Here is a 57,671-nt window from a genome sequence, read left to right as displayed (position 1 = left end):
AAATTAATAAATGAGCTTTTCAAATATATTTTGGAGAAAGATAGTATTCTTGGAGGGGTTGGAGGTTCTATACTTATAGGTAGTGAGGATAGAGTTACAACTAATGCTATAGAGGTTTCACATCTTATAAAATCTAAAAATTGGAAGCTTAATAAATAGAGGTGAACCTATGATTAAAAGGAATAAATCTAAAAAAGCTATTACTTTAGTAGAATTAGTTATAGTTTTGTCTTTAATGTCCATAGTAACGATGCTTGTATTTAATTTTGTTAGTATCTCTCAAAGACAAAGTAAAAGTTTAGAGATAAAACAGGAGCTTCAGCATGATGGAAATATGATTTCTGAGAGTATGATGAAAAATATATTACATTGTAAATCTATAGAGAAGGTTGAAGGTGTTAATCCTTCTTCTACTAACGATAATAGCATAAAAAGTATTACTATTAATTTAAATGGAGAAGGTTATTTTTTATCACAACCATCTATAACAGATGTGGAACAAGTGGAATATAGATTAGTTGGTAATGAATTAAGGTTAATTGCTTGGCAAAGAGTGAATTCAGGAGATACTAATTTAACTGAAAGAGAAATTCAAACTATAGTTAAAAATGTTAAAGAGATAAAGATAGTAAATAAAGATATATTATCTCAATTAGTATCAAAACCATTAAATAGCACAGAAGTTAAAGAAGAGATAAAAAAACAAAAGGGAATTAATTTAGAAATACTATTAGAAAAAGAAGGAATAGTTCATAAGCATACCTTTGAATTAAATTTAAGAAATGCAAACTAGAATGTTTAAGGAGATTTATCAAAAATTTTAATACTTTTGATATAATCTCCTATTTTAAAATTATAATAAAGAAACCTCTTAGGGTGATCGGAGGGGAAAATGGATAGAAGTAAATTATTTAAAAAGCTTGGAATAGCTTTGGGGGTTTTAGGAATAGCATGTATAGCTTTTATAGGGGTATCAGTAGTAAAAGCAGAAGATAGTGAACCTAAAATGACAATAGAAGCAGAAAAAAACAATATAAGTACTTTTGAGAATAATAATTTTGAAGTAAAGGTAAAGTTAAATCCAAGTACAATAAAATATGATAATAGTAATAATATTCTTGAAAGAATTTTAGATGGAACAAATTTATCTATAGATAGTAAAGTTTTTAGTTTTGTTAGTGTAACAGGTAAAATTATTAATACTGATGGAACATTTAAGGAGTTAGAAAATTTAAAAGTTACAGAAGATAATATAAAACTACCACAAATAAAATACAACTATGATGCAGTAAGTCAATTGTTAATTTCTAATCCTATAGAATTAACTATTATTATGAAAGCAAATACTGTAGGAAAATATAAAGGAAAAGAATCTTTAGATAAATTAATATTTTTAGAGCATAAAAACATTAAAGGTGATGTAATAAGTGGAGAAAAACTTATTGTAAAAGACGGTGAGATTTCAGTTAATGTAGATAAAGTAAACTATGAAAATCCTAAAATAATGGGGGGTGAATTTTTAATTAATAAGCAAGAGAATGAAAAGGGAATTAAAATGGTTGCCTTTGGTGAGTTACTTGAGTTAAATTATCACTTAGTACCATCAGAAATTATGACAAGTGAAAAAGTTCAAGATGTTCAAGGAGATAGTTCAAGAAAGTTAATATATGTTTTAGATGAATCTGCTTTAAGTAAGAGGAGTGAAGGTAAGGAAAGCTCTAAAGAAGCATTAATAAAATCTTTAAATGATTTAAAGGCTAGTAATCCAAAGCAAGAGGTTGCACTTGTTACCTACGGAAGCAAGGCAAGGGTTATTAGGGCTTCAGAGAAGAGTTTTTATACCATAGATGAATTAATAAGCAATATTAATGAAATAAGCTCAGAGGAGAAGAATGGGAATCTTGGAGATGCTTTAAGACAAGCTCAGTATTTAATAAATGAAAATAAAGATGATAAAATTAGTGTTATTTTAGTTTCAGAAGGAAATCCAGCATATTTTACAAGGAAAGATGATTCAAATAATTTAGTTGAGTTTTCTACTAAAAGTGGAGAATTAGGGACAAATTTTAATGAGGGGAAAGAATATGTTGAAGAAATAGCAGAACTTATTAATAAGGAAAATGAAAAGAATAAAAGAGATATTAGATGGTTTAATATTAATTATGGATTAGAAGAAGAACAAATGTTATCTAATGAAGTAATAAAATCTTTAGGTGGAGAAACAGAAAATGAAGTTATGCCAACAGAACTTGATTTTGAAAAGGTAGTTAAAAATGCTACTTCAGATTTAGTAGTAAATATGGAAATAAAAGCAGAAGGCTATGGAAAAGTTAAGGTGGCACCAGAAAGCAATAAGCAAATAATAGCTGTTCATTATAATTATAAAAAAGATGAGAGCGGAAATATTATAGTTAATGATAAGAAACAAAAAACTTTAGTACCAGTTACAAAAGAAGTAATAGGTGAAGGTGCCGATTCTAAAAAAACTATACCTTTTAAAGTAGGGCTTAAATTTATGTCAGATACTGAACTAGATTTAGCAGATTCAAAGGTTTTAAAGGTTTCAGTTAATAGTAATATGGAAGGTAGTAAAGAAGTTATTTTTAATGTTTTGGAAAATATAGAAGGTAGTGAAATTGTTTCTTGGAAAGCAGAACCAGAAGTTAATTATCTTAAAATAACAGGACTTCATAATGGTAAGTTAGATAATTTTGAAGTTGCTAAAGATGGAAATTATGATGTAGAGTCTCTAGGATATATGCAAGTAATTGCAAGTCAAATATTTGATGGTATTAATAGTTCAGAATTTTCTATGGCAAAAGAAAATACTTTTAGAAGTGGAGCTTTAATTAAAGTTAATGCAGAATCTAATATAAAGCTTAACATTAAGGATATTAAAGGAAAATCTAATATAAGAGAAAATGATGTTAAATGGGAAGTTTATGAATATAATATTGAACAAAATAAGTTTATAAAGAAGGCTACTAAGGATTATGATGGTGTGAAAATATTACAAGCTAATAAGATTTATTTAGTTGTTGCAGATTGTTTTATACCAGATGATGCAGAAATAGATGCTTCATTTAATATTGGCTATAAGTTAAAAATAGAAAAAAGGGAAAAAAATAAAACATTTGATGTAGAGCCAGCATTAAATGGAGGGGTTGAAATGCCATCTAGTGAACCGTCAGTTGAAGAGGCACTGCTTCAAGGAAGTAATGAAGTAATTCAAGAAGAAAACTTATATGAAAAATATTTTCTTGAAGAAAGAACTAAAGATAATGAAGATAAATCTATAGCTCCAATTGAAATAGAAACAAAAATAATAGTAAAGGATAAACCAAATCATTATTAATTAAGAAAGTTTTATTTCTTAGTTGCAGTTATCTAGAAGCGTGAGGCTGTTTATCTCCTACTTATAGTATAGCCTCTAGCTATGAGATAAATATATTTTTCATTTGCCGAGATAGCTAGATAAAAGGCAGAAAGGATGTATCTATAATTTGATACATCCTCTTTTAACTTTTAGATAAAAAATAGTTGTTTTAATAGTAATAAAAATATTTTTATGGGGTAATTTAAATATATAATTAAAAGGAATTTATTAAATTTGATTAATTTACTAAAAAAATATATAATTTATTAATACTAATTAAATAACTTAAAAAATTGTAAAGTAAAATAAGGAGATGAAGATGGATAATATAAAATTTGAAAAAGTTTCTGTTTCAACATTTTCATGGATTTTTTTAGTAAGCATAGTTATAGTTATTTTGATTTCAATATTTAGATTTGATAAAAGTATAAATAATAATGTTGCAAATGTGGGAATTCCTATAGTGAATGTTCCTGTTAATAGCAATAGTCCTGTAGCTAAGGATTTTTCTACTGTACCTGTAGATCAATCAAGAATAGAACAACTTGCTGTTCAATTTAATAATCAAAATACAAATACTACAACATCTACATTAGTTTCACAAAGTTCAACTAATCAAGATATATTACTTGAAGGCTTAAATGGAAATTTAAATAATCAAGCAGCACAAGACGCAGATATGAAGGCTGCAGAATCAAATAACAATAATTCTAGCAATAATATTACTAATGATAATAGTACTGATATTACTAATAACAGTAGCAGTAACAATAGCAACAGTGCTAATAGCAATAATAACAATACTAGTAATGAAAATAATGCAAATACAAGCAATAGTAATACAACTCAAAATAATACGACTAACGATGGAAATAATAATTTAGAAACTCAAAGTAATTCTAATAATATATCTAACAATGGAAGTAGTAATATAACAAATGATACTAAATCAATAGAAACTGATAATAGTAATAATAATACAAATAATATTAAAGATAATAAAACTCAAAACAATGAAAATACATCTAATAAAAGTACACATAGTACAACACAAGATGGTAGCACCTTAAATAATAATTCTACTCAAAATAATGTTGGAAACAATAGCAATAGTAATAGTGCTGATAACACTACTAATAATAATTCCAATGTTGTTAATAAAGGCGTTAAAGGTGCTCAGCAACTAATTAATAGTTTGTTAAAATCAAATGCTGAAGCTTAATCTAAATATTAAATAAGTTTTAGTGGAAGTTATTTAGAAATAGGTGTTTATTTGCATTCAATTTTTTAAAGATTGAAGTTTTATAGGCATTAATCAAAGTATAAATATAAAAAGAGCTATCTAATTTATGGATAGCTCTTTTTATATTTATACAATTAATTTAGTATATAAATTACTAAAAAGAATAAACTAAAAAATAAAGAATTATAAATTTAAATAGTATTAATTTAATTAAAAGATAGAGAGAAATCATTCTTAAATTAATAAAAATGAAATAAAACTTGCATTTAGTGTGTTTTAGAATTTTAGTAGTGGTTTTTTATTGACAATAGCTTGTACATGTCATATAATTAATAAAAATCATCGAACTAAAAATAGAAAAACACAAAAATGCTCGTATATGCTTTGAATATGGCAAAGTGTCTCTACCGGGAACCGATAATTTCCGTCTATGAGTGATTTAATATAAACATTATTTTAATGGAGACATATTAACTCACTTAGAAAGTTAGTATGTCTTTTTTTAGAATAATTTATAATTAATTACAGCATTTTGAGTTTAAAAATTTCATGATTAAATATAAATGAAAGAAATAATTCAAAATTAAATTAATTTTTATTATATTGGAGGTAGTTTAAATGGCTAAAATATTAAAACAAGGATACACATTCGACGACTTATTATTAGTACCAAATAAATCAGAAGTATTACCAAATGAGGTTGATTTAAAAACAAAGTTAACTAAAAAGATAACTTTAAACATACCTTTAATGAGTGCAAGTATGGATACTGTTACTGAATCTAAAATGGCAATAGCTATAGCTAGAGAAGGTGGTATTGGTATAATCCATAAAAACATGACTATAGAAGATCAAGCTAAAGAAGTTGATAGAGTAAAAAGACAAGAAAATGGTGTTATTACTGATCCATTCTATTTATCAGAAGAACACACAGTAAGAGATGCTTTAGATCTTATGTCACAATACAGAATCTCAGGTGTTCCAATAACTAAAGGAACAAAACTTGTTGGAATAATAACTAATAGAGACATTGTTTTTGAAAGCAATTATGATAGAAAAGTAAGCGAAGTAATGACAAAAAGTCCATTAATAACTGCTCCAGAGGGAACTAAAGTAGAAGAAGCTTTAGAAATTCTTAAAAAACACAAAATCGAAAAATTACCTTTAGTAGATGGTGAAGGGAATCTTAAGGGATTAATAACAATTAAAGATATAGAAAAAGCTAAAGCTTATCCAAATGCAGCAAAAGACGAAAAAGGCAGACTTTTATGTGGAGCTTCAGTAGGAATAACTAAAGATATGATGGAAAGAGTTGATGCTTTAGTTAAGGTTAACGTTGACGTTGTAACTCTTGATACAGCACATGGTCATTCAAGAGGAGTTATAGAAGGGGTTAAGACAATAAAAGCTAAATATCCAGACCTTCAAATAATAGCAGGAAATATAGCAACACCAGAAGCAACTAGAGACTTAATAGAAGCTGGTGCAGACTGTGTTAAAGTTGGTATAGGACCTGGATCAATTTGTACAACAAGAGTAGTTGCAGGTGTAGGTGTACCTCAATTAACAGCAGTTATGGATTGTGCAGAAGAAGGTAAAAAATACGGAGTACCTGTAATAGCTGACGGTGGATTAAAATATTCAGGAGATATAGTTAAAGCTTTAGCAGGTGGAGCATCAGTAGCAATGATGGGTTCATTATTTGCAGGTTGTGATGAAGCTCCAGGTGAAATGGAAATATATCAAGGAAGAAGCTACAAAGTTTACAGAGGAATGGGTTCATTAGGGGCAATGGCAAAAGGTTCAAGTGATAGATACTTCCAAAATGGAACAAAGAAATTTGTACCAGAAGGAGTAGAAGGTAGAATAGCTTATAAAGGACCAGTTTCAGAGACAATCTATCAATTACTTGGTGGAATAAGATCAGGAATGGGATATTTAGGAGCAAAAGACCTAGAAACATTATATGAAACAGCTAACTTTATAGTACAAACTTCAGCAGGATTTAGAGAAAGTCATCCTCATGACATAAACATCACTAAAGAAGCACCTAACTATAGTGTAAGTCAATAGTGAATAAATGGAATGAATAGATTATAATATAATTGGATAGATTTTCTACAAAGTTAATCTATCCAACTTTAAAAATAGTGACTTTAATATTTATTCCTTAATTAACATAATAAATATTAAGAGTACTACTATTAAAGAATTTATAGACAAGAAACTTAATAATAGAAAAAAGTAAGTAATAAAATTAGTAAAAACTTAATGGAATGAGAAAAATAAAATTAATAAAAATTATTGCAGGAGGTATTTATGAAAGATTTAGTTTTAATAGTTGATTTCGGCGGTCAATATGCTCAACTTATAGCAAGAAGAGTAAGAGAAAATGGTGTTTATTGTGAAATAGTACCTTATACATATAGCGCAGAAAAAATAGCTGCAAAAAATCCTAAGGGAATAATATTTACAGGTGGACCAAATTCAGTTTATGGAGAAAATAGCCCTCAAATTGATGAAAAGATATTTGAATTAGGAGTACCTGTACTTGGAATATGCTACGGACATCAATTAATGAGTCACAAATTAGGTGGAAAAGTTGAAACAGCACCTGTTAGTGAATATGGTAAAACAGATATTAACTTAAAAGAATCACCTCTATTTGAAGGATTTGCAGGTGATACTACTTGTTGGATGAGTCATACAGACTATGTTGCAAATGTACCAGAAGGTTTTGAAATAATAGCTAGCACATCAGTATGTCCAGTTGGAGCAATGGCTAATAAAGAGAAAAAACTATATGGAGTTCAATTCCATCCAGAAGTTGAACATACACCATTTGGAAAAGATCTTTTAGCGAACTTCCTTCACAATGTTTGTGAATTAGAAAAAACTTGGTCAATGTCTTCATTTGCTGAGCAAAAAATAAAAGAAATAAGAGAAATAGTTGGAGATAAGAAGTTAATATGTGCTTTATCAGGTGGAGTTGATTCATCAGTGGCAGCAGTATTAGTTCATAAAGCAGTTGGAAAGCAATTAACTTGTATTTTTGTTGACCACGGTTTACTTAGAAAAGATGAGGGTGATCAAGTTGAAAGAATCTTTAAAGATGAATTTGACATGAACCTTATTAGAGTTAACGCTAAGGATAGATTCCTTGGTAAATTAAAAGGTGTTTCAGAGCCAGAAGCAAAGAGAAAAATTATTGGTGAAGAATTTATAAGAGTATTTGAAGAAGAAGCAAATAAACTTGGAGATATAAAATTCCTAGTTCAAGGAACTATTTACCCAGATGTTGTTGAGAGTGGAACAGATACTTCAGCAGTTATAAAAAGTCACCACAATGTTGGAGGACTTCCAGAAGATATGGAATTCTCATTAATAGAACCATTAAGAGAGTTATTTAAAGATGAAGTAAGAGCAGTTGGAGAAGAGCTTGGAATTGCTCATGACTTAGTATGGAGACAGCCATTCCCAGGACCAGGTCTTGCTATAAGAGTTCTTGGAGAAGTTACTGAGGAAAAATTAGAAACTGTAAGAGAAGCTGATGCAATATTCAGAGAAGAAATAAAGAATGCAGGATTAGAAGGTAAGATATGGCAATACTTTGCAGTATTACCTAACATACAATCAGTTGGAGTAATGGGTGACTTTAGAACTTATTGTCATACAATAGGTTTAAGAGCAGTAACATCATCAGATGGAATGACTTCAAACTGGGCACAAATACCATATGAAGTTTTAGATAAAGTAAGTAGAAGAATAGTTAATGAAGTTAAAGATGTAAATAGAATTGTTTATGACGTAACTTCAAAACCACCAGCTACTATAGAATGGGAATAATTTTTATAATAGGGATTGCATTAAAGTATATGCAATCCCTATATTCCTTTGTGATATAATTATTAGGAATAATTCAGTAAAATACTAAGGAGGAAATCTCATGTTACATTTAAAGCTAAAAGATGGTACTAGATTAAGAGTAAAAGCAGATACATATGATGAATTTGTTGAAAATTGCAAAGAGGGAAATGTCTTTAGAATAAGAGAAAGATATCTTAATGAAAATTTAAAGGAAATAATAATTCCAGAAGACTCTATTGCAATAATAAGAGTTAGAACTATCTATTAATTAATTGAGGAATAAAATAAGGAGAGATATTATGGAAAGTGCATTAGAAGAAGCATATTGCAAGTCTTTAAGACAAGATGGATTAGCATTACAATACTTAAAAAATCAAACAGAAAAAATGTGTTTAGAGGCAGTAAAGCAAAATGGAATGTCTTTAAGATTTGTTAAAAACCAAAATGACAAAATAATACTTACTGCTGTAAAACAAAATGGATTAGCATTAGAATTTGCTCACAGCCAAAGTCCAGAAATATGTAATGAAGCTATTAAACAAAATGGATTAGCATTGGAATTTGTAGAAGAGCAAACCAGTAAATTAGTTATTGATGCTTTAAAGCAAAATTATAGAGCAATAAAATATACAAAATTATAATTTTATCTGTAGCTAAATATTGAGATATGAGGATATATCAATGTTTAGCTATTTTTTTATTTTAAAATTATAATTGATAATAATTATTTATTAAAAATAATTATTGACAAGTTATTAAATAATAATTATTATTAATTATAACAGATGAAATACAAAATCATTTGAAAATAAATTTCATTTAAAAATAAAAGGTTGGAGGTAATATTATGTCATTAATAAACAAAAAAGTTTCAGAATTTAAAGTAAATGCTTATCAAAATGGAGAATTTAAAGAGGTTACAAAGGAATCATTAAAAGGTCATTGGTCAGTATTTGTATTTTACCCAGCAGACTTCACTTTTGTATGTCCAACAGAATTAGGGGAATTAGCTGATAACTATGAAAAATTTAAAGAAGTAGGTTGTGAAGTATACTCAATTTCAACAGATACTCATTTTGTACACAAAGCATGGGCTGATTCATCAGATACAATAGGAAAAATAAAATATCCAATGTTAGCTGATCCAACAGGAAAATTAGCTAGAGATTTTGAAGTTATGATTGAAGAAGAAGGAGTAGCTTTAAGAGGTTCATTCGTAATTAATCCAGAGGGTGAAATTAAAGCTTATGAAATTCATGATAATGGAATAGGAAGAAATGCAGAAGAATTATTAAGAAAAGTTCAAGCAACTCAGTTTGTTGCAGAACATGGGGATCAAGTTTGTCCAGCGAAATGGAAACCAGGTGAAGAAACACTTACTCCAAGTTTAGATTTAGTTGGAAAACTTTAATATTATAAATGATTACTTTAGGGGATTTAAATAAAGTGTTTAGTAAAATAAAATTTCATTAACTTATAAAAATAAAAAAATAATAAAATTGAGTTAAAATAACTTAATTCATTATAGAACTTCTCAAGAGTATTATCAAATTAAAAAAGAATTAAAGTCATAAATAAAATAATTTAGAAAACCAACTTGAATTTGAAAAGGGATGTCTTTGCATCCCTTTTATTTCAAAATATTTTTAAATTATCACAATTAAGTAATGATGGTTTAATAATGCTTTGATTATTTTCTTAGTAAAGAAGATGGTTAACTATGAAAAGTAATGTAGGAGGAGAAGGTATGAAAGAAATATATGATTTATTAGTAATAGGTGGAGGTCCAGCAGGATTATCAACAGGAATATATGCGGGAAGAGCAAAATTAAATACTTTAATTATAGAAAAAGAAGAATTAGGTGGACAAGTTAATAAAACATTTGATATATCTAATTATCCAGGAGCTAGAGATTCTAATGGACCAAAGCTTATGGAAGAAATGAGAAAACAAGCTGATGATTTTGGAGTAAGTTTTATTTCTGCAAGGGTAGATAGTGTAGACTTAGATGGAGAAGTAAAGGTTATTAAAACCTCAAAAGGAGAATTAAAAGGAAGAGCAGTTGTAATAGCTACTGGAGCATCACCAAGAAAGTTAGGATTCAAAGGGGAAAAGGAATTTACAGGAAGAGGAGTAGCTTATTGTTCAACTTGTGATGGACAATTCTTTGAAGGATTAGAAGTTTTTGTTATAGGAGCTGGCTTTGCAGCAGCAGAAGAGGCTATATTCCTTACTAAATTTGCAACAAAGGTAACTGTTATAGCTAGAGAGCCAGAATTTACTTGTGCAAAATCAATTGCAGATAAAGTATTAGCACATCCAAAAATAGAGGTTAAATTTAATACCGAAATTTTAGAAGTTAATGGTCAAGATATGATAAATCATGCTAAATTTATAAATAATAAAACTAAAGATATCTTTGAATACAATGCAAAAAAAGAAGATAGAGCTTTTGGTGTTTTTGTATTTGTTGGTTATGAACCACAAAGTAGTTTAGTTAGAGATAAGTTAAAACTAGATAATTATGGATATATAGTTACAAATGAAAATATGGAAACAGAGATAAATGGAGTTTATGCTGTTGGAGATATTAGACCAAAACAATTAAGACAAATAGTTACAGCTGTAGCTGATGGAGCAATTGCTGCAACTAGTGCTGAAAAATATATAATTACTTTAAAAGAAAAGCTAGGAATAAAAGATAATTATGAAGTTAAAAAAGTTAAGAAAGAAGAGAATAAAATTGAAAATAGCGAATTAGGTAATGTATCTAGAAAAAGTTCTTTATTAAATGATAAATTAAGAGGTCAATTAAAAGGAATTTTAGAAAAGATAGAAAATGAAGTAACTCTTGTTTCTATAGTAGATGAAAGTAATGAAAAATCATTAGAATTAAGAGATTTAATATTGGATATATCAGATTTAGGAAATAAGATTAATAATGTAATATACTTAAAAGGTGAAAATACAAAATTAGAAAATGAGATTAATGCTGATAAATATCCTGTAGTAGCGTTGTTAGATAAAAATAAAGAATATACAGGAATTAAGTTCCATGGAGTACCAGGAGGTCATGAATTAAATTCATTTATATTAGCAATATATAATGTTGGAGGACCTGGTCAACAAGTTTCAGAGGATATAATAAAAAGTATAAAATCTATAGATAAGAAGACAAATATAAAGATATGTGTATCATTATCATGTCATTTATGTCCTGATGTAGTGGTATCAGCACAAAGATTAGCAATAGAGAATAAAAATATAGAAGCAGAAATGATAGATGTAGCTAATTTTAAGGAAGTAAAGGATAAATTTAAAATAATGAGTGTTCCAGCTATAATAATAAATGATGAAAAAGTTTATTTTGGAGCTAAAAAAATAGAGGAAATTATAGAATACATTAAATAAGTTTAGTTTATAAATGAACAAAGAGTTAAGTGACTGAATATTGTTATATAGCAATACTTGGTCATTTTTTTGTAAAAACATAGGGAGAAAGTTGACAATTTTACTAATAATAATTATGATTAATTAAAAGCAAAGAAAAAGTACATAAACTGAGGCTTACCTTATATTGAGTTAAAGTTTTGCTTAAATTTTAGAAGAAAATAGCTAGGTAGATGTTAACTATTACATAAAATACTGTAGTTAAGATGTAAATTATATTAAATAAGTACCATAAATTATAAATAACTATAATGAATAAGTTTAATATAATTTTTTTTTTATAATTAATAAAATAAAATAAACATATTAATAAGAAAACTATAATTATTAAAATATAACTTTATTTTTTTAAATGTTAGAATAATAGAGTAAGAACATATGGGTACATAATATTTAACAAAAGATAGAAGGAGAGAGTAATGAAAACTAAAGAACTTTTAGAAAGAGACTTTATAGAAATAAAAAATAATTTAAATAAAGCGCTTGTAGGACAATATGATTTAGTAGATGATTTATGTAATTATTTTAGTGGAAAATTAGAGGAAAACTATAAAGGAACTATTTTTATTTTAGGAGAAAAAGATACTGGAAAGAGAATGTCTATTCAATTACTTTTTGAAGAACTTGAAAGTTTTAATTTAATAGGAAGTTCAGAAATAAGTGAAATAAATTTAAGAAATTATAACTTTAATTTAGGATATAATGCATTTTTAACTGATTTATATAAAGCTTTAAATTCAAATAGTGAAGTTGTAGTTTTTAGAAATTTTGATTCAGCTAGTGAAAAGATGCTAAAAATAATTTCTAACGTATATCCTAATTCATGCTTAACTTTAGAAGAAGATTATATTATAAAAAATGATTTCTTAATAGAAGCAAAAGGACAAGATGAAGAAGGGGAAAGAATAAGAAACTTTATATGTCATAGTAAATTCTTTGTTTTTTTATCTTATAAGGATGACTTAAATTTAGATACAATGTTTTCAAAGAGTTTTATAGATCAGATAGATAAAGTACTTTATACAAAGCCTTTAAATAAAGAAGAAAGAGCAGAAGTTATAAGAAGAAATCTTGAAAAATCTTTTAATAATATAGATGAAATATTTAATGTTGATATAAAAATAAGCTTAGATAAAAGAAAAACAATAGATAAGGATATTGAATTAAGTAATTTCTTACAAGAAAGTTATAAGGAAGATAAAGAATTTGGTATAACTGAATTTGTTAATTATAAAATAGATAGACCTTTAAGAAATTTAATTAACAAAGAAAAAATAACAAGCGAAACAACTATAGTAATTTACATAGATAATGAAGAAATTTATTGTCACACTGTAAATGGAACATTTAAATTAAGTGAATATTTAACACCAACTTTAGATGAAGTTAAATATAAATTAAATTCTATTATCGGAATGGTAGATTTAAAAGATTTCATAAATAATATAGAAAATAACTTTAAAGTTCAAAAAATAAGAGAAATTTTAGGTCTTAAAACATCTACATTATCAAAAAATATGATTTTTGCAGGTAATGCAGGAACAGGAAAAACTAATGCCGCTAGAGTTACCTATGAATATTTTAATGCTTTAGGATTATTATCAAAAGGAACTTTTAGAGAAGTAAGTAAAGCAGACTTTGTTTCAGAAAATCCAGCAGATACAGCTAGAAGAACTAATGAAATTATAGAATCAGCTATAGGTGGAGTATTATTTATAGATGAAGCATATTCATTATGCGAAAGTAAAGAAGATAAAGTAGGTAGAGAAATAGTTGATGCTTTATTAAAAGGTATTGAAGATAATAGAGATGATTTAATAGTTATACTTGCAGGATATGCTAAGGATATGGAAAACTTCCTTTCAATGAATTCAGGTTTAAAATCAAGATTCCCAAATATAATTAATTTTGAAGATTATACACCAGAAGAAATGTATGAAATAGCTCTTAATATAGCTAAATCAAAGGGATATAAAATTGCTGATGATGTTAAAGATAACTTAATAGACTTATTCTCAAGAAACCAAATTAGAGGTAAAAATGATTTAGGTAATGCTAGATTTGTAAGAAATGTTATTGAAAATGCTATAATGGATGCTTCTAAGAAGTATTTAACAGATAGCAGTAAGAGTATAGATTTATTAGAAAAAGATAACTTTAACTTTAAGACTAATGCAAAGTTTAATCTAGAAGAGGAACTTTCAAAGATTATAGGTTTATCTGAAGTTAAAAAATTAATAAGAAGTCAATATAAACTAGTTGTGGCACAAGAAAAGAGAAGAGCAGCAGGAATAGTTTTAAATATAGAACAAAACTTAAACATGGTATTTGCAGGAAATCCTGGAACAGGAAAAACAAGTATTGCAAGATTAGTTGCAGAAATGTTTAGTAGTATGGGGATGTTAAAAACTGGTCAACTTGTTGAAACAGATAGAAGTAGTTTTGTTTCAGAAGTTCCAGGGGAAACATCTAAAAAGACAGAAATGAAATTCAAAGAAGCTTTAGGTGGAGTATTATTCATAGATGAAGCTTACACACTAGCTACAGATGATTTAGGTAAGGAAGCAATAGAAACGCTACTTAAATTAATAGAAGACTATAGAGGAGAAGTTATAGTTATTCTAGCAGGTTATGAAAAGGATATGGAGCAATTCTTTGATGTTAATATTGGGTTAAGATCAAGATTCCCATTATGGACTATATTTGAAGACTATAAGCCAAAAGAACTTTTTGAAATGGCTTTAAAACTAATTGAAGGAAAAGGATTCGTCTTATCTGATAATGCATATATTGCTTTAGAGAAGAGTTTCATTCAGATATATGAAAATTCTGATTCACAATCAGGAAATGGTAGAATGGTAAGAAACTATGTAGAAAATCTAATTAGAAGTCAAAGTATAAGAATTGCAGAGAATGATATTAGCGTTTATGAAATGAATTTAATCATTTCTAAAGATATAGAAAATGTTAATATGTCAGATTATGATAATAACTTTGATTTAGAAGAACTTCTTAAAAATTATGTTGGAAGAGAAGGAGTAAAAACCTTCTTAAGAAATCAATATAAGCAAATAAAAACAAGAGAAAAAAGAAAGAAGTATGGTTTAGAGTTAGATGGAAACAGACCTATGAACTTAGTATTTACAGGGACAATAGGAACTGGAAAGAGAAAAGCTTTAGAAATACTTTCACAAATGTACTTTAGTTTAGGGATATTAAAGTCAAAAGATTTCATAGAGATAGATAAAGATGAAATAGATGCAGAACTTGAAAGAGGTCGTAGCTTCCATGATATTTTAAACAAATCTGTAGGTAAAATATTATTCATAGATAAAGCTCACAAGTTGTTTAATGCAGAAAATAGTAAAGAAATATTATCTGTATTAATTAAATTTATAGATAAAAACTATAATAAATCAGTAATAATATTATCAGATGAACTAGAAGAATTAAGACCCGTAATATTAAATAATCCATCTGTAAATTATAGATTCACAGAATGGGTAGATTTTGAGGACTATACAATAGAAGAATTAACAGATATGGCTACAATATTATTAAAAGCTAAAAATGTTAAATTTGATATGGGAGCTGAAGAGTTATTAAAAGAAACTATAAGAGAGCTTTCAGAAAATAAATATCTAAGTTTAAAAAATGGTTTAATGATAAAGAATTACTTAGACCAAATAATAAAAACACAAACAATAAGAGTTTATGATAATGCAATTAAGTATGAGAATATGAATTTAATAACTGCTGAAGATATAAAAGAAGCTAAGAAGGAATTTTTAAATAAGCTTACTTTCTAGTAGAAAAAAGTAGTCTCATATTGTAAAAATAGAATATTAATTAATGAATAAAAGAAGTAATTATAAGGTTGATTATAATTACTTCTTTTTATTCATTGTTGATAAATATTTTTAATTTTTTTGAATGATATATAAAAAGATAATAATGACAGATAGTATGGGTATAAGTAAAATATTATTAGTTAAAAAAGGAAGGTAGTGATTTAAATATGGAGAGAAAGTTTATTTTAAATTTAGAGAAGAGAATTAAGAAACAAAGGATAATTGAATCGGAGGATAAAAATGAAAAAAAAATATATTGTAGGGATATTATGCGCAGTAGCTGCATGTTTAATAGGCTGGGGAGGATATGAGGCTTATGCAAGTACAGGAACTAAAAGTCAAAGTAATACATTAGTATTTTCAATTCCCTCAACACCACCAACTATGAATCCAATTTATGCTAATTCAAATAGTTCACTTATGGTAACAGATGCACTTTATGAACCTTTATATACCTTTAATCAAAATGGTTCTATAACATACAATGGTGTTGCTGAAAGTATAACCCCATCAAATGATTACAAAACATATACAGTTAAATTAAAACAAAATCTAAAATGGTCTGATGGTCAACCTTTAACAGCTAAAGATGTAGTATTTACTTTTAATACTATAATGAATCCTAAAAATAATGCATTAATAATGCAAACCTTTATGATTGATGATAAGCCAGTTACATGTAAGGCTGTTAATGATGATACTATAGAGTTTAATTTACCACAGGCATCTTTAGGATTTGAAGCAAATCTATCACAATTATATCCAATACCAGAGCACATTTATAAAAATAGTACAGATATCAAAGACTCTTCAGCTAATAAGAATCCAGTAGGAGATGGACCATATAAATTTGAAAGTGAAGAGGCAGGAACAACTGTAACATTAGTAAGAAATCCATATTTCTACGGAGAAAAAGCAAAGACTGACAAAGTTGTTTTTAGGGTTATAGCAAATAATGAATCAGGCATAGCAGCATTAGAGTCAAATCAATTGTCTGCAGGACTTTTATCAGAAAAACTTTTACAAAATCCAAAAATAAAAGCTAATTATAATATAACTAATTTTGGATCAGGATTAGTTAATAGTATAATATTTAACTTTAAAAATAAAGATTTAGATAATTTAAAGGTAAGAGAAGCTATTTCCTATGCATTAAATAGAACAGCATTAACAGAAGCGGAATATGGAAATAGTAAATATGTAAAACCTGCTTATTCAGTTTTTTCACCAGAAACTCAATATTATACAAATGATGTAACTAAATATGATTATAATTTAGACAAGGCTAAGGAGCTTATGAAGGAATCTGGAGAAAGTAACGTTACATTAAAACTTATTTATGCTTCAGGATTTGAATGGGCAAAAAATCAAGCTGTATTAATACAACAAGAACTTGGAAAAATAGGAATAAAGGTTGAATTGCAACCAGTAGCACTTAATGCTTTCTTCCAAGAAATATTTACTCCTAATAATAATAAGTATGACATGGCCATAAATGAATATAACATGGGAACAACACCAGATGGTTATTCAATAATGTTTACAACTGGAGGAGCTAATAATTCAGCTAATTTTAATAATGCCCAAATTGATAAATTGTTCAAGGAAGCTTCAGAATCAACAAATTCTAATGAAAGAGCAGAATTATATAAAGAAATACAACAAGAATTATCTAAAGATATACCACTTTACACAATAAATTATCCTGAAACTATTTTAGGTGTTTCTAATAAATTAGGTGGTGTTAAGGAGGCTATTCCAACACCAATATCATTATTTAGTAACTTAGGAGCGTTGTATTATAAAAATTAGAATTTAAATAAAGGTAAAAAATCATAGTTGTTAAATTATAAAAATAAAGGATAAAAAGAGGGAATAAAGATGAACAAAGGAAAAATAATAGGGATAATCATTGCAGCAGTAGTTATTATTGGAGGTATAAGTGCAGCAACAGTACATGCTGAAAGTAAAGGTGGAAGTAATCAACAGAATAATCAATTAGTAGTGGCATTGCCTTCAGCACCATTAACAATGAATCCAATGTATGCTAATATAAGAAGTTCTCAGGCAGTGAGTAATACACTTTATGAAAATTTATTTAATATAAGTAATAATGGAACTATAGAGTATAATGGACTAGCAAAAAGCTTAACACATTCAGCAGATTGTAAAACTTATACCTTAACTTTAAAACCAAATTTGAAGTGGTCTGACGGAAAACCACTTACAGCAAGTGATGTGGTATTTACATTTAACCAAATAATGAATACAAAACAAAATGCTTTAGACACTCAATCATTTATTATTGATAATAAACCAGTGACTTGTAAAGAGATAAATAGTACTACAGTACAATTTAATCTTCCAGCTCCAACTTTAGGATTTAAATATGACTTAATATCTTTAATTCCTATACCAGAACATATTTATAAGGGCGTTCAGGATATACAAACAGACAAGGCGAATAATGACCCAGTAGGTGATGGTCCTTATAAGTTTGTTAGTGAGGTTAAGGGGTCATTAATTAAATTAACAAGAAATCCATATTTTGAAGGCACTCCAGCTAAAATTGAAAATCTTGATTTTAGAATAATACCAGATAATACAGCTAATATAGCTGCATTAAAGAGTGGGCAAGTTGATATTTCTTTAGTAGCACCTAATGAAATTTCAGAATTAAAAAATGATTTTAATTTCCAAACTTTTGCTTCTGGATTAGTTAATCATATAACATTTAATTTAAATGTTCCTGTACTAAAAAATATTAAGGTAAGAGAAGCAATAGCATATGCATTAAATAGAAGTGATTTAATAACAGCATCAGCAACAAGTACTAAATATGCTGAACCTGCTTATTCAACTTTTGCTCCACAAGCAGAGGATTATACCTCTGATGTAACAAAATATGATCAAAATATAGATAAAGCAAAAGAACTTCTAAAAGAATCAGGAGAAAAGAATATTACATTAAAGCTTGCTTATGGAACAGGTGTACAAGGTATGAAGGAAGAAGCAGAAGTTATTCAACAAGAATTAGAAAAAATAGGTATTAAAGTTGAAATAATGCCTATGAATACTAATGCATTCTACACAGATTTACTTTCAAAAACTAGTCAAACTTTTGATTTAGGATTAAATAGATATAATATGGGAAATGATCCAGATTCCTATGCACAAGAATTTGTTACTGGACAAGCTGATAACTGCTCAAAAATATCTAATAAAGAAATAGATCAATTATTTGCAAAAGCACAAACAATGACAAATGAAGCAGATAGAGCCCAAATATTTAAAGAAATTCAACAAAAAATATCAGAACAATTACCTATATACACAATAAGTTATCCAGATACAGTAATAGCTACTAGAAAAGGAATAGAAGGAATTAAAGAAGCTCAATTAGCTCCAATGATTATGTTTAATAATTTTGGTGAATTGTACTATAAAAACAAATAATTAAACAAAAAATTAAGGGGGAGTTAGTAAATAGCATTTTTTATTTTATTAACTTTCCTCTTATTTTAGTTAGGAGAAACAATGGGAAATTTAATTATAAAAAGAATTCTTCAGGCTATTCCTATGTTATTTATTGTTTCTATAGTGTGTTATTTCATAATGAAAGTAGCTCCAGGAAACCCTATACAAATGTATATGAATCCTCATATGAACTATAAACAAGTAGAAATAATAAGGAGAAATTTAGGATTAGATAGACCTATAATAATTCAATATTTTTGTTGGTTAAAGGAAGTGTTGCATGGTAACTTTGGGAATTCATTAATATCATTTACACCAGTTTCACAGGAGATACTTGAAAGATTAGTTCCAACTATAATACTAAGTGGTGTGTCTATGGTAGCAACATTTATTTTAGGAATATTCTTAGGTGTTGTTGGAGGAATCCATAGAAATGATTATATAGGAAGAATAATAGATATATTTTCAAATATAAGCATAGCCATGCCATCTTTTTTATTGGCCTTAATACTTATAATTGTTTTTACTGTAGAACTAAATTTATTGCCAAGTATAGGAATGTATGGAATAGGAGATAAAACTATAGGAAGCTTAATGGTACATCTTATAATGCCTGTTACAGCAGTGGTATTAACTGATGTTGGAGGAATAATTCAGTATATTAAAAATTCTATAGAAATTGAGGCAGACAAGGATTATGTAAGAACTGCTCTTGGTAAAGGTCTGAGCAAAGAGAAAGTTTTTTATGGGCATATATTAAAAAATAGTATTTTACCAGTTGTAACTCTAGTAGGGCTCTCTTTACCTAATATTGTTATGGGATCTGTAGTTATAGAACAAATTTTTGGATGGCCAGGGGTAGGTAGAATGGCTTATAATGCTGTTACGTCTTTTGATTATCCCACAATAATGGCAACAACTTTATTAGCATCTGTACTTTTGATTATAGGAAACCTAATTTCAGATATATTATATATAGTTATAGACCCTAGAGTTAAGGGGGGATTGAAATGATTAGAAGCATATGGAATAGCATAAAAGAAGATAAGATTGCTTTAACTAGTTTTATATTTTTAATAGTTATTTCTTTAAGTGCTATATTTGCATTTTTATCTCCATATAAACCTAATGATATAAATCTTAGCAATTCATTTCAAAGTCCAAGCTTTACTCATTGGTTTGGTACTGATTCTTTAGGGAGAGATTATTTTACAAGAATATTGTTTGGGGGAAGAGCAACATTAATGGTTGGATTTTCAGTTATGATATTATCTACTGCTATAGGGACTATGGTAGGAGCAGTAAGTGGCTATATTGGAGGAATTGTTGATAATATTTTAATGAGATTTTTAGAGATATTTATGAGCATACCAACATTTTTTATTTTACTGATTTTAAGTGTAATAATAAAATCAAGTTTAACGGAAATTATTGTTGTTATATCAGTGTTCTCATGGATGGGAACAGCAAGGGTTATTAGGGGAGAGGTCTTAACTTTGAGAGAAATAGATTATGTAAAATGTGCAGAATCACAAGGGATTAGTAGTAGTAGAATAATAGTAAGTCACATTATACCTAATATAGGACAAATAGTGGTAGTATCATCAACTATGAATGCAGCTAATGCAATACTTATGGAAGCTATGCTTAGCTTTTTAGGATTAGGACTTAAACCTCCAACTGCTTCTTGGGGGAGTATGTTGAATTCAGCGGAACAATATATGACTACAAATCCATACTTAATAATTTTTCCAAGTATTTTTATAATTTTAGTTGTTTTAAGCTTTAATTGTATAGGTAGAGCAGTTCAAAAAGGCTTTGGGAAAAGTTAATGGAGGGATAGTATGAGTATAGTTGAATATAAAAATTTAAGTGTTTCATTTAATAATAGTGGCTATAATATTAATGCTGTAAATAATGTTAGTTTTTCTTTAGAGGAAGGGAAAATACTAGGTATTGTTGGGGAATCAGGATGTGGAAAATCTGTAACAGCTATGTCTTTAATGAGACTTATAAATGAACCACAGGGAAAAATAAATAATGGAGAAATACTTTTTAATGGCTTAGATATAGTTAAGTTAAGTGAGAAAGATATGACAAAAATAAGAGGAAAGGAAATTGCTGCAATTTATCAAGATCCTCTTACAGCATTAAACCCTGTTTATACTATAGGGAAGCAAATGGTTGAAGCTATAATGACACATAAAAGTATAAGCAAGATAGAAGGAAAGAACATAGCGATAAATATGTTAAAAGATGTTGGTATCTATAGAGCAGAAGCTATTTATAATTCTTATCCTAATGAATTATCAGGAGGAATGAGACAAAGGGTATTAATAGCTATGGCTTTATGTTCAACTCCTAAAATTCTTATAGCTGATGAACCCACTACTGCTTTAGATGTTACTATTCAAGCTCAAATTTTAGAATTGTTAAAGAACATAAGAGAAAAATATAATATGTCTATTATTATGATAACTCATGATTTAGGAATAGTTGCAGAACTTTGTGATAAAGTTGTAGTTATGTATGCAGGACAAATTGTTGAAGAGGCTGATATTTTTGAGTTATTTGATAATCCATTACATCCTTATACGAAAGCATTAATGAATTCAAGACCCAATATTGATTTAGAGTTTGAAGGAATTAAGAGGCTTCCTATAATAAAAGGACAAGTTCCTAGTAAAATTGATGAATTAAAAAATTGTTATTTTTTAGATAGGTGTGATCAATGTGAAGATACATGCAGAAAGTTAAGTATACCAAAACTTAAAGATATCAATAGGAATCACAGAGTGTCATGCCATTTAATTAAGTAAGGAGTTTACTTATGAATGAAGAAAATATTCTAGAGGTAAAAAGTTTAATTAAGTATTTTCCTGCTGAAAAGAAACTTTTTAGGAAAACTAAAAAATTTATAAAGGCTGTAGATAATATTACTTTTACCTTAAAAAAAGGAGAGAGCTTAGCTATTGTTGGTGAGTCTGGATGCGGAAAAACAACATTAGCTAAAACTATAATCGGATTAATCAATAAAAATAGTGGAGAAGTAAAAATTAATAATAAAAATATATTTGAGGTAAGTAAAAAAGAGAGACAAGAAATAAGAACAGAAGTACAAATGATTTTTCAAGATCCATATAGTTCTTTAAATCCTATGAAAAGAGTAAAGGATATAATAGGAGAGGCTATGCTTTATCACAATATAGCTAATAAGGAGAATTTAGAGGAAAAGGTTGTAGAGGTAATGGAACTTTGTGGATTACCTAAAGAATATATAGACAGATATCCTAGGGAGTTTTCAGGAGGACAGAGACAGAGGATAGGAATTGCTCGAGCAATTGCATTAAAACCTAAAGTCATAATTGCTGATGAGCCAGTATCAGCTTTGGACGTGTCAATGCAAGCTCAAATAATTAATCTTATGATAGAGTTGCAAGAGAAGATTGGAATGTCCTACTTATTTATATCCCATGATTTAGCTTTGGTTAAATATATTGCAAATAGAGTAGCAGTAATGTATTTAGGCAGTATAGTTGAAATTGGTGATAAAAACCTTATTTATAAGAATACTAAGCATCCATATACAATTGCATTAATGGAATCAGTTCCTATAATGCATCCAAGAGATAGAAGAAAAAAAGAAGTGGTTAAGGGAGAGGCTTCCATAAAATCAGAAGGTCAAAAAGGATGTAAGTTTAGTGAAAGGTGTAAGTATTCTAAGGAGATATGTAAGGAAAAAGAACCAATATTGAGAGAAGTTGAAAAAAAACATTTTGTTGCATGTCATATGTATTAGATAAAGATAGATAAGTTTAGAGAGTTTTTCATAATGAGAAATATTTAAACTTATCTTTTTTTTTGCCTATTTTCTGCTAACGTTAAAATAATTTTATTGAAAGAAACTGTAAAAAGTTAATTCATTATTAAGAATTTTTGAACTGTGAAATGAGTATATATGAGGGACAAGTGTTTTTTTGCCGTGGAAAAAGAATAGATTCATATCAAATAATTGGGAAAATAATTATCAAATTGTTAATAATATATCCTATTTACAAATTATATATTTAGAATATATAATTTATATTAACATATAGGTAATTACAAATTTTTCATTAATTTAATAAAAATGAAATTTTATTAATTACATATTGCGTAATGCTTAAGTGAATTAAATATTTTTACAAGTTTATATTTATTTTTCTTTATGCATTTTTAATTAAGGGGGGTTAGAAATGTTTAAGTATGTATGTAAAAGAATTTTAACAAGTATAATTACAATATTTGCAGTTGTAACTATTACATTTTTCTTAATTAGGTTAATGCCGGGTGGACCTTTTGATGGGGAAAAGATAACACCTGAAATTAAAGCAAATTTAGATGCTAAATATGGTCTTGATAAGCCTTTAGGTGAACAGTACAAGATGTATATGGGGAATTTAGCAAAAGGAGATATGGGAGAATCAATGTTATTCCCAGGAAGAATGGTAAATGATACTATTAAGTATTCTTTTCCAGCATCAGCAAAGTTAGGGATAGTTACAGTATTAGTATCCTTAGTAATAGGAGTGCTATTAGGAATATTAGCAGCATTGAAGGAAGGAAGATGGCCAGATAAACTATGTATGTTTATAGCTACCTTAGGTGTAACTATACCAAGTTTTGTTATAGGAACATTATTAATATATATTTTCGCTTTAAAATTAAATCTATTACCAGCAACAGGTTTTTATGGAGCAGAGTATTATGTAATGCCAGTTATAGCTCTTGCAGGAAGTTCATTAGCATTTATAACAAGATTAACAAGAAGTAGACTTACGGATGTTATGAAATCTGACTATATAAGAACTGCAAAGGCAAAAGGCTTAAGTGGTAGAACTGTTATTATAAAACATGCTTTAAGAAATTCATTAATTCCAATAATAACTTATTTAGGACCTTTAGTAGCTTCTATTTTAACAGGGAGTTTTGTAGTTGAAACAATTTTTGCTATACCAGGAATTGGAAATGAGTTTGTTTTATCTGTTGGAAACAGAGATTATACTTTACTTTTAGGAGTAACAGTTTTTTACTGTACTTTAGTTATAGTATGTAATTTAATAGTTGATATACTTTATGGACTTGTTGATCCAAGAATTAAATTAGAAGGATAAAAAGGGGTGAATTTTTATGAATGATATAAAATTAAGTAAATTGGATTTAGATAAATTAGATGAAGATTTATTCACACCTTTAGATAGCTCAGAAAAGAATTTAAATGTTAATGTAAGACCTAGTGTTGGGTATTGGAAAGATGCTTGGAGAAGACTTAAATCAAATAAGGTAGCTTTAATATCATTAATAATAATAATTTTATTTATTTTAGGTTCTATTTTAGTTCCATCACTTTCAAAGTTTAGCTATGAACAAAATAATCTAGAGCTTGCAAATATGAAATCTTCAGCTGAACATTGGTTTGGAACAGACCAATTAGGAAGAGATATTTTTGTAAGAGCATTTTATGGAGCTAGATATTCTCTTATTATAGGTTTTGCTGCTGCATTTATAAACTTGATTATAGGAATTATCTATGGTGGAATATCAGGCTTTGTTGGAGGAAAAGTAGATAATTTTATGATGAGAATTGTAGATGTATTATACTCAATTCCATTAACAATTTACGTAATTATATTTATGGCAGCATTTAATCAACCGGGAAGTGGAAAAAGTGGTTTATCAACAATTGTATTAGCACTTTGTATATCTTATTGGATTAATATGGCGAGAATAGTAAGAGGAGAAGTTTTACAATTAAAACAACAGGAATTTGTATTAGCAGCAAGAGCACTTGGAGCTTCTGGAAGTAGAATTTTATTTAGACATTTGATTCCTAACTGTATAGGTTCAATTATTGTAACCATGACTCTTTTAATACCACAAGCTATATTTACAGAAGCATTTTTAAGTTTTATTGGTCTTGGAATAAATCCACCTTTAGCATCACTTGGAACTTTAGCTAATGATGCACAAAAGGTTCTTACAGTTTATCCATATCAGCTTTTATTTCCAGCATTAATGATATGTTTAATAATCTTAGCATTTAATTTATTTGGTGATGGATTAAGTGAAGCTTTAGATCCTAAGAATAAAAAGTAGGGAGGGAGTTTAGATGGAAAAATTATTAGAAGTAAAAGAATTAGAAACTTCCTTTAAAACTCATGTGGGAGAAGTTAAATCAGTAAGAGGAGTTAGTTTTGATTTAGATAAAGGTGAAGCTATAGGTATTGTTGGAGAATCAGGATGTGGGAAATCAGTAACAATGATGTCTGTAATGAGACTTTTAGCTAATAACGGAATAATAAAAGCTGGTGAAGTGATTTTTGAAGGAAGAGATATTTCAAAGGTGCCAGAGAAGGAAATGGAGAAAATCAGAGGAAATGATATATCTATGATATTCCAAGATCCTATGACTTCTTTAAATCCAGTTTTAAAAATAGGGGATCAATTAACAGAACATTTAATAAAACATAAAAAAATTAGTAAAAAGGAAGCTTTAGAAAAAGCTATAAAAATGTTAGAGCTAGTGGGAATACCTAGTCCAGAAAAAAGGATAAAGCAGTATCCACATGAATTTTCAGGTGGAATGAGGCAGAGAGTTATGATAGCTATGAGTCTTATGTGTGATCCTAAGTTAATTATAGCTGATGAGCCAACTACTGCTTTAGATGTTACTATACAAGCACAAATATTAGATATAATGAAAGATTTAAAAAATAAATTAAATACTTCAATTATATTAATAACACATGATTTAGGTGTGGTAGCAGACCTTTGTACAAGAATTAATGTTATGTATGGAGGAAAAATAATAGAAAAGGGTTCAGTGGAAGATATTTTTTATAATGCTAAACATCCTTATACTTGGGGGCTTTTAAAAAGTGTTCCTAATCCACAAAGTGAAGTAAAAGAAAAATTAATACCTATAGAGGGACAACCTCCAGATTTATTAAAACCACCAGTAGGATGTCCATTTACAGATAGATGTGATTATGCAATGAAAATTTGTAAAGAAAAAATGCCACCATATTTTATAAGTGATAATCAATATACTGCTTGTTGGTTGTGTCATGAAAATGCACCAAAGGTAGAATCACCTATAAGGAGGGAAGTAAATGAATAATGAAGAGGTAATTTTAGAAGTAAAAAATCTATGCAAATACTTCCCTGTAAAGAAAGGAGCATTTGCAAAAAAAAGTTATGTTAAGGCAGTGGATAATGTGTCTTTCAAAATTAACAAAGGGGAAACCTTAGGACTTGTAGGGGAATCAGGTTGCGGAAAGACTACATTAGGTAGAACAGCATTAAAACTTTATGAGCCAACAGAGGGAGTAATAAATTTTAAGGGCAAAGATATAACAAAATTCTCTAATAAGGAAATGGTGTCCTTAAGAAGAAATATGCAAATGATATTTCAAGACCCTTACGCATCTCTTGATCCTAGAATGACTGTTGGAGATATAATTGGGGAAGCAATAGATATTCATAAATTGTATGTAGGAAAAGAGAGAGAAGAAAAAATCAAAGAAATATTAGGGCGAGTTGGTTTAAGTGGAGACCATATTAATAGATATGCTCATGAATTTTCAGGTGGACAAAGACAGAGAATTGGAATAGCAAGAGCACTTGTATTAAAACCAGACCTTATAGTTTGTGATGAACCTATATCTGCTTTAGATGTATCTATTCAAGCACAAATAATTAATATGATGGAAGAGCTTCAAGAAGAATTTGGACTAACTTACTTATTTATAGCTCATGACCTTTGTATGGTTAAGCATATTTCAACACATATTGGAGTTATGTATCTAGGAAAAATGGTTGAGAAAGGACCAAGTGATGATGTTTATTCAAAGCCAAAACATCCATATACTCAAGCTCTTTTATCAGCAGTTCCAATTCCAGATCCAATAGTGGCTAAGTCAAATCAAAGAATAATATTAGAAGGAGATATTCCTTCGCCAATAGATCCACCAGCAGGATGTAGATTCTGTGGAAGGTGTAAATATGCTATGGATATATGTAAAAGTAAAGAACCAGAGTTGAAAGAGGTTGAAAAGGGACATTTAGTAGCTTGTCATTTATTTGATTAAACATTAGTTGCGTTATTAAACTTGTAAAACAAGTTTCAATATAAACTGAGACTTAATTCACATAGAATTTTGATTCTAGCTGAATTTTAGTTGAAGTTATCTAGAAGCATGAGGCTGTTTATCTCCTACTTACAAAAGATAGGAGTATTACAACATCTAGCTATCAGATAAAAATTAAGAAGGGGGCAAGAAATATATGGGTAAAATTAAAAGTTTATGTGCTGTTGCTTTAACAGTTGTACTTAGTGCATCACTATTTGTAGGTTGTGGTGGAGAAAAGTCAGCATCAGGAGGAGCAGCAGAGGGGAAAAAATTAATTTATAATTTAGGGGAGGATCCAAAAACTATAGATCCAGCTCTAAATGCATCAGTTGGAGGTTCAACAATTTTAGTAAATGCTTTTGAGGGATTAATGAGAGTTGATGAAAATGATAAGGCTATTCCGGGGGTTGCAAAGGAATATAAAATATCAGAAGATAAGTTGACTTATACTTTCACTCTAAGAGATGATGCTAAATGGTCAGATGGAAAACCTGTAACAGCAGGAGATTTTGAATATGCTTGGAAGAGAGCTTTAGATCCTAAAAATGGGGCAGAGTATGCATATCAATTATATTATATTAAGGGAGCTGAAGAATATAATACAAAGGGTGGAAAAGTAGAAGATATTGCTATAAAGACTATCAATGATAAGACTTTAGAAGTAACTTTAGTGAGTCCAACACCATATTTTATAGAGTTGATGGCATTTCCTTGTTACTTCCCAGTTAGAAAAGATGTAGTTGAAAAAGACTCTAATTGGACAACTAAGGTAGATAGTTATATTTCAAATGGGCCATTTAAATTAAGTGAGTGGAGAGCTAAAGATGCATTTGTATTTACAAAAAATGAAAACTATTGGAATAAGGATTCGGTTAAACTAGATACTTTAGAAATGAGAATGATAAGAGATGTTAATTCAGCTTATTCTGCTTTTGAATCAGGTCAAATAGATATGGTTGATTCAATTCCACCAGCTAAAATTGAGAGTGCGGTTCAAAGTGGGGTTGGTACAATTTATCCTCAAATAGGTAATTATTTTTATTGTGTAAATGTAAGTGGTAATGATATGAGTCCAGAGGTTTTAAGAAATCCTAAAGTTATTCAAGCTTTAAATTTAGCTGTAGATAGAGATACATTAATTAAAAATGTAACTAAAGGAGGACAAAAACCAGCTACATCATTTGTTCCATCTAGTATTAAAGGAGCAGATGGAAATAAGTTTAGTTCAAAAGAATTCTTCCCATCGAAGGGAGATAAAGAGCAAGCTAAAAAATTATTAGAAGAAGCTGGATACCCAGGAGGAAAAGGAATTCCAACTTTAACTTTAACTTATAATACAGAAGGAAATCATGGAGATATAGCTCAAGCTGTTCAAGCTATGTGGAAAGAAATTGGTGTAAATGTTGAATTACAAAATCAAGAGTGGAAAGTGTTCCAAAAAACTAGAACTGATTTAAAATACAATATTGCAAGACATGGATGGGTTGGAGATTATGTTGATCCTATGACATTCCTTGATATGTGGTTAAGTAATTCAGGTAATAATAAGGCAGGTTATAAAAATCCTGAGTATGATAAGTTAATTGAAGCTGCTAGAATAGAAACAGATAATGCTAAGAGAGATGAGTATTTAAAGAAAGCAGAAGAGATCTTATTAACTGATATGCCTATTATACCTATATATGAGTATACTCAACCAAAAGCTATGAAGAAGAATATTAAAGGTATAAGAGTTTCTCAATTAGGACAAGTATATTTTAATCAAGCAACTATAGAATAATTAAATATTAAAATTATGTAATTATGGTTTAAAGTAAACTACAGTAAAGATAAAACTCCTTTGCTGTAGTTTTTATTTTAATAAATATTTAGAAAGTTAAAATTTTTTTCATAATGATATAATATTCGGTAATAATACATGGAAGAGGAGAATATCATATTAATATGTAATTAATTTGTATAGATTTCAACCCTAGAAAGGTTGTTAATAAATAATAATACATGATAAAATAAATATAAAAATGAAAAGAAATGTGGAGGGAAAAGTGATGGCAGAAAATTTAACTTTTGACTTAACAAAAGCAGCAAGCTTTATAAATGAACAAGAAATTATCAATATGAAGGAAGTTGTAGAAACTGCACATAAAAAATTGCATGAAGGCACAGGGGCTGGAAACGATTTTTTAGGTTGGGTTAACTTACCTGAAGATTATGATAAAGCAGAATTTGCAAGAATAAAAGAAGCTGCATCTAGAATTCAACTTAACTCACAAATATTAATAGTTATAGGAATAGGTGGTTCATACTTAGGAGCAAGAGCTGCTATAGAAATGTTAAGCAGTAATTTCCATAATTCAATATGTCAAAAACATAGAAAAGGACCTAAAATATTCTATATTGGAAATAACATAAGTTCAACATATATGCATGATTTATTACAAGCTATAGAAGGAAAAGATATAAGCTTAAACGTAATATCAAAATCAGGTACTACAACTGAGCCAGCAATAGCTTTTAGAATATTAAAAGATTACATGGAAAAGAAATATGGAAAAGAAGAAGCTAGACAAAGAATTTTTGCTACAACAGATGCTAAAAAAGGTGCTTTAAAAGGTCTTGCTGAACAAGAAGGTTACGAAACTTTTGTTATTCCAGATAGCGTAGGAGGAAGATTCTCAGTATTAACAGCAGTTGGTTTACTTCCAATAGCAGCAGCTGGAATTGATATTGATGAAATGATGGCTGGTGCTAATGCAGGAAGAGTTGAATACTCAAATCCAAATATAGAAGAAAATCCTTGTTATCAATATGCAGCAGCAAGAAATGCATTATATAATAAAGGAAAATCAATAGAAATATTAGTAAACTACGAACCAAACTTACATTACTTTGGTGAATGGTGGAAACAATTATACGGAGAGTCAGAAGGAAAAGACAACAAGGGCTTATTCCCAGCAGCAGTTGACTTTTCAACAGATCTTCACTCAATGGGTCAATATATCCAACAAGGTAGAAGAGATTTAATAGAAACTGTTATAAAAGTAGAAAAACCAAGATATGAAGTTAATATAGAAGCCACAGAAGATAATGCAGATGGATTAAACTTCTTAGCAGGAAAAACAATGGACTTTGTAAATAAAAAAGCATTTGAAGGAACATTATTAGCTCATAATGATGGAGGAGTACCAAATTTAGTAGTATCAGTGCCAGAATTAACTCCATTCTATTTTGGGAAATTAGCTTACTTCTTTGAAAAAGCTTGCGGAATAAGTGGATATATCTTAGGAGTAAATCCATTTGACCAACCAGGTGTAGAAGCATACAAAAAGAACATGTTCGCATTACTTGGAAAACCAGGATACGAAGATTTAAAAGCTGATTTAGAAAAGAGATTATAATATTTTTTAATGACTAATAAAGGAGAGGGTGTATCAAATTATAGATACATCCTCTCTGTTATTGTTTAAAATAAAGAGTTTTAGTACCAGTTTAGTGGTCACAGTATTATAGCTATTTTAGTAGGAGTCTATAAAAGGAATATAAATCAAGGTGCTCATTTGATGTGGCTCCTTTTTTTTGGACAATTTTGCTATAATATTTAAGGTAGGTAAGATTTAATAGAACTTATTAAGTGAATAATATAATGAATCTAAGGTGAAAATAAGTTGTAATTAAATATACTAATTAAGGTGAAAAGAGGTTTTTTCATGAGAGTTATTGTTGATGGAGATGGATGTGCTGGTCTTAAGTTTGTTGAAAAGGCTTGTAAGGAGTTGGATGTTGAGTTAATAGTTTATTCTACTATTGACCATAATATTTCTCTTGATTACGGAATTAAAAAAGTTGTAGATGCTGGATTTCAATCTGTTGACATGTATGTTATGAATGAAACCAAAGCAGGAGATATTATTGTTACTCAGGATTTTGGTGTTGCAGCCATGGTTTTAGGGAAAAAGGCTTATGCCATTAGTCCAAAAGGAATGATTTATAGTAATGACAATATTGAAAGACTTTTATTTGAAAGACATTTAGCTCAGAAGGCAAGAAGAGCTGGTCATAGAGGCAAGGGACCTAGTAAAAGAACTATGGAAGATAATTTAAATCTTTATAATGGAATTAAGAATTTAATTAAAAAAGAGAAAACTCAAATGTAGGATGAGTTTTCTCTTTGTAATGGTTTGATTATATGGATATAATAAAATTAGGAGATTTATGGTGTTATTTTCTTCTTTTTGTTCTAAATAAAAGGAAGAAAGTTTGGCTCTTACAGAACTTAATTTAAAGTACTATTAACACCATTAATAGTATGAGTAAAAATTTTTAAATTATTCATGGAATAAAAATGTTTTCTTAAGAAAGTTTTTTTATTTAAGAATAAGGCTATAGTAAATTTTTTATTAAGCTAGATATATGATTTTGAAATTTGTTTACATAATATGGTAGAAGTTGTATAATTTTAGTATATATACAATTGGGGGTTGGGGTCATTTATGGAGGAGCTATGTTTAGAGGTCGAAGGCAAAGAAATTGAATTTGCTAAGAGAGCTTATAAAATAAAAGTTATAAACAATGTTGATTGCAGTTTAAAATATAAAATACTTATAGGAAGAGAGGGTATATGGACTGTATTAGAGGATAAATTTAGCAATAAAGATGAGTTTACTTGGGTTCCTAAAAGGTCAGGAAATTATCATATAATGGCCCAAGGTAAGAAAGAAGATTCTTTAAAGTCCTTTGATTACACGGTTCTAAAAAGTATGACAGTTGGTTTAAATGAAGAAAGTTTAATTAAAGAATTAAACATGAACAAAGATATTTTTGATATTGGCGATAAAATTGAATTAATAGTAGATAGTCTTAAAGAACCAGTGATGTTTAGATATTATATAAGTTCTAAAGATGGTTGGAGATTAATAAAGGACTATACTACTGATAATAAATTAATCTTTACAGCTAGTGAGAGTGGTAACTTTGCTATATTAGTTGAATGTAAAGAGCCTGATTCAATAGATAATTTTGATGACTTTCAGACTATAGAGTTTTCAATTAATAATACTGTTAATGTTGAAATAGCTGATTTTCAATGTTTAGCTAAGGAGCTTTTAGTAGGAGAAGAATTAATCTTTAAGGTTAACGCAACTTTTGAAGATGATAGAACAGGTCTTTATAAATTTATAAAAGTTAATCCAGATGGAAGTGTGGTTTGTGTACAAGACTATTCTTCAAGAAATATGGTTAGCTTTAGAGAAGAGAATAAAGGTGAATATAAATTATTCTGTTACATAAGAGATATGTATTCATCAAGAGAATATGATGATAGAGCAAGAATGGTTTACAGTATAAAGCCTTATAGAGAGTTAGAGCTTGAAAATTTTACAGCGGATTTAGGTTCACCTCAAGTGTGTGGAGAAGATATTTGCTTAGAAGCTATTGTTTCAGGGGGAGCAGATTTAAGATATAGATATGTAATAGAAGGACCTCATAGTGAAGATTCAGGATATATAAGAAGTAACACATTTATATGGAATAGCAAGGCTGAGGGAGAGTATAAAATAACCTTAATGGTTAAAGATGAAAGCTATGAAGGTGACTATGAATTAAAGAGTTCTATAAATTACACCATTGAACAGGTTAAAATAAAACCTGTAAGAATAACAGATATTATTCTTAATAAAAACAATAATATTTTAATAAATGAAAATGTAAAAATAAATGTACAAGTTGATGGTGGAACTGCTATAAAATATGCTTTTATAGTGAGAAAAAGAGGCATAGTATTTAAGAGGGAAGACTATAAGGATAGTAATTTCTTTGATTTTACTCCTGATACAGCTGGAAATTATGAAGTTGAAATTATGGTTAAGGATAAATATTCTGATAAAGATTATGATGTTCATAGTGTTTTTCATGTAGCTGTAAAAAAATATGTAGAGGGTAAAATTGATCATATATTAGTTCCTGCTAAGGAATATTTCTTAGTTGGTGATTCAGTAGAAATAGAGGCTGTTGTTCAAAATACCAATGATACTGTTATAAAATACGTAACAACTATAAATGGACAAGTTGTTGAAGAAACAGACTTTATACAAGGAAAAAGAATAATAGTGGAACCAAAGTGTCCAGGAAAATATGTAATAGATCTTTATGTTAAAAATAAGCAATGTGATAAAGATTATGATAGTAAGAGAGAGGTTAAATTCTTTGTTAATGATGCACCTCCAGTAACTAATACTGTAATAACAACTACAAAATCTACAGTTAGAGTTAATGAAGAAATAAGTTTTTCTGTAACTAGTGATGGTGGAAAAAACATTTGTTATGAATTCTATATTATGAAAAATGGAGTTTGGACATTAATGCAAAGATATAGTAGAAAAAAATATTATGTGTTCAGACCTTATTTGCCAGGTGAATATAGAGTATTAGTTCTTGCTAAGAGTCATTATAAGAAGAGAGCTTATGAGGACTATGATAATTTTGAATTCTTTGTAGAAGAATAAAATTTTTTATTGGTATTAAAGAAATAGATATAGTGCTGTATTGAGTTTAATTAATAATTAGAGGTTGCAATAATTTTATAATTATTTAAAGGATGAGGTATAGCACTATAATTATATTTTTAAAATAAATTTAAGACAACAAAGTGTTAGGGGGAATTTTAGTGTCTTTAGACAAAATAGGAAGTGAACAATTTGTAGCATTAATGATGCTAAATCAAATGAAAAGTGAGAGCTCAGAGAGCAATTCTGGAACTTTTGATATAGTAATGCATTCAGTTTTAAAATCAATAAGTAATAATGAATCAAGTACTGGAGAAGTAACAGAAAATAAGGGGGGATGTTGCTCTTGTTCTTGTGATAAGGAAGAAAAAACATCAAACATAGTTACTGAAAATTTAAATTTTAAACCAATACATAATAATATTACAACTGAAAAAGTTGAAGAAACATCAAAGTTATCTACAAAGGAAAGAATAGAAAGAGCTATTAATAAGGCATCAAAGGATTATGGTGTAGATACAAAACTTATAAAAGCTATTATAAAAGCTGAATCTAATTTTAATCCTAATGTTAGGTCATCAGCAGGAGCAATGGGACTTATGCAATTAATGCCTGAAAATGTTAAGGCTTATGGTGTAAAGGACCCATATAACATAGAGGAAAATATAGATGCTGGAACAAGGCATATTAGGGATTACATAAAAATGTTTGATGGAAATATAGAAATGGGATTAATGGCTTATAATGCTGGACCTGGAACCATGGCAAGAAGAGGTGTTAAATCTCCTAGTGATTTATACAAGTTACCAAAGGAAACTCAAAATTATGTTCCTAAGGTACTTAAGTATTATAGAGAAGGTGTGAAAATTTAATTTTATTCTAAATATATTTTTTCATCTGCCGAGATAGCTATATAGGTACAAAATGCTGTGACCATTGAACTAGTACTAGAAGCTCTTTATTTTTGAACAATAGTTTCGTTAAAAAATTTCCATTGTTTGAACAAAGTGAGTTTGGAAATTTTAGAAACTGTTGTAGAAAAAATATTAGAGCTTCTTTACGTAGGTGAGTGGTCACAAATGGTGAACCTATATAGCTAGATAAAAGGCAGAGATGATATATCTGTAATTTGATATATTCTCTTATTTTGTTTTGGAATTTATTATGTTTTTGTTATAATGAAATATATCAAATTTGAGAGCCTTTATAGTTGTTCAATAATTAATTTAAAAACAGGAGGATATTATGGAAAGATTAGATAAGATTCTTTCTAATTTAGGATACGGAACTAGAAAAGAAATAAAAAAGATAGTTAAAAACGGAATGGTCACTGTTAATGGAAAGATTGTTAAGGATAGTGGTGTTCAAGTTGATCCAGAGGAAGATGAAATTATTTGTGCTGGTGAAGAAGTTATTTATAGAGAATTTATATATTTAATAATGAACAAACCAGCAGGAGTAATATCAGCTACTTTTGATAATAAGGATGAAACAGTGGTAGATTTACTTTATCCAGAACATCAAGTTTTCGAACCTTTTCCTGTGGGAAGATTAGATAAAGATACAGTTGGATTATTACTTTTAACAAACGATGGTGACTTAAATCATAAGTTAATATCACCTAAATATCATGTTGATAAGGTTTATTATGCAGAAATAAATGCTCCTGTAACAGAAGCTGATGTTAAAGCTTTTGCAAAGGGAATAACTTTAGATGATGGTTATAAATGTATGCCAGGAAAACTTGTTGTTTTAGAAAACTTTGAGGATTCTTCAAGAATTGAAGTAACTATACAAGAGGGAAAATATCATCAAGTAAAAAGAATGTTTGAAGCTAGAGGGAAAAAAGTTGAATATTTAAGAAGAATAAAATTTGGTAACTTAGATATAGATGAATCTTTAAGTGAAGGGGAATATAGAGAACTAACACAAGAAGAGTTAGATTTATTATGTAAAGATTTTTGATTAATACAAGTATATACAGTACAACAAAAAAACATATATTTTACAATAAAATGGTGAAAATTACTTGAAATTGTAAATCTTTTCTACTATAATGATTTATGCAAGGATAAATAAAAGGATTAAATAGCCCCCTTTTTATTTATTGCTTATTGCTAAAGGCGTAACCTGGCCCCAAGGGTTACGTCTTTTTATTATATAAAGAAGACTTAAAATAAAGTAAAGCTGATGAAAATATATCTACTTTAAGAGAAGATTTCTAAGCTTTCATAGGATTTATACTAATAGAAATTATAGTTTTTATTATTAATGGCTTTAAAGTAGTATAATATTAAAATAGATATGTATAAATATTTTTAAATATTAAAACTTATATTAAATTGATATAATATAGATATATTTAATTTTGTAATAGTGGTGAAGTGATAGATAAGAAGTTATCTTGAGATGTATGGCTGTTTATCTCCACCTTATAAAAATTTGGAATATTACAGACCTAGTCATCAGATAGAGGAGGAGTGAAGTGATGGATTTAAAAAAATTATTAAATAAAGAACAATACGAAGCAGCAACAACTATAGATGGGCAAGTACTTATACTTGCAGGAGCTGGTTCAGGAAAAACAAGAGTTTTAACTCATAGAATAGCCTATATGTTAGAAGAAAAGGATATAAATCCATACAACATACTAGCAATAACTTTTACAAATAAAGCAGCGGCAGAAATGAGAGAAAGAGTTAAAGCTTTAGTTGGAGAGCAAGCAGATAGAATGTGGATATCAACATTCCACTCATCATGTGTAAGAATATTAAGAAGAGAAATAGAGAAATTAGGGTATAAAAAAGACTTTACTATATATGATTCATCAGATCAAAAGACTTTGGTTAAACATGTAATGAAAGAACTAGAAATAAATGAAAAAGATATATCAGAAAATGAAATATTAGGTTCTATAGGAAAAGCTAAAGATAATCTACAAAGCCCATCAGCATATATGAGAGAATGTGAAGGAAACTATAGAAAAGAAAAAGTAGCTAGAGCCTATGAATTATATCAAAAGAAGTTAAAAAATAATAATGCTTTAGATTTCGATGATTTAATATTTAAAACAGTAGAATTATTTAAAAATCATGATGATGTATTAGATTTTTATCAAGGAAAATTCAAGTACATAATGATAGACGAGTATCAGGACACTAACAAAGCTCAGTATGAATTTGCTAAATTATTAGCAGGAAAATACAAAAATATATGCGTGGTAGGGGATGATGACCAGTGTATATATGCATGGAGAGGTGCTGATATAAGAAATATCTTAGACTTTGAGAAGGACTATCCAAATGCAAAGGTTGTAAAACTTGAGCAAAACTATAGATCAAAGGGAAATATTTTAGAAGCAGCTAATAAAGTTATAAAAAACAATGCAGAAAGAAAATCAAAGGTTTTAAGAACTGAGCAAGAGGCTGGAAATAAAGTTTCTATTTATAGAGCTTATTCAGATAAGATGGAAGCAGCTTTTGTTGCAAGTGAAATTAAAAAGCTTAGAGAAGATAGTAAATGGGATTATAAAGATTTTGCTATTTTATATAGAACTAATGCTCAATCACGTACCTTTGAGGAAAGTTTTAGAAGAGCATCTATTCCTTATAGAATTTTTGGAGGACTTAAATTCTACGATAGAAAGGAAATTAAAGATATTCTTGCTTACTTAAGAGTTATATTAAATCCTCAAGATGACATAAGTTTAAGAAGAATTATAAATGTTCCTAAAAGAAGTATAGGAGATGCCACTGTAGAAAAGTTACAGGATTTTGCTAACTCACAGGAAATGAGCCTTTATGATGCATTATTAGAAGCGGAGTATGTACCAGGTTTAACAGCAAGAAGTAAGAATCCACTTATGAAGTTTGCTGAAATTATGGAAGATATAATGAATGAAGCAGAACAAATGAAAGTTTCAGAGCTTATAGAGTATGTTTTAGACAAAACAGGATATATGCAAGCTTTAAAGGATTCTAAGTTAATTGAAGATGAAAGTAGAATAGAAAACTTAGAGGAATTAGTTTCAGATGCTGTTGATTTTGAAAAGAATAGAGAGCTTGAAATAAAATCAGGAGAAGTAACTTTTGAAGATGGTTCAGCTTTAAGTTCTTATTTAGAAAAAGTAGCATTGGTTCAAGATACTGATAATATAGATTCAGAAAACAATTATGTAATGATGATGACTGTTCATAGCTCAAAGGGGTTAGAGTTCCCTGTTGTATATATGGTTGGTATGGAAAATGGAATTTTCCCAAGTGCTATATGCTTTGATAAGGATGATCAAATGGAAGAAGCAAGAAGACTTTGCTATGTTGGTATAACTAGAGCTGAAGAAAAATTATATATGACTTCAGCAGAAACAAGAATGGTATTTGGTAAAACTTTGGCTTATCCACAATCAGATTTTATTCAAGAGATTCCAGCAGAGCTAAAAGAATATGTTGGTGGTGGTAGAACTATGCAAAGTAGTAGTTCACTAGGTGGAACATCTACAAATAGTAGAGTGTTTTCAAATACTACTGGATATAATAGCAATCCACATGGATTAAGAGCTAATACACATACTATGACTAAGAGTGAAGCAAATAAAATAATAGGAAATATAATAAATAGTACTAATGCAGGAAAGCTTACAAAGGAAGAAGCTAAAGCAGGTAAAAAAATTAAGCATAGTAAATTTGGAGTAGGTACAATAATTTCAGTTTCACCATCAGGTGATGATTGTAAACTAACAATAGCTTTTGATAATCAAGGAATTAAACAACTAATGCTTAGTAAAGCTCCACTTGAATTACTTTAAAAAGATATAGTTAAGATAGTTCATAAATTGAAATTTAAAAAATAATAAAGCTGTCTATAAAGAGTTATTTATTTCTTTATAAACAGCTTTTCTTTATTTAAAATCTGCTTTGATTATTCTTAATAAATCAACAATAGTTGCAGGATATTCTCTTATTGCATAGTTAAGTGCGAATCTAAATGGAGCTCTAACTCCTATAACATCAGCATTTACTCCTAATAATTTACTTACTATTTGAACTCTAAAAACATTAAAAGCACTAGTTATTATAACAACCTTTTCTTTAGAAGCATGATGTTCCTCTAATATTTTTTTACTAAATTCAATATTTTCAACTGTTGTTTTAGATTTGTTATCTTCTAAAATTCTATTTGGACTTATGCCATGTTCCACAAGATAATTTTTCATTGCTGTTGCTTCTGGAATTATTTCTTCAGGACCTTGCCCACCAGAAACTATTATTTTTGAATTCTTATGGCTATTTAAATATTCTATAGTAGTATTTACCCTTTCTTCTAATATATTTCCGACATGGGTTCCATTAAGACCAGCTCCTAAAACAATAGAGTAATTAGTAGTTGGTGCAGTAACTGGACTTTTAACATTGATAATATCAGAAAATACAAAAGCCTCAAAAATAATAAATGATATTATAAAACAACCTACAAAAAATTGATATAGAATACTTATAATTTTTATTGCTTTGCTTTTACAGGTTCTAGATGTAATAAAACTTATAAATAAACCATAAAGTATAGTTATAATTCCAAGTGCAAAGAATTCGCTATCACCAGCTCCAATTAATCGTATTATTATAGTAATTAAAAATAATGCTATAAATATTTTTATGTGTTTCTTCATGATGTCCCCTTATCTTAACGTAAAATTATATTTTTAGGTATTATGTTTATTAAAAATTATAAAGATAATATCTCATAAATTATACTATTATTTCATTACAAAAAAATTAAGTTGTTATTGTTAGGAATAAATTAAAATAGCTATATAACTTTAAGAGAAATAGAAAAAAATTATTACTATAGGGCATGGGAAAAGGTTATAATATTAAAAGTAGTATTTAAATTAGTTAAGTTAAAAGAGGTGTTTTTTGTGAAGGATAGGATAGAGAGACTTATTGAGGAATTAAATAGATATTCTTATGAGTATTATGTTTTAGGGGAATCTACTGTTACTGACAAAGATTATGATAAAAAATATGATGAATTAGTTGCTTTAGAGAAGGAAAGTGGTATTTTATTACCTTATTCACCAACACAAAGAGTAGGGGATGGAGTACTTCCAGAGTTTAAAAAATATACTCATAAAGCTAGGTTATGGAGTTTAGGAAAAGCTCAAACTATGCAGGAAATAGAGGACTGGCATAATAGAAATATTAAATTTATAAATGAATATAATAGAACAGCGGAAATACCTCTTCCAGCACCTAAGTATATAGTTACTAAAAAGTTTGATGGATTAACAGTAAATTTATCTTATGATGAAAATGGAATACTTGTTACAGGGGCAACAAGAGGAACAGGTATTGTTGGAGAAGATATAACAGCTCAAGCTAAAACAATAAGATCAATTCCATTAAAAATAAATTCTAAGGATTTCTTAGAAATACATGGAGAGGCTATTATGACTACAGAAGCTTTTGAAAAGTATAATAGCACAGCAGATGTTCCATTGAAAAACCTTAGAAATGGTGCAGCGGGAGCTTTAAGAAATTTAAATATAGCTGAAACTGCTAGGAGAGGATTATCAGCATTCTTTTATGATATTGGGTATAAGGAAGGAAAGCCTTTTGAAACCTATAGAGAAATGTTAGATTTCATAAAAGAAATGGGATTCCCAATGGATAGTTACATAAAGGAATGCAACACTTTAGATGATATAGCTAAGGAAATAGAGTATATAGAAAAAATAAGATTTGATTTAAATTATGATATAGATGGTTTAGTTATAGCTATTGATGACATGAGAACAAGAGAACTTATGGGCTATACAGTAAAAGCACCTAAGTGGGCAATTGCTTATAAATTTGAAGCACAAGAAACTACAACAAGATTAATAGATGTTGAGTGGAATGTAGGAAGAAGTGGAAGAGTTGCTCCAACAGCTATATTGGAACCAGTTGAACTAGCAGGGGTTACTGTGAAGAGAGCTACACTTAATAATATGGATGATATAGCTAGAAAAGGTGTTAAGTTAAATGCAGAGGTTTTTGTAAGAAGAAGTAATGATGTTATTCCAGAGATTATGGGAGTTGTGGAAGAGAGTCTTAAGGATGCTGTAGAAATAGAAGCACCAACAGTGTGTCCAGCTTGTGGAGCACATTTAGTTCAAGATGGTGTTCATATATTCTGTGAAAATACTTTAAGTTGTAAACCACAGATGGTTAAGACTATAGTTCATTATTCCTCAAGAGAGGCTATGAATATAGAAGGATTCTCAGAGAAAACAGCTGAGCAATTATTTGAGAAATTAGAAATAAAGTCAATATCAGATTTATATAAATTAGAATATGAAAAGTTACTAACATTAGAGAAATTTGGACCTAAAAAGGCTCAAAATCTATTGGATGCCATAGAAAAAAGTAAAGAGTGTACATTGCCAGCATTTATATATGCTCTTGCAATACCAAATGTAGGGGTAAAAACTTCAAAGGATATTGTTAAAAAGTTTAAAAACATAGAGAATATTAAAAATGCAACCTTTGAAGAATTAATAGAAATTCCTGATGTGGGAGATATAGTAGCTAAGTGCGTAATGGACTTCTTTAAGGAAGAAAGAGTACTAAAGACTATAGAAGAATTATTAGAGCTTGGAGTAAATCCATTCTATGAAGAGCAAGAAATAAAGGAAAGCCCATTCCAAGGAAAAACAGTGGTAGCTACAGGAAGTCTTGAAAATTATTCAAGAAGTTCAATAAAAGAAAAATTAGAAAGTTTAGGTGCAAAGGTAGCAGGAAGTGTAAGTAAAAAAACAGATTATGTACTTGCTGGAGCTGATGCAGGATCTAAATATAATAAGGCTGTGGAATTAGGAATTAAAATAATTACAGAGCAGGAATTTGAAGATATGATTAAATAAGAAAAAGGAGTATCTAAAGTGAGATTTTCACTTAGGGATACTCCTTTAAAATTTATTATGTACTAGTTTTAGATATAGTAAATCTAAAAATTTATTATAATTATTATTCTTCTTTGGTAGATGGAATATTATTTACTTCAGTATTTTCTTCATTAATAGTTTCTTTATTATTTTTAATTTGAAGTTCATTATTTAATGCTAATCTATTTTCTATTTTTTCAAGTATATAATTTCTATACTTTAATTGTCTATAGCATTTATTAAAAATAACAAATCCCCAAATACCTATGAAAATAAACGTAATCATAAATATTATTGAGATTATCAGAACAGCTAAAACCATGAACTACCTCCAGTTTATTTAATTATTAAAGAAATTATAGCATTACCATTATTTTATGTAAATAAACTGAATTTTATTTTATAAAGAGTTTTAAAATTTAAAGTATATGTCAATAATTTTAAATAATAATTATTAGGAGAATTAGTGATATGTATAAAAAGAGAGTTAGAAGATTTAAATTAATTAATTTATTTTTCTTAATACTAGTATTAACTTTTATTTTTATGGGATGTTTTGAAATTAAGAAAGATGTAAGTACCGTTGCAAAGAAACCTAAAGAGGATTTTTTAACAGTAATTTCAGAAATTCCAACTACTTTGGATAATACTGAAAAAGGTAATGAAGCTGAAAATTTAATTGTGTCTTTATTTGAGGGATTAGTTGAAATTACAGATAATAATAAAATTGGACCTGCCTTAAGTAAGGGGTGGAGAATAAGCAATAATGGTTTAGATTATGAGTTTCTTTTAAGGGATGATATTAAGTGGAGTAATGGGGAACAAATAACTGCAAAGGATTTTGAAAAATTTTTTGAAGCTATATTATCAAAGAATAATAATACTAGTTGTGATGAACTTTATTCTATTTATGGAGCAGAAGATTATAAAAAAGGCGCAAGTAGTTTTTCTAATGTTGCTATAGAAGCTATTTCAGATAATATATTAAAAATAAAATTAAATGAAAAAGATGATAATTTTTTAAAAAACTTAACAAAGGCAAAGTTTAGATTGAGAAATTTAGAAGAACCTTTAGGGAATTATAAAAATGAATTTCAAAGAATAAGTTATACAGGAGCCTATATTATAGAACACATAGGAGAAGATGGCTCTATTTTATTAAGTGAAAATAAAAATTATAAATTAGATAGGTTAAATAATAAGAGTATTAAATTTATAGATGGTGGAACTAATGAAGAAAATCTAGCACAATATACTTTAGGAAATGTAGACATTTTATATAATCCATCAATAAAAACATTTAAAAGTGAGAGTATTAAAAATAATATAGAAATGAGTAAAAGTAATAATATTAATTTTATGATTATAAATAGTAATTATGGTATTACTCAATATTTAGATTTTAGAAAAGGTATTGTAGCAGCTTTAAATTACAGTTTAATGGATAGTTATATAATTAAAAATAACTTAGGATATTTAGATTTTAAAGAAATTACAATGGAAGAAGTAGAAAAAAATAAATTAATGGAATCTATGATTATTAAGGAAAATAGCAAAGACTTAAAAGCTATAGGAGAAAAGAGAGCTAAGGAATTCTTCTCCACTATAGGTGGAAATATTAATAAAGAAATTAAAATTATAGGAGAAGACAAATTTGAAACTAATGAGCTGTGTAAATTTATAAATGATGAATTAAAAAAGTACTCCATAAATACAAAAGTAAGTTTACAACCAAAAGAAAAATTACAGGAAGAATTAATGAAAAAAGAATTTAATATATATATAGAATCTGTAAATATGGATAAAGAAGAAATGAAAACTTATATAGAACCTTTAGAAGAGGTCCTCGAAAAAGGATATAATTTATTTTCTCTATATAGAAATTATGATATATGGGGCAAGTCAGATAAAGTAAAAAAATTATATATAGATAGTAATAATAATATAATATTTAAAAATATAAGTATTTAGTTAAATGAAAAAAAGGGATTCACTTACGTAAAGAAGCTCTTTATTTTTTCACGAAACTATTGTTCAAAAATAAAGAGCTTTTAGTACTAGTTCAATGGTCACAGCATTTTGTACCTATATAGCTATCTAGGCAGACGAAAAATACATTTATACTTAATTTAAATCATCAGAATCCATAGTATCATCATTATCAATATCGTCATCTAAAAAATTATTTATAATATCACTAGAGTTAGTAGTACTATCAAATTCATTAATTTCTATAAAATCATTAAGAGTTGAATTATCATCAGTTAAGGTAATATCATCAGAACCTCTAAGTCGATTTAAGTTGCTATTAGCTATTTCACTAACAGTAGCTTTAGTTTCTTGAGTCTCAGTACCTTCAATAGGTGTAACAAGTGCAACAGGCTTAACAGCCTTAAGTGGAAAAATAAATTTAATATAATCATCATGAAACATTTCTATTAATACGTTAAAGATAAACATATTATTAAAACTTTCAAAGCTTGTTTTTGAGGAAGAAGAAAATGCTTTTTTCTTTTTAGAGTAGCTTTGGTTTTTCACAAATATAGGTGCTAAAGCAGTTAAACTAGGAGTAGGAATATCAATACACTTGAACATTGAATCTTCTAATAAGTCTTCAGAGCGCATTGAAAAGTTTTTATACCGTTCTGCAGAATCAATAGATGGTGATTCTGGAAAACTAGTTAATATAGAAGAATTTAGTATAGAGTTTTTATAATATTGACATATTATGCTTTCTAGTTGTGAGTCATTTTCTATATCTCTGTCATATATCATTAAATCAACTAAATATAAAATAAGTTCTATATTATAATATTTAATTTCTTTTTTGTCTCCAGGCTTTGTAAAAATAGACATATCACTATTAAATATATTTTTAAAAGATTTACATATATCAATAAAGCTTTCTTTAAATAATGATATAGATGTATTTTTATAACAAAGATATGAGTTAAGAGCTATTAGAGCTGTAGTGGAAATATCTTTACTATTAATTCCAAGTTCAAGATGTTTTGATAATATAAAGTCACATAAGTCTATTAAAAGTTCTTTACATTTATCATTTTTAGAATATTTATACATTAGATTTAGAGCATAAGTTAAATGACAGCAGTCCTCTAAATCAGATTCATAGATTTTATCTTTAAAGTAATCGAACATATCCAATATTTCTAGAGAAAACTCTTTAAAATTATTTTTATCTTCACTATCATCACAATTAAGAGCATATAAATAATAGGCAATCATCATATATCCTTGTTCAGCAAAGGAAATCTTAGAGGTTTTATCTACTAATTCAGGATAACTACTATTAGTAGTGGAAGCATTTTTTTTACATATAAAAAATCCTTCGTTATTTCTTAAATTTTTATAATAGAAGTCTAATTGAATTTTGCATATTTTTTTATATGTTTTTGATAAATTAAAAAGAGTGTTATCTATGTTCTTAAATTTCTCATAATAAGCTGAAAGTTTTATTAAGGATAATGTTAGTAATGCATTTGAGCTAATATCAATTTCTTTTTTGAAAGTTGATTCATCCCAACATTTAGAACTTTGTGATAAATAAATTACAGGTTTTGCTTTCTTATAAAGAGATAGTAGTGGAGTAAATTCTTTTAATTTATTATAGTCATCTTTACTAAAGTTTTTCTTTAATACTTTTTGAGAAATTGGAACTCCACACTTAGATTCTAATAATATATGTTTTAATGATTCACGACTTAAAAAAAGAAGTTGGCATTGAATTTCTTCTAAAGACATTGAATTAATTCTAAAGAAAGAACCTATATATTTCAAACTAGTCACCTCATAAAATAATTCTATAATATAATATGAAATAAATTATCAAATATTACCATTAAAAAGGTTATGGTGAAAAAATACTACATTGATAAATATAGTAATAAATCATATACTAGTAATATATTTCTAATTATTGTATTAAATTATAATTAGTTCCTTATATATAGAAAGTAAGTAAATAAATTTTTAGATAAACTAGGGTATTTAAATGAAAAAGAGGGTGAATTTATCATGAGATTAAATAATAGAAAAGTAGATCAAGTTAGGCCTGTTAAAATAACAAGAAATTTTACTAAGTATGCTGAAGGGTCTGTTTTAATAGAGGTTGGAAATACAAAGGTTATATGCACAGCTTCCATTGAAGATAGAGTTCCTGCTTTTTTAAAAGGGAAAGGTGAAGGCTGGATTACAGCAGAATATAATATGTTACCAAGAAGTACTCAAAATAGAAAGCAAAGAGATATAAGTAAACTAAAAGTAGATGGAAGAAGCATGGAGATTCAAAGAATAATAGGAAGGTCATTACGTTCTATTGTTGATTTGAAGGCTTTAGGAGAGAAAACAATTTGGATAGATTGTGATGTAATTCAAGCAGATGGAGGAACACGAACAACATCAATTACAGGAGCTTTTATAGCTTTAGTTGATGCCATAAATAAAATTCACAAAAGAAAAAATTTCTCAGTTTATCCAATAAGAAACTTTGTTACAGCTATAAGTGTAGGTATAGTTAATAGTGAAGTACTTGTTGATTTATGTTATGAAGAAGATTCAAAAGCATCAGTTGATATGAATATTGTAATGACTGATGAGGGAGAGTTCATAGAAATACAAGGAACTGGAGAGGAAAAACCTTTTTCACGAGAGATGTTAAATGAATTATTGATTTATGCTGAAAAAGGATGCAAACAAATGATTGAAATAGAAAAAAATTGCTTGAAGATGGATGCTTTAAGAATTGGAACAGGAGAGAATTAAAATGAAAAAACTAATAGTAGCAAGTAATAATAAAAAAAAGATTGAGGAAATTAAAAGTGTATTAAATGAAGTAGACTTAGAGGTAAGGTCATTAAAAGAAGAGGGAATAGATATAGATGTTGTTGAAGATGGTTTAACTTTTGGAGCTAATTCAAGAAAAAAAGCTGTTGAAATAAAAGAGTACCTTTTAAAGAATGGAAAAAATGATTTTATTGTTCTTGCTGACGATTCAGGATTAGAAGTTGATTATTTAAATGGAGAACCAGGAGTATTTTCAGCTAGATATAGTGGTACACATGGAGATGATGATGCAAATAACAAGAAGCTGTTAGAAAAATTAAAAAACGTTAAATGGGAAGACCGTAAAGCTAAATTTGTATGTGTAATAACATTAATCAATGATTTAGGTAAAGAGATAGCGGTAAGAGGTGAAGTTGAAGGAATAATAACAGAAAAGGAAAGTGGAAAGGCAGGATTTGGTTACGATCCTTTATTCTTTATAGAAGAATATAATAAAACATTTTCTGAAATGACAGGTGAAGAAAAAAATAAGATAAGTCATAGAGGAAAAGCTCTAGAAAAAATAAAATCAGAAATAGATAAATTAATATAAAAAGAAAATTTTTGATTATAGGTAAAATTCCAATGAAGCTTTAACTCTATGTAAATTAAAAGTCTTAGTTTATTTTATTGAAATACGGAGGATTATAAAATGATAATAGCAGTTGTTAGTGACACACATTATAATACTAGTGTGTTAGATAGGATATTAAGTGAAGTAAAAGATGCTAATATGATTTTTCATTTAGGTGATAATGTTAAAGATGCTTTATATTTAGCTAAAAACTTTCAGGGAGAAGTTCATTATGTCAAAGGTAATTGTGATATAGGAGTTCCTGCACTAGATGATAAGATTGTTGAAGTAGAAGGGAAAAGATTCTTTTTGACACATGGACATAATTATGGAGTTAAATATGATTTAAATAATTTATATTTTAAAGCAAGAGAATTAAATGTAGATGTAGCACTATATGGTCATAGTCATATAAAACAAATTGAAAGAGTAGAAAATTTATATATAATGAATCCAGGAAGTGCATCTTTACCAAGAGATGGTAGTAAATCTATAGGAATAATAGAGATAAAAAACAATGATATTAACATAAAAATAAGAAAATTATAAAAAAATATATTCTATAAATGGCTTAAAATAAGGGGTTAACAGAAGTTAACTCTTTTTTTTGAAAAAAATTTTAAAAAAACTATTGACCAAGTAGATAGTATAGTGTAGAATAACTATTGTCGTCGAGAGCGAAACAAATAAAAAACGAATTCGACAACAACACTTAATGTTTATCGGGGTGTGGCGCAGATGGGAGCGCGCGTGCTTTGGGAGCATGAGGTCGCAGGTTCAAGCCCTGTCACCCCGACCATTTTAAACATTATGCGGGTGTAGTTCAATGGTAGAACACCAGCCTTCCAAGCTGGATACCTGGGTTCGATTCCCAGTACCCGCTCCAAAAAAACTTCTTGACATAAACTTAGAAGTTTGATAGAATAACTAAGGTGTTCGAGAGAACAACTGAAAAATGTGTATCTTTAGCTCAGCTGGATAGAGCAACGCCCTTCTAAGGCGTGGGTCTGGGGTTCGAATCCCTAAAGGTACACCATATCGGGGTGTGGCGCAGATGGGAGCGCGCGTGCTTTGGGAGCATGAGGTCGCAGGTTCAAGCCCTGTCACCCCGACCATTTTAAATATTATGCGGGTGTAGTTCAATGGTAGAACACCAGCCTTCCAAGCTGGATACCCGGGTTCGATTCCCGGTACCCGCTCCATAAAACTCAAAGAAGAGTATAAAATATAACGTGTATCTTTAGCTCAGCTGGATAGAGCAACGCCCTTCTAAGGCGTGGGTCTGGGGTTCGAATCCCTAAAGGTACACCATATGGTGAACGTAGTTCAGTTGGTAGAGCGCCAGGTTGTGGCTCTGGTTGTCGCGAGTTCGAGTCTCGTCGTTCACCCCATATTGGGATATCGCCAAGCGGTAAGGCAACGCACTTTGACTGCGTCATGCGCAGGTTCGAATCCTGCTATCCCAGCCAAATGGTTCACTAGCTCAGTCGGTAGAGCACATGACTTTTAATCATGGTGTCCGGGGTTCGATTCCCCGGTGAGCCACCAATTTAATAACTTTTATGATGCAGATGTGGCGAAATTGGCAGACGCACTAGACTTAGGATCTAGCGCCCTAGGCGTATGGGTTCGACTCCCTTCATCTGCACCAGTTCTGCGGGAGTGGCTCAATGGTAGAGCGTCACCTTGCCAAGGTGAATGTTGCGGGTTCGAGTCCCGTCTCTCGCTCCAATATGCGGGTGTAGTTCAATGGTAGAACACCAGCCTTCCAAGCTGGATACCCGGGTTCGATTCCCGGTACCCGCTCCAACAAGAGATGACTTTTTGTTATCTCTTTTTTTTTCTAAAGTTTTTAAAATGAAAATTTTACCTATACACCTATAGCTCAGCTGGATAGAGTGGTGGACTTCGAATCCAAAGGTCGTGAGTTCGAATCTCACTAGGTGTACCATAAAATACCGAAAACACTAAGTTTAAAATTAATAAACTTAGTGTTTTTCTATTAAAATACAACAAGGTGAAATTATTTTAAGTTTCATAGGTTTGAATTCACCATTTCTATAATTGATTCTTTCAAAATCTTCATTATCTAAACTTATACAAATCTATATAGAGTCTCAAAAAGCCACTTAATATGACTCTTTTTATTATATATTCTTTAAATTTTTATTTGATTTTTTTTCCTGATATCCATATAGATTTTATATTTTGAGATACCTCAATATCTACTGTTGGATCACCTTCAATTATAACTAAATCTGCTTTTTTTCCAATTTCAATACTTCCACGATCTGATAATTGAAGAAATTTTGCTGGTATAATAGTTGCACTATTAAGTGCTTCTATAGGGGAGAATCCAGTTTTAACTAGTAATTTTAATTCATCATGAAGTGATTTGCCGTGTGGTAGTGTGAAAAATGACCCTTCAGCACTATTAGCATCAGTTCCTGCTGCAATATGAACACCTGCTTTTTTTAGCTCTTTAACGGTTAATTCTACATTTTGAAAACTCATATTTTTATGAGTACTTATTTTTTTATTAGAATTAATAACTCCTTCCATCATGATCATAGTTGGTATTACAATAATACCTTTATTAGCAATAGTTTTAGCTAAAGAAGAGGAAATTACTTGTTCAACTGGGGTATGGGAAATTACATCTACATCAGAGGCAACTGCAAGTTCGTATGCGTATATACTTGTAGCATGGCAGTGTACTTTTTTATTTCTTTTATGACTTTCTTCAACTAATATTTTTACGATTTCTGGAGTTAAAGCAGCTGAGCCCATTATTTTTGGATCTTCAAGTATTATTTTTATATAATCAGCATCAAAAGATATTTGTTCTTCAATAAAATTAATTGCTTGCTCTTTTGTTGTTATAGCTGATGATTCTGGAAACCCCATTTTAGATATTTGTATACTACCTTTACCTGAAGCAGGATAATAACAACTTCTAACATCTGTTAAATTAGTTTTGTTTTTAAGGCTATTAACTAAATTAGGTGAATTGGTAGCCATATCTAACATTGTAGTTATTCCCCAGTTTGACGCATTTTCAAGATCTTTAATACTACTAAGATGAATATGAGAATCAATGAGACCTGGAATCAGGGTGTTAAATTGTCCATCTATTACAATTCCATCAGTTATTTTATCTGAAATTAATCCATCTTTTATATAAATAGTCTTTACTTCTGAAAGCTTATTTCCATCAAATACTCTAATATTTTTTATTATAGTGTTATTCATTATATATCTCCTTATAAATTTTTATTCTTAAGTAGTTAATGATTACCTAAGAATTTTTCCTTCATCAATTTTTATACTATCTAAAAACCAATAATTATGATAGTCTCCTATTAATACTGAAAATGGAATAGGAGTTTTATTTAAGTTTTTAATTTTATTATTCAAATAATTTTTTAAAATCCAAGGATTTTCAATAGAAGTTGTATTTAAGTCGATAATATTTTTAAGTGTAGAGACATCAGTGTGCAAGTCTAATGCAATTTGAGTTAATGAAAGTCCCGAAAGTTTTATATTTTTTTGAAATTCTTCTCGTGTATTTTTTATTTGCTCTTTTGTTAAAGACATTAAAACACCTCTTTCATCATTATAATTATATTTGTTATTTTGAAAGTATTAATTAAATTATATACTATTTTAAGAATTAAAAATGAATTTTTTATGTAAAATAAGTATGTTTTTAGATGTGAATAAAGAATAGATTTATACCCCTTGTACCTTATTATTCTTTATTACACCTTAAATATAATTTTTTTATATATTATAATAAAAATAAGAATTGCATGCTTTTGTGTTTTTAAATAAGTTAAATGATAATTAAAACATAAAAACGGTTTAATATATATATTTTTTACATAATATAAGGAAAAGAAGTGTTTTTTATTTCAAAAATGTTAGTAATTTTCATCGGAGCATTTATATTTTTAGTAGGATGGTACAGTGTTGCTATAATAGGATCATTATTTATAAGTAAAAATATTGATTTAGTTTTTAAACATATTATATTAAGATTTATAACTCAATATTTTATAATAGCTTTTCATTCAAGTATTATTCTACTTATAACTATAAAAACTTAAAGTAGAGCTATATCAAGTGCTTTTAGCATTATATGTAGATTTTTATATACCTTAATTATAATTAATGGGAAAATTTTTTTTAGTTATATTACAGATAGTACTGCTTGGGGACAATCTCCTAACTATTTACTAATTTTTAGTTTGATTACAATAAATTTAATAATGTGTATAGTAAGTTATATATCTTTTTTTTTATTTTTAATAATTTCTGGATTTATAGTTGGAAGTATAATAACATCAGAATATAATCTTAAAGTTAAAAATTGAATTTTATTAGGCTACATTTTTTAATAAATGTAGCCTTTTAGTGTTTTATTAAATTTTAGTTTATAATGATTTTATTTTTTCATTTAATTGAATATCTAAGTCTGATTTATTAACAGAGATATTAGATATATTTAATCCTTTAATCTCTTGAGGATTAATTGTTATATCACCATTACTTTTATCAACATGGATATAATCATTACTTCTTAACTTATCAAATATTAAGCTTTTAGGTATAGATAAGAATCCAATTTTACCACCATCATAATGAAGGACAGCAGATCCATTTTCTGGCTTAACACTGAAATCAATTTTAGCTTGTGATGGAATGTTGTTTAATTTACCTGTTACATAAACAACTAATTTATTGTTATTATCTGTTGCAACCTTTAATCCAGTAATATATTTAGTTGCAGTTGGTGATTTAGAAACTGCATAGGCTGCTAAGTTTGTAAGTTCACTTGAGTTAAGTTTAACATTTGATGTAGCACTTACTCCATCCTTGCTTAATTTAATATCTGATGGAATAAACTTTTTAGCAATAGCTACTGTGTTAACTTGTACTGTTCCATTTACAGGGGTTGTCTCTACCTTAGGTCTAAATGATACGAAATAAACTCCGACAATTATAATAATTAATATTATAATTATAGATATTAGACCTATTAATATTTTTTTGCCTTTTCCCATTATAAGCACCTCATTAAAATTTTCATTTGTTACATAATTTAGTATAAAGGTGATTTTTAGAGAATACAATTACTTTTTGAATACAGTTTTCTTTATAAATTATTAAAATTACTTTTAAAGTACTATGAAGTACTGCATTAGTTGGATTTAAAATATCTTATTTTTAAATCGCATTAGTGGAGAAAAAATTACCTAATTTATATGCTTAAATCGTTAAACCATTTGTATGATGGCATTGAAATCTGAATTTCAATAATATATATAAGTTTTTTAGTTAATATACAAAATAAAAGAAATGAGTATTAATACTCTGATGTTGAAATCTGGTTATTGAAGGAACTCTCTTTATGATTTAATATAATATACATAAGAGTAATAAACTACTTGAGGGTATTTATCTTTTATAATTATATAAAGGATATTAAAAAGAACTCAGAAATGATGATTCTAAAATTAAAAAGCAATTTAAAAAATATATTCATATAGAGAGGATGTATATAAAAATGATGAAATCAGTAAAATTTAAACATAATAATATTGATATGGCTGGAAATCTTTATTTACCAGAAGGAATGGATGAAAGTAGAAAATATCCTGCTATTGTATGTGTACACCCAGGTGGTGGAGTAAAAGAACAAACATCTGGATTATATGCTGAAAATCTTTCAAAACAAGGATTTATAACATTAGCATTTGATGCATCTTACCAAGGCGAAAGTGGAGGAGAACCTCGTTTATTAGAAGATCCTTCAGAAAGAGTAGAAGATGTACATTGCGCCGTAGATTACCTTACAACATTACCTTATGTTGATGTAGATAACATTGGAGTTTTAGGTATATGTGCTGGTGGTGGATATGCAATTAATGCATCACAAAGTAACCATAGAATTAAAGCTGTAGCAGGAATTAGTTCAGTTGATGTTGGAGGATTATTTAGAGCTCAAGGAAAAGAGGCTTCTTTAGCAACAATTCAAGCAGCTAATACTCAAAGAACAGCTGAAGCTAATGGTGCAGAATTACAATACATTCCATGGGTACCAAATTCATTAGAAGAAATTGATGAAAATACAACTACTTTAATGAGAGAAGCTTACGATTATTACAGAACATCAAGAGCACAACATCCAAATTCAACAAATCGTTTCTTATTTAGAAGTGTTGAAAAAATTCTAACTTTCTCAGCTTTTAGTAATCTTGACACATTATTAACTCAACCATTACTAATAATTGCTGGAGCAGAAGCAGATACCTTAATGTTTAGTGAAGAAGCATATGAAAAAGCGGCATCTGAGGATAAGGAATTATTCTTAATAGAAGGAGCAACACATGTTGATATGTATGATATACCTAAATATGTAAATCCAGCTCTTGAAAAACTTACTATATTCTTTAATAAAAATCTTAAGTAATAAAACATTAAAAAAGCACTAGGTCTATAAATTTAAGCCTAGTGTTTTTTAATGTTATCTTCTTTTATTATGTCTATTTTCTCTAAATTGTTCCATTATGCTTGGTTCTCTGTAAATAGCTATAAGACTTCTTCCTGCATATTGAAAACCTAATAAAAGAACTATTAAAAGAGCTCCTTTTGTTAATAAAGCATAGGATGTATGCATTAAAGAAAATCTAAAAACTTCTCTTAAAGACAATCCTAATAATATAAAAATAGCAGAAATTATACCTCCCTTTTGATATAGAATTCCATCTTCTTTTCTATAAAACTTTATAAAGAATCCAGAAATCATTCCTATAATTAAGAAGAGAATACATAAACCTGCTAATACAGGTATGTAGTTATTTAAATTTCCATGTAAATTTTCTAAATCATTATAACCTATGAATATAAAAATTATAGGGGCAATGATATATGACCTTCCCTTAACAGGTTTTTCTCTATATTGAGCATATAGTATATATACTATAGCAGCTAAAGCAATTAAAATGGGTGTATAGTTATTACTCATATTTTTCTCCTTTTGTTATTTAAGTTATTGTAAAGACTAGTATTTGTAATGTTTGTCTTAGCTTATGAATTTATTATATGAAAACTATAAGAGAAAAAATAGTTACTAAAGTAATATATAAAGTAATCATTTTTAGAACTAAGTAAAATATTAAATTCAGAGAATTTAAATTTACTAATACAAATAAAACTAATTGTTATTTGAAAGATAAATTTTGGATTAAATTCATTTTCATTGGGTAACTTAAATTATATGAATAAATTTAAAGGAGTTGGAATATTTTATGAATCCATTTGAAGAAAAACCTATGGACTTAGAATCTTCATTTCAAAGTTGGGGAGAATTATATCCTAAGAAATATAATACAGAGGAAGTAGATCCTTACACTAAAACACGTATAATTTTAATGAATGGTACAGAATTTGAAGCAAACTGGTTTGCGCATCAATTTTCAAGACATTGCCCAGATAATGATTTAAGAAGAGCCATAGCTGCAACTAGAAGAATTGAAAAACAACAACAAATGAAAATAAGTAATTTAAGACCTTTAAATGAATCCATTTTAGAAACAACAATAAGCTATGAACAATTAGCTGTAGATTTAACTTGTGCTTTAGCTAAGAGGGAAAAAGATGAATATGTAAAGGCATCTCTAGATTTTGCACTTCTTGAAGATTTTGACCATCTATATAGATATGCAGATTTATTAGAAATGGATGAAGGGGTTAAAGCTGAAAAACTTGTTGGACATTACACAGAAATAATGCCAGCAAGACCAACTATTGCTCATCATAGACATCCGCATGATACTATTGAAAGATTTGTTGATTTTAAGAGTGCAGATTTATTAACAAAATTAAATATAAATATAATAACAGCAGCAGAACAACAAACAATGAACTATTATATGAATGTAAGTTCGTTATATAAAAACGATATAGGAAGAAAATTGTATTTAGAAATTGGCTTAGTTGAAGAAGAACATGTTACTCAGTATGGAAGTCTTAAAGACACTAGATGTACATGGTTAGAAGAGTTATTAATGCACGATTATACTGAAGCATATCTTTATTATTCTTGTTATAAAACAGAAACTGATGAATATATTAAGAAAATATGGGAAGAAAGTTTTATGCAAGAGGTAGGTCATTTGCATAAGGCTGCAGAATTACTTAAAAAGTATGAAGGTAGAGAATGGCAAGAAGTTATACCAGATGGTACATTCCCTGAAATACTTGAATTAAAATCAAATAAGGATTATGTAAGAGAAGTAATAAAAACAGCAAATGTAACAGCTAACAAAGAAGATTATATAGATGTTTCAAAGTTAGATAAGGATTCAGATTTTTATAAATATCAAGAAAAGGTTAACCATAATCTTGATGAAGTTGTTAGCCATACTGTAATAGAAAAATACATAGATAAAAATGGTGAAGATTATAGATTCCAAGAAGGGGCACATCCAATAAAAGAACTTGATGATAGAAAACATGATAATACAGACGTAGGTAGAATAAAAAAATAGATTTTATTAAAAAAGTAGCTGTATTTAATATAAAAAATAATTTAAACACTGGGTTTATAGAAAACTGACCTAGTGTTTTTTCTTTTATATAAATATTGTATTTTTTTTATTAAAATACTCAAACTAAAATATATTAAAATTTTAGGAGTTGAATAATATGTTTAATGGAAATAGGAAAGAAGATAAGTTTTATGTAAAACTTAGAGAACAAGCTAGCAATATAGTAGAAGGAGCAAGGGTATTAAATCAATATATTAATGATATAGAAAATTCAACTATATATGTACAGCAAATAAAAGAAATAGAGAATAAAGGGGATAAAATAGTTCATTCTATTATAGAACTACTAAATAATAGTTTTGTTACTCCTATAGATAGAGAAGATATCTATATGGTTACTAAAAGAATGGATGACATAATAGATAATATAGAAACTATAGTTCATAGATTTGTTATGTTTAATATACTTTCATCAACTGAAGAATCAAAAATATTTATAAATTTAGTAATTAGAGCAACAGAGGAAATAGAAGTGCTTATGTCTTCTTTGTCATATATGAATAAGTCTAAAGAGGGAAAAATAATAAATGAAAAAATAATTGAAGTGAACAAAATAGAAAATGAAGGAGATTTATTTTTTAGAGAAGTAGTAGGCTCTCTATTTAGGAATAAAAATATTGAAGTTCTAGATGTGATTAAGTGGAAAGATATATATCAAGTATTTGAAAATACTCTAGATGCTTGTGAAAATGTTGCAAATATCATAGGAGGAGTGGTAACAAAGCATGCGTAGTACTTTAATATTAATGATAATTATAGTTATTCTTGCTTTAATATTTGATTTTACTAATGGATTTCATGATACTGCTACTGTTGTGGCAACAACAATAGCTACAAGAGCATTAAGTCCTAGAAAAGCAATAGCTATGTGTGCTATATTCAATTTCATAGGAGCTTTTACCAGCACAGCTGTTGCTAAAACAGTAGGAGATGGAATTGTAGACGGTACAAAAATGCCTCTTTGGATAATTGTATGTGTATTATTGGCATCTATAATATGGAATATGTTCACGTGGTATTTTGGAATTCCAACGAGTTCAACTGGAGCTATAATAGGAGCATTAGTAGGTGGAGCCATAGCAATGACAAATAACTTTAAAGAAGTTGGCTGGTGGACATTAATTAACAAATTTGTTATATGGATATTTTTATCTCCAATAATAGGTTTTACAGTAGGGTATATATTAATTTATATTTTAAAACTAGTATTTAAAAATGCAAATCCTAGAAGAACAAATAAGTTTTTTCAAAAATCTCAAATATTTTCAGGAGCCTTAATTGCTTTGAATCATGGTGCAAATGATTCTCAAAAATCTATGGGGATAATAACAATGTCTTTAGTAAGTGGGGGTTTTTTAGGTGCTTTTAATGTTCCTAATTGGGTTATATTTGCATGTGCTTCTGCTATGGGATTAGGAACTATGGGAGGAGGAAAAAGAATAATTAAGACTATGGGAAGTAAGGTCACTAAAATAGATGCTCTTGGTGGATTTGTGGCACAAATAGGGTCAGCTATTGTTTTAGCAGTTGCAACCAATCTTCATGCTCCTGTAAGTACAACACAAGTAATGGCAAGCTCAATTATGGGAACAGGATCTCAAAAAAGTTTTAAAAGGGTGAATTGGAGTGTTGCAAAAGATATGGGATTATCATGGGTAATAACTATACCATCAGCAGGAATACTATGTTATATACTTGTCCAAATAGGAAAACTTATAATATATATAAATGGAATATTTTAACGGAATTTATTTAATTAAATAATTAAAAAATATAGCTTTCT

General features: G+C 28.3%; 45 protein-coding genes, 13 tRNA genes and 1 riboswitch (1 of these 59 cut by a window edge). Of the genes, 51 read left to right on the top strand and 7 right to left on the bottom strand.

Annotated elements, in window-relative coordinates; translation table 11 throughout:
* The 28 genes from ARA19_RS14020 to pcrA form a co-directional block, all read left to right on the top strand.
* Window positions 1-159, top strand: partial view of a hypothetical protein gene (locus ARA19_RS14020; RefSeq protein ID WP_055071566.1) — the end only. 2,196 nt of this gene lie to the left of the window's left edge; 159 of the gene's 2,355 nt are visible here — the last part of the coding sequence; its start codon lies off the left edge, out of view; the stop codon is at window positions 157-159.
* A 10-nt stretch (window positions 160-169) separates the two neighbouring features.
* Entirely contained in the window at window positions 170-793 is a 624-nt protein-coding gene (locus tag ARA19_RS14015; protein ID WP_055071565.1) for a type II secretion system protein, read from the top strand.
* 99 nt (window positions 794-892) lie between these two features.
* Entirely contained in the window at window positions 893-3,355 is a 2,463-nt protein-coding gene (locus ARA19_RS14010) for a vWA domain-containing protein (RefSeq protein WP_055071564.1), read from the top strand.
* A 340-nt stretch (window positions 3,356-3,695) separates the two neighbouring features.
* A complete protein-coding gene (locus tag ARA19_RS17655) occupies window positions 3,696-4,598 on the top strand; it encodes a hypothetical protein (RefSeq protein ID WP_055071563.1) in 903 nt (300 codons plus the stop codon).
* Between the two features lie 374 nt (window positions 4,599-4,972).
* Window positions 4,973-5,070, top strand: a riboswitch (purine riboswitch).
* Between the two features lie 167 nt (window positions 5,071-5,237).
* Window positions 5,238-6,692: an IMP dehydrogenase gene (gene guaB / locus ARA19_RS14000; RefSeq protein ID WP_055071562.1), complete on the top strand. Its 1,455-nt coding sequence runs from the start codon at window positions 5,238-5,240 to the stop codon at window positions 6,690-6,692.
* Between the two features lie 246 nt (window positions 6,693-6,938).
* On the top strand, window positions 6,939-8,465 hold the full coding sequence (gene guaA / locus ARA19_RS13995; RefSeq protein ID WP_055071561.1) for a glutamine-hydrolyzing GMP synthase: 1,527 nt from the start codon (window positions 6,939-6,941) through the stop codon (window positions 8,463-8,465).
* Window positions 8,466-8,565: 100 nt separating this feature from the next.
* Window positions 8,566-8,754, top strand: coding sequence for a hypothetical protein (locus ARA19_RS13990; RefSeq protein WP_055071560.1), 189 nt, complete (start codon window positions 8,566-8,568; stop codon window positions 8,752-8,754).
* Between the two features lie 31 nt (window positions 8,755-8,785).
* Window positions 8,786-9,127: a DUF4116 domain-containing protein gene (locus ARA19_RS13985; RefSeq protein ID WP_055071559.1), complete on the top strand. Its 342-nt coding sequence runs from the start codon at window positions 8,786-8,788 to the stop codon at window positions 9,125-9,127.
* A gap of 206 nt (window positions 9,128-9,333) precedes the next feature.
* The gene (gene ahpC, locus ARA19_RS13980) at window positions 9,334-9,897 is read left to right on the top strand and encodes an alkyl hydroperoxide reductase subunit C (RefSeq protein ID WP_055071558.1); all 564 of its coding nucleotides are present in this window, start codon (window positions 9,334-9,336) and stop codon (window positions 9,895-9,897) included.
* A gap of 336 nt (window positions 9,898-10,233) precedes the next feature.
* The gene (locus ARA19_RS13975) at window positions 10,234-11,898 is read left to right on the top strand and encodes an FAD-dependent oxidoreductase (protein ID WP_055071557.1); all 1,665 of its coding nucleotides are present in this window, start codon (window positions 10,234-10,236) and stop codon (window positions 11,896-11,898) included.
* 458 nt (window positions 11,899-12,356) lie between these two features.
* Complete coding sequence (locus ARA19_RS13970; protein ID WP_055071556.1) at window positions 12,357-15,746, top strand: AAA family ATPase; 3,390 nt, start codon at window positions 12,357-12,359, stop codon at window positions 15,744-15,746.
* Window positions 15,747-16,028: 282 nt separating this feature from the next.
* The gene (locus tag ARA19_RS13965; RefSeq protein WP_055071555.1) at window positions 16,029-17,600 is read left to right on the top strand and encodes an ABC transporter substrate-binding protein; all 1,572 of its coding nucleotides are present in this window, start codon (window positions 16,029-16,031) and stop codon (window positions 17,598-17,600) included.
* A gap of 69 nt (window positions 17,601-17,669) precedes the next feature.
* The gene (locus tag ARA19_RS13960; protein WP_055071554.1) at window positions 17,670-19,244 is read left to right on the top strand and encodes an ABC transporter substrate-binding protein; all 1,575 of its coding nucleotides are present in this window, start codon (window positions 17,670-17,672) and stop codon (window positions 19,242-19,244) included.
* Between the two features lie 81 nt (window positions 19,245-19,325).
* A complete protein-coding gene (locus ARA19_RS13955; RefSeq protein WP_055071553.1) occupies window positions 19,326-20,279 on the top strand; it encodes an ABC transporter permease in 954 nt (317 codons plus the stop codon).
* Window positions 20,276-21,097, top strand: coding sequence for an ABC transporter permease (locus tag ARA19_RS13950; protein WP_055071552.1), 822 nt, complete (start codon window positions 20,276-20,278; stop codon window positions 21,095-21,097). Before ARA19_RS13955 ends, ARA19_RS13950 begins: the two co-directional genes overlap by 4 nt.
* Window positions 21,098-21,109: 12 nt before the next feature.
* On the top strand, window positions 21,110-22,084 hold the full coding sequence (locus ARA19_RS13945) for an ABC transporter ATP-binding protein (protein ID WP_055071551.1): 975 nt from the start codon (window positions 21,110-21,112) through the stop codon (window positions 22,082-22,084).
* A gap of 11 nt (window positions 22,085-22,095) precedes the next feature.
* Window positions 22,096-23,064 (top strand): ABC transporter ATP-binding protein, encoded by a 969-nt coding sequence (locus ARA19_RS13940; protein WP_055071550.1) that lies wholly within the window; start codon window positions 22,096-22,098, stop codon window positions 23,062-23,064.
* A 436-nt stretch (window positions 23,065-23,500) separates the two neighbouring features.
* Window positions 23,501-24,418 carry an ABC transporter permease gene (locus ARA19_RS13935; protein ID WP_055071549.1) on the top strand — a complete coding sequence of 306 codons (918 nt, stop codon included), beginning with the start codon at window positions 23,501-23,503 and terminating at the stop codon, window positions 24,416-24,418.
* 16 nt (window positions 24,419-24,434) lie between these two features.
* Complete coding sequence (locus tag ARA19_RS13930; RefSeq protein WP_055071548.1) at window positions 24,435-25,400, top strand: ABC transporter permease; 966 nt, start codon at window positions 24,435-24,437, stop codon at window positions 25,398-25,400.
* Between the two features lie 13 nt (window positions 25,401-25,413).
* Window positions 25,414-26,424, top strand: a complete 1,011-nt coding sequence (locus tag ARA19_RS13925; RefSeq protein WP_055071547.1) for an ABC transporter ATP-binding protein — start codon at window positions 25,414-25,416, stop codon at window positions 26,422-26,424.
* Complete coding sequence (locus tag ARA19_RS13920) at window positions 26,417-27,394, top strand: ABC transporter ATP-binding protein (RefSeq protein ID WP_055071546.1); 978 nt, start codon at window positions 26,417-26,419, stop codon at window positions 27,392-27,394. Before ARA19_RS13925 ends, ARA19_RS13920 begins: the two co-directional genes overlap by 8 nt.
* Window positions 27,395-27,590: 196 nt before the next feature.
* Complete coding sequence (locus ARA19_RS13915; RefSeq protein WP_055071545.1) at window positions 27,591-29,216, top strand: peptide ABC transporter substrate-binding protein; 1,626 nt, start codon at window positions 27,591-27,593, stop codon at window positions 29,214-29,216.
* Window positions 29,217-29,484: 268 nt separating this feature from the next.
* Window positions 29,485-30,834 carry a glucose-6-phosphate isomerase gene (locus ARA19_RS13910; protein ID WP_055071544.1) on the top strand — a complete coding sequence of 450 codons (1,350 nt, stop codon included), beginning with the start codon at window positions 29,485-29,487 and terminating at the stop codon, window positions 30,832-30,834.
* 309 nt (window positions 30,835-31,143) lie between these two features.
* Window positions 31,144-31,590, top strand: a complete 447-nt coding sequence (locus tag ARA19_RS13905) for a DUF188 domain-containing protein (protein WP_055071543.1) — start codon at window positions 31,144-31,146, stop codon at window positions 31,588-31,590.
* 336 nt (window positions 31,591-31,926) lie between these two features.
* The gene (locus ARA19_RS13900; protein ID WP_055071542.1) at window positions 31,927-33,936 is read left to right on the top strand and encodes a triple tyrosine motif-containing protein; all 2,010 of its coding nucleotides are present in this window, start codon (window positions 31,927-31,929) and stop codon (window positions 33,934-33,936) included.
* Window positions 33,937-34,097: 161 nt separating this feature from the next.
* On the top strand, window positions 34,098-34,808 hold the full coding sequence (locus ARA19_RS13895) for a lytic transglycosylase domain-containing protein (RefSeq protein WP_055071541.1): 711 nt from the start codon (window positions 34,098-34,100) through the stop codon (window positions 34,806-34,808).
* Between the two features lie 373 nt (window positions 34,809-35,181).
* Window positions 35,182-35,901: a pseudouridine synthase gene (locus ARA19_RS13890; protein ID WP_055071540.1), complete on the top strand. Its 720-nt coding sequence runs from the start codon at window positions 35,182-35,184 to the stop codon at window positions 35,899-35,901.
* Window positions 35,902-36,424: 523 nt separating this feature from the next.
* Window positions 36,425-38,740, top strand: coding sequence for a DNA helicase PcrA (gene pcrA / locus ARA19_RS13885; RefSeq protein ID WP_055071539.1), 2,316 nt, complete (start codon window positions 36,425-36,427; stop codon window positions 38,738-38,740).
* Between the two features lie 93 nt (window positions 38,741-38,833).
* On the opposite strand, the gene ARA19_RS13880 is transcribed toward pcrA, so the two are convergent.
* Window positions 38,834-39,601: a YdcF family protein gene (locus ARA19_RS13880; RefSeq protein WP_055071538.1), complete on the bottom strand. Its 768-nt coding sequence runs from the start codon at window positions 39,599-39,601 to the stop codon at window positions 38,834-38,836.
* Between the two features lie 249 nt (window positions 39,602-39,850).
* Here ARA19_RS13880 and ligA point away from each other — a divergent pair, with 249 nt between their 5' ends.
* On the top strand, window positions 39,851-41,836 hold the full coding sequence (gene ligA / locus ARA19_RS13875) for an NAD-dependent DNA ligase LigA (RefSeq protein WP_055071537.1): 1,986 nt from the start codon (window positions 39,851-39,853) through the stop codon (window positions 41,834-41,836).
* Window positions 41,837-41,939: 103 nt separating this feature from the next.
* Here the strand turns inward: ligA and ARA19_RS13870 are convergent, their stop codons facing one another.
* Window positions 41,940-42,143, bottom strand: a complete 204-nt coding sequence (locus ARA19_RS13870) for a hypothetical protein (protein WP_207643344.1) — start codon at window positions 42,141-42,143, stop codon at window positions 41,940-41,942.
* A 185-nt stretch (window positions 42,144-42,328) separates the two neighbouring features.
* On the opposite strand from ARA19_RS13870, the gene ARA19_RS13865 reads away from it, so the two are divergent.
* Window positions 42,329-43,828 (top strand): ABC transporter substrate-binding protein, encoded by a 1,500-nt coding sequence (locus ARA19_RS13865; protein WP_055071535.1) that lies wholly within the window; start codon window positions 42,329-42,331, stop codon window positions 43,826-43,828.
* 153 nt (window positions 43,829-43,981) lie between these two features.
* On the opposite strand, the gene ARA19_RS13860 is transcribed toward ARA19_RS13865, so the two are convergent.
* Complete coding sequence (locus tag ARA19_RS13860; protein ID WP_055071534.1) at window positions 43,982-45,655, bottom strand: hypothetical protein; 1,674 nt, start codon at window positions 45,653-45,655, stop codon at window positions 43,982-43,984.
* Between the two features lie 237 nt (window positions 45,656-45,892).
* Between ARA19_RS13860 and rph the strand changes: the two genes are divergently transcribed.
* The 16 genes from rph (at window position 45,893) to ARA19_RS13780 (ending at window position 49,224) form a co-directional block, all read left to right on the top strand.
* Window positions 45,893-46,639 (top strand): ribonuclease PH, encoded by a 747-nt coding sequence (gene rph, locus ARA19_RS13855; protein ID WP_055071533.1) that lies wholly within the window; start codon window positions 45,893-45,895, stop codon window positions 46,637-46,639.
* 1 nt (window position 46,640) lies between these two features.
* Window positions 46,641-47,252, top strand: coding sequence for an XTP/dITP diphosphatase (locus ARA19_RS13850; RefSeq protein WP_055071532.1), 612 nt, complete (start codon window positions 46,641-46,643; stop codon window positions 47,250-47,252).
* Window positions 47,253-47,351: 99 nt separating this feature from the next.
* On the top strand, window positions 47,352-47,822 hold the full coding sequence (locus tag ARA19_RS13845; RefSeq protein ID WP_055071531.1) for a metallophosphoesterase: 471 nt from the start codon (window positions 47,352-47,354) through the stop codon (window positions 47,820-47,822).
* A gap of 174 nt (window positions 47,823-47,996) precedes the next feature.
* Window positions 47,997-48,072 (top strand) — tRNA-Pro (locus ARA19_RS13840).
* A 13-nt stretch (window positions 48,073-48,085) separates the two neighbouring features.
* Window positions 48,086-48,159 (top strand) — tRNA-Gly (locus ARA19_RS13835).
* A 73-nt stretch (window positions 48,160-48,232) separates the two neighbouring features.
* A tRNA-Arg gene (locus tag ARA19_RS13830) sits at window positions 48,233-48,309 on the top strand.
* 3 nt (window positions 48,310-48,312) lie between these two features.
* Window positions 48,313-48,388: transfer RNA gene (locus tag ARA19_RS13825), tRNA-Pro, on the top strand.
* A 13-nt stretch (window positions 48,389-48,401) separates the two neighbouring features.
* A tRNA-Gly gene (locus ARA19_RS13820) sits at window positions 48,402-48,475 on the top strand.
* A 32-nt stretch (window positions 48,476-48,507) separates the two neighbouring features.
* A tRNA-Arg gene (locus ARA19_RS13815) sits at window positions 48,508-48,584 on the top strand.
* A gap of 4 nt (window positions 48,585-48,588) precedes the next feature.
* A tRNA-His gene (locus ARA19_RS13810) sits at window positions 48,589-48,664 on the top strand.
* A 3-nt stretch (window positions 48,665-48,667) separates the two neighbouring features.
* Window positions 48,668-48,742: transfer RNA gene (locus tag ARA19_RS13805), tRNA-Gln, on the top strand.
* Between the two features lie 3 nt (window positions 48,743-48,745).
* Window positions 48,746-48,821 (top strand) — tRNA-Lys (locus ARA19_RS13800).
* Between the two features lie 19 nt (window positions 48,822-48,840).
* Window positions 48,841-48,924 (top strand) — tRNA-Leu (locus tag ARA19_RS13795).
* Between the two features lie 5 nt (window positions 48,925-48,929).
* Window positions 48,930-49,004, top strand: a tRNA-Gly gene (locus ARA19_RS13790).
* Between the two features lie 4 nt (window positions 49,005-49,008).
* Window positions 49,009-49,082: transfer RNA gene (locus ARA19_RS13785), tRNA-Gly, on the top strand.
* A 65-nt stretch (window positions 49,083-49,147) separates the two neighbouring features.
* Window positions 49,148-49,224, top strand: a tRNA-Arg gene (locus ARA19_RS13780).
* A 215-nt stretch (window positions 49,225-49,439) separates the two neighbouring features.
* On the opposite strand, the gene ARA19_RS13775 is transcribed toward ARA19_RS13780, so the two are convergent.
* A complete protein-coding gene (locus tag ARA19_RS13775) occupies window positions 49,440-50,525 on the bottom strand; it encodes an amidohydrolase family protein (RefSeq protein ID WP_055071530.1) in 1,086 nt (361 codons plus the stop codon).
* 42 nt (window positions 50,526-50,567) lie between these two features.
* The gene (locus ARA19_RS13770; RefSeq protein WP_055071529.1) at window positions 50,568-50,870 is read right to left on the bottom strand and encodes a DUF2316 family protein; all 303 of its coding nucleotides are present in this window, start codon (window positions 50,868-50,870) and stop codon (window positions 50,568-50,570) included.
* 323 nt (window positions 50,871-51,193) lie between these two features.
* Here ARA19_RS13770 and ARA19_RS17895 point away from each other — a divergent pair, with 323 nt between their 5' ends.
* Entirely contained in the window at window positions 51,194-51,382 is a 189-nt protein-coding gene (locus tag ARA19_RS17895) for a hypothetical protein (protein WP_147574401.1), read from the top strand.
* A gap of 327 nt (window positions 51,383-51,709) precedes the next feature.
* On the opposite strand, the gene ARA19_RS13760 is transcribed toward ARA19_RS17895, so the two are convergent.
* Entirely contained in the window at window positions 51,710-52,339 is a 630-nt protein-coding gene (locus tag ARA19_RS13760) for a cytochrome c oxidase assembly factor Coa1 family protein (protein WP_055071527.1), read from the bottom strand.
* A 503-nt stretch (window positions 52,340-52,842) separates the two neighbouring features.
* Here ARA19_RS13760 and ARA19_RS13755 point away from each other — a divergent pair.
* Window positions 52,843-53,748 carry an alpha/beta hydrolase gene (locus ARA19_RS13755; protein WP_055071526.1) on the top strand — a complete coding sequence of 302 codons (906 nt, stop codon included), beginning with the start codon at window positions 52,843-52,845 and terminating at the stop codon, window positions 53,746-53,748.
* A gap of 54 nt (window positions 53,749-53,802) precedes the next feature.
* Here ARA19_RS13755 and ARA19_RS13750 read toward each other — a convergent pair whose 3' ends face one another.
* Window positions 53,803-54,303, bottom strand: coding sequence for a hypothetical protein (locus ARA19_RS13750; protein WP_055071525.1), 501 nt, complete (start codon window positions 54,301-54,303; stop codon window positions 53,803-53,805).
* A 283-nt stretch (window positions 54,304-54,586) separates the two neighbouring features.
* Here ARA19_RS13750 and ARA19_RS13745 point away from each other — a divergent pair, with 283 nt between their 5' ends.
* From ARA19_RS13745 to ARA19_RS13735, 3 genes are all read left to right on the top strand, one after another.
* On the top strand, window positions 54,587-55,828 hold the full coding sequence (locus ARA19_RS13745) for a hypothetical protein (protein WP_055071524.1): 1,242 nt from the start codon (window positions 54,587-54,589) through the stop codon (window positions 55,826-55,828).
* A 157-nt stretch (window positions 55,829-55,985) separates the two neighbouring features.
* Window positions 55,986-56,621 carry a DUF47 domain-containing protein gene (locus tag ARA19_RS13740; protein ID WP_055071523.1) on the top strand — a complete coding sequence of 212 codons (636 nt, stop codon included), beginning with the start codon at window positions 55,986-55,988 and terminating at the stop codon, window positions 56,619-56,621.
* Complete coding sequence (locus tag ARA19_RS13735; protein WP_055071522.1) at window positions 56,614-57,630, top strand: inorganic phosphate transporter; 1,017 nt, start codon at window positions 56,614-56,616, stop codon at window positions 57,628-57,630. The genes ARA19_RS13740 and ARA19_RS13735 overlap by 8 nt, the downstream gene beginning before the upstream one ends.
* Window positions 57,631-57,671 lie beyond the last annotated feature (41 nt).

The organism is Clostridium massiliamazoniense (genome assembly GCF_001403635.1).
GTDB lineage: Bacteria > Bacillota > Clostridia > Clostridiales > Clostridiaceae > Sarcina > Sarcina massiliamazoniense.
The sequence above is the reverse complement of the archived record's forward strand: the minus strand, read 5'-3'. Positions and strand labels throughout refer to the sequence as shown.

What these genes read in the sequence shown, in the direction of transcription:
- ARA19_RS14015 (WP_055071565.1), top strand. Translation starts at nt 170, where the DNA reads ATGATTAAAAGGAATAAATCTAAAAAAGCTATTACTTTAGTAGAATTA.
- ARA19_RS14010 (WP_055071564.1), top strand. Translation starts at nt 893, where the DNA reads ATGGATAGAAGTAAATTATTTAAAAAGCTTGGAATAGCTTTGGGGGTT.
- ARA19_RS17655 (WP_055071563.1), top strand. Translation starts at nt 3,696, where the DNA reads ATGGATAATATAAAATTTGAAAAAGTTTCTGTTTCAACATTTTCATGG.
- guaB (WP_055071562.1), top strand. Translation starts at nt 5,238, where the DNA reads ATGGCTAAAATATTAAAACAAGGATACACATTCGACGACTTATTATTA.
- guaA (WP_055071561.1), top strand. Translation starts at nt 6,939, where the DNA reads ATGAAAGATTTAGTTTTAATAGTTGATTTCGGCGGTCAATATGCTCAA.
- ARA19_RS13990 (WP_055071560.1), top strand. Translation starts at nt 8,566, where the DNA reads ATGTTACATTTAAAGCTAAAAGATGGTACTAGATTAAGAGTAAAAGCA.
- ARA19_RS13985 (WP_055071559.1), top strand. Translation starts at nt 8,786, where the DNA reads ATGGAAAGTGCATTAGAAGAAGCATATTGCAAGTCTTTAAGACAAGAT.
- ahpC (WP_055071558.1), top strand. Translation starts at nt 9,334, where the DNA reads ATGTCATTAATAAACAAAAAAGTTTCAGAATTTAAAGTAAATGCTTAT.
- ARA19_RS13975 (WP_055071557.1), top strand. Translation starts at nt 10,234, where the DNA reads ATGAAAGAAATATATGATTTATTAGTAATAGGTGGAGGTCCAGCAGGA.
- ARA19_RS13970 (WP_055071556.1), top strand. Translation starts at nt 12,357, where the DNA reads ATGAAAACTAAAGAACTTTTAGAAAGAGACTTTATAGAAATAAAAAAT.
- ARA19_RS13965 (WP_055071555.1), top strand. Translation starts at nt 16,029, where the DNA reads ATGAAAAAAAAATATATTGTAGGGATATTATGCGCAGTAGCTGCATGT.
- ARA19_RS13960 (WP_055071554.1), top strand. Translation starts at nt 17,670, where the DNA reads ATGAACAAAGGAAAAATAATAGGGATAATCATTGCAGCAGTAGTTATT.
- ARA19_RS13955 (WP_055071553.1), top strand. Translation starts at nt 19,326, where the DNA reads ATGGGAAATTTAATTATAAAAAGAATTCTTCAGGCTATTCCTATGTTA.
- ARA19_RS13950 (WP_055071552.1), top strand. Translation starts at nt 20,276, where the DNA reads ATGATTAGAAGCATATGGAATAGCATAAAAGAAGATAAGATTGCTTTA.
- ARA19_RS13945 (WP_055071551.1), top strand. Translation starts at nt 21,110, where the DNA reads ATGAGTATAGTTGAATATAAAAATTTAAGTGTTTCATTTAATAATAGT.
- ARA19_RS13940 (WP_055071550.1), top strand. Translation starts at nt 22,096, where the DNA reads ATGAATGAAGAAAATATTCTAGAGGTAAAAAGTTTAATTAAGTATTTT.
- ARA19_RS13935 (WP_055071549.1), top strand. Translation starts at nt 23,501, where the DNA reads ATGTTTAAGTATGTATGTAAAAGAATTTTAACAAGTATAATTACAATA.
- ARA19_RS13930 (WP_055071548.1), top strand. Translation starts at nt 24,435, where the DNA reads ATGAATGATATAAAATTAAGTAAATTGGATTTAGATAAATTAGATGAA.
- ARA19_RS13925 (WP_055071547.1), top strand. Translation starts at nt 25,414, where the DNA reads ATGGAAAAATTATTAGAAGTAAAAGAATTAGAAACTTCCTTTAAAACT.
- ARA19_RS13920 (WP_055071546.1), top strand. Translation starts at nt 26,417, where the DNA reads ATGAATAATGAAGAGGTAATTTTAGAAGTAAAAAATCTATGCAAATAC.
- ARA19_RS13915 (WP_055071545.1), top strand. Translation starts at nt 27,591, where the DNA reads ATGGGTAAAATTAAAAGTTTATGTGCTGTTGCTTTAACAGTTGTACTT.
- ARA19_RS13910 (WP_055071544.1), top strand. Translation starts at nt 29,485, where the DNA reads ATGGCAGAAAATTTAACTTTTGACTTAACAAAAGCAGCAAGCTTTATA.
- ARA19_RS13905 (WP_055071543.1), top strand. Translation starts at nt 31,144, where the DNA reads ATGAGAGTTATTGTTGATGGAGATGGATGTGCTGGTCTTAAGTTTGTT.
- ARA19_RS13900 (WP_055071542.1), top strand. Translation starts at nt 31,927, where the DNA reads ATGGAGGAGCTATGTTTAGAGGTCGAAGGCAAAGAAATTGAATTTGCT.
- ARA19_RS13890 (WP_055071540.1), top strand. Translation starts at nt 35,182, where the DNA reads ATGGAAAGATTAGATAAGATTCTTTCTAATTTAGGATACGGAACTAGA.
- pcrA (WP_055071539.1), top strand. Translation starts at nt 36,425, where the DNA reads ATGGATTTAAAAAAATTATTAAATAAAGAACAATACGAAGCAGCAACA.
- ARA19_RS13880 (WP_055071538.1), bottom strand. Translation starts at nt 39,601, where the DNA reads ATGAAGAAACACATAAAAATATTTATAGCATTATTTTTAATTACTATA.
- ARA19_RS13870 (WP_207643344.1), bottom strand. Translation starts at nt 42,143, where the DNA reads ATGATTACGTTTATTTTCATAGGTATTTGGGGATTTGTTATTTTTAAT.
- ARA19_RS13865 (WP_055071535.1), top strand. Translation starts at nt 42,329, where the DNA reads ATGTATAAAAAGAGAGTTAGAAGATTTAAATTAATTAATTTATTTTTC.
- rph (WP_055071533.1), top strand. Translation starts at nt 45,893, where the DNA reads ATGAGATTAAATAATAGAAAAGTAGATCAAGTTAGGCCTGTTAAAATA.
- ARA19_RS13850 (WP_055071532.1), top strand. Translation starts at nt 46,641, where the DNA reads ATGAAAAAACTAATAGTAGCAAGTAATAATAAAAAAAAGATTGAGGAA.
- ARA19_RS13845 (WP_055071531.1), top strand. Translation starts at nt 47,352, where the DNA reads ATGATAATAGCAGTTGTTAGTGACACACATTATAATACTAGTGTGTTA.
- ARA19_RS13775 (WP_055071530.1), bottom strand. Translation starts at nt 50,525, where the DNA reads ATGAATAACACTATAATAAAAAATATTAGAGTATTTGATGGAAATAAG.
- ARA19_RS13770 (WP_055071529.1), bottom strand. Translation starts at nt 50,870, where the DNA reads ATGTCTTTAACAAAAGAGCAAATAAAAAATACACGAGAAGAATTTCAA.
- ARA19_RS17895 (WP_147574401.1), top strand. Translation starts at nt 51,194, where the DNA reads ATGTTAGTAATTTTCATCGGAGCATTTATATTTTTAGTAGGATGGTAC.
- ARA19_RS13760 (WP_055071527.1), bottom strand. Translation starts at nt 52,339, where the DNA reads ATGGGAAAAGGCAAAAAAATATTAATAGGTCTAATATCTATAATTATA.
- ARA19_RS13755 (WP_055071526.1), top strand. Translation starts at nt 52,843, where the DNA reads ATGATGAAATCAGTAAAATTTAAACATAATAATATTGATATGGCTGGA.
- ARA19_RS13750 (WP_055071525.1), bottom strand. Translation starts at nt 54,303, where the DNA reads ATGAGTAATAACTATACACCCATTTTAATTGCTTTAGCTGCTATAGTA.
- ARA19_RS13745 (WP_055071524.1), top strand. Translation starts at nt 54,587, where the DNA reads ATGAATCCATTTGAAGAAAAACCTATGGACTTAGAATCTTCATTTCAA.
- ARA19_RS13740 (WP_055071523.1), top strand. Translation starts at nt 55,986, where the DNA reads ATGTTTAATGGAAATAGGAAAGAAGATAAGTTTTATGTAAAACTTAGA.
- ARA19_RS13735 (WP_055071522.1), top strand. Translation starts at nt 56,614, where the DNA reads ATGCGTAGTACTTTAATATTAATGATAATTATAGTTATTCTTGCTTTA.